The sequence below is a fragment of the Streptacidiphilus sp. EB103A genome, from assembly GCF_041261405.1.
In the GTDB taxonomy this organism is placed as follows: domain Bacteria; phylum Actinomycetota; class Actinomycetes; order Streptomycetales; family Streptomycetaceae; genus Streptacidiphilus.
This window is the reverse complement of record NZ_JBGCAQ010000001.1, coordinates 343,542-399,333: the sequence shown is the minus strand read 5'-3', so window position 1 is coordinate 399,333 and position 55,792 is coordinate 343,542. Positions and strand designations below refer to the sequence as shown.

The 55,792-nt window shown below is 71.7% G+C and carries 54 protein-coding genes (2 of these 54 only partly in view); 18 read left to right on the top strand and 36 right to left on the bottom strand.

The genetic code is table 11. The features are described from left to right. Window positions 1-832 carry the 3' portion of a carbohydrate kinase gene (locus ABH941_RS01775; protein ID WP_370126715.1) on the top strand. 83 nt of this gene lie to the left of the window's left edge, so only the last 832 of its 915 coding nucleotides appear in the window; the start codon falls outside the window, past its left edge; its stop codon occupies window positions 830-832. A gap of 15 nt (window positions 833-847) precedes the next feature. Here ABH941_RS01775 and ABH941_RS01770 read toward each other — a convergent pair whose 3' ends face one another. The 3 genes from ABH941_RS01770 to ABH941_RS01760 all read right to left on the bottom strand — a co-directional run bounded on the left by ABH941_RS01770 (window position 848) and on the right by ABH941_RS01760 (window position 2,886). Continuing rightward, window positions 848-1,111 carry a hypothetical protein gene (locus tag ABH941_RS01770; RefSeq protein ID WP_370126714.1) on the bottom strand — a complete coding sequence of 88 codons (264 nt, stop codon included), beginning with the start codon at window positions 1,109-1,111 and terminating at the stop codon, window positions 848-850. Between the two features lie 39 nt (window positions 1,112-1,150). Beyond that, window positions 1,151-2,122 (bottom strand): acyl-CoA desaturase, encoded by a 972-nt coding sequence (locus ABH941_RS01765; protein WP_370126713.1) that lies wholly within the window; start codon window positions 2,120-2,122, stop codon window positions 1,151-1,153. 122 nt (window positions 2,123-2,244) lie between these two features. Next, complete coding sequence (locus ABH941_RS01760) at window positions 2,245-2,886, bottom strand: TetR/AcrR family transcriptional regulator (protein WP_370126712.1); 642 nt, start codon at window positions 2,884-2,886, stop codon at window positions 2,245-2,247. A 99-nt stretch (window positions 2,887-2,985) separates the two neighbouring features. Between ABH941_RS01760 and ABH941_RS01755 the strand changes: the two genes are divergently transcribed. After that, entirely contained in the window at window positions 2,986-3,753 is a 768-nt protein-coding gene (locus tag ABH941_RS01755) for an SDR family NAD(P)-dependent oxidoreductase (RefSeq protein WP_370126711.1), read from the top strand. Window positions 3,754-3,786: 33 nt separating this feature from the next. On the opposite strand, the gene ABH941_RS01750 is transcribed toward ABH941_RS01755, so the two are convergent. Next, window positions 3,787-4,017 (bottom strand): DUF2277 domain-containing protein, encoded by a 231-nt coding sequence (locus ABH941_RS01750; RefSeq protein ID WP_370126710.1) that lies wholly within the window; start codon window positions 4,015-4,017, stop codon window positions 3,787-3,789. A 70-nt stretch (window positions 4,018-4,087) separates the two neighbouring features. Here ABH941_RS01750 and ABH941_RS01745 point away from each other — a divergent pair, with 70 nt between their 5' ends. From ABH941_RS01745 to ABH941_RS01735, 3 genes are all read left to right on the top strand, one after another. Continuing rightward, complete coding sequence (locus tag ABH941_RS01745) at window positions 4,088-4,852, top strand: dienelactone hydrolase family protein (protein ID WP_370126709.1); 765 nt, start codon at window positions 4,088-4,090, stop codon at window positions 4,850-4,852. Window positions 4,853-4,906: 54 nt separating this feature from the next. Then, the gene (locus ABH941_RS01740) at window positions 4,907-5,674 is read left to right on the top strand and encodes an SDR family oxidoreductase (RefSeq protein ID WP_370126708.1); all 768 of its coding nucleotides are present in this window, start codon (window positions 4,907-4,909) and stop codon (window positions 5,672-5,674) included. Between the two features lie 99 nt (window positions 5,675-5,773). Beyond that, window positions 5,774-6,463 (top strand): lysophospholipid acyltransferase family protein, encoded by a 690-nt coding sequence (locus ABH941_RS01735; protein ID WP_370126707.1) that lies wholly within the window; start codon window positions 5,774-5,776, stop codon window positions 6,461-6,463. On the opposite strand, the gene ABH941_RS01730 is transcribed toward ABH941_RS01735, so the two are convergent. The 5 genes from ABH941_RS01730 to ABH941_RS01710 all read right to left on the bottom strand — a co-directional run bounded on the left by ABH941_RS01730 (window position 6,423) and on the right by ABH941_RS01710 (window position 11,180). Beyond that, the gene (locus ABH941_RS01730; protein WP_370126706.1) at window positions 6,423-7,226 is read right to left on the bottom strand and encodes a class I SAM-dependent methyltransferase; all 804 of its coding nucleotides are present in this window, start codon (window positions 7,224-7,226) and stop codon (window positions 6,423-6,425) included. The two genes, ABH941_RS01735 and ABH941_RS01730, sit on opposite strands and share 41 nt — an antisense overlap. A gap of 97 nt (window positions 7,227-7,323) precedes the next feature. Further along, window positions 7,324-7,983, bottom strand: a complete 660-nt coding sequence (locus ABH941_RS01725) for a response regulator transcription factor (protein WP_133998277.1) — start codon at window positions 7,981-7,983, stop codon at window positions 7,324-7,326. Then, window positions 7,980-9,323: a sensor histidine kinase gene (locus ABH941_RS01720; protein ID WP_370126705.1), complete on the bottom strand. Its 1,344-nt coding sequence runs from the start codon at window positions 9,321-9,323 to the stop codon at window positions 7,980-7,982. The genes ABH941_RS01725 and ABH941_RS01720 overlap by 4 nt, the downstream gene beginning before the upstream one ends. Before the next feature lie 49 nt (window positions 9,324-9,372). Further along, window positions 9,373-10,209 carry an ABC transporter permease gene (locus ABH941_RS01715; RefSeq protein WP_370126704.1) on the bottom strand — a complete coding sequence of 279 codons (837 nt, stop codon included), beginning with the start codon at window positions 10,207-10,209 and terminating at the stop codon, window positions 9,373-9,375. Further along, window positions 10,206-11,180, bottom strand: a complete 975-nt coding sequence (locus tag ABH941_RS01710) for an ABC transporter ATP-binding protein (protein ID WP_133998283.1) — start codon at window positions 11,178-11,180, stop codon at window positions 10,206-10,208. Before ABH941_RS01710 ends, ABH941_RS01715 begins: the two co-directional genes overlap by 4 nt. Window positions 11,181-11,645: 465 nt before the next feature. On the opposite strand from ABH941_RS01710, the gene ABH941_RS01705 reads away from it, so the two are divergent. Further along, window positions 11,646-13,412, top strand: a complete 1,767-nt coding sequence (locus ABH941_RS01705; RefSeq protein WP_370126703.1) for an enoyl-CoA hydratase-related protein — start codon at window positions 11,646-11,648, stop codon at window positions 13,410-13,412. A 526-nt stretch (window positions 13,413-13,938) separates the two neighbouring features. Here ABH941_RS01705 and ABH941_RS01700 read toward each other — a convergent pair. The 7 genes from ABH941_RS01700 to ABH941_RS01670 are packed head-to-tail and all read right to left on the bottom strand — an operon-like array spanning window position 13,939 to window position 20,504. Then, entirely contained in the window at window positions 13,939-15,153 is a 1,215-nt protein-coding gene (locus ABH941_RS01700; RefSeq protein ID WP_370126702.1) for a 4-hydroxybenzoate 3-monooxygenase, read from the bottom strand. Further along, entirely contained in the window at window positions 15,150-16,286 is a 1,137-nt protein-coding gene (pcaD, locus tag ABH941_RS01695) for a 3-oxoadipate enol-lactonase (RefSeq protein WP_370126701.1), read from the bottom strand. The genes ABH941_RS01700 and pcaD overlap by 4 nt, the downstream gene beginning before the upstream one ends. After that, window positions 16,283-17,737 (bottom strand): 3-carboxy-cis,cis-muconate cycloisomerase, encoded by a 1,455-nt coding sequence (pcaB, locus tag ABH941_RS01690; protein WP_370127064.1) that lies wholly within the window; start codon window positions 17,735-17,737, stop codon window positions 16,283-16,285. Before pcaB ends, pcaD begins: the two co-directional genes overlap by 4 nt. Before the next feature lie 4 nt (window positions 17,738-17,741). Continuing rightward, the gene (gene pcaG / locus ABH941_RS01685) at window positions 17,742-18,311 is read right to left on the bottom strand and encodes a protocatechuate 3,4-dioxygenase subunit alpha (RefSeq protein ID WP_370126700.1); all 570 of its coding nucleotides are present in this window, start codon (window positions 18,309-18,311) and stop codon (window positions 17,742-17,744) included. Beyond that, on the bottom strand, window positions 18,311-19,075 hold the full coding sequence (gene pcaH / locus ABH941_RS01680) for a protocatechuate 3,4-dioxygenase subunit beta (protein ID WP_370126699.1): 765 nt from the start codon (window positions 19,073-19,075) through the stop codon (window positions 18,311-18,313). The genes pcaG and pcaH overlap by 1 nt, the downstream gene beginning before the upstream one ends. Beyond that, entirely contained in the window at window positions 19,072-19,716 is a 645-nt protein-coding gene (locus ABH941_RS01675; RefSeq protein WP_370126698.1) for a CoA transferase subunit B, read from the bottom strand. Before ABH941_RS01675 ends, pcaH begins: the two co-directional genes overlap by 4 nt. Further along, window positions 19,713-20,504, bottom strand: a complete 792-nt coding sequence (locus tag ABH941_RS01670) for a CoA transferase subunit A (protein WP_370126697.1) — start codon at window positions 20,502-20,504, stop codon at window positions 19,713-19,715. Before ABH941_RS01670 ends, ABH941_RS01675 begins: the two co-directional genes overlap by 4 nt. Window positions 20,505-20,626: 122 nt before the next feature. On the opposite strand from ABH941_RS01670, the gene ABH941_RS01665 reads away from it, so the two are divergent. Beyond that, on the top strand, window positions 20,627-22,237 hold the full coding sequence (locus ABH941_RS01665) for an IclR family transcriptional regulator C-terminal domain-containing protein (protein WP_370126696.1): 1,611 nt from the start codon (window positions 20,627-20,629) through the stop codon (window positions 22,235-22,237). A 15-nt stretch (window positions 22,238-22,252) separates the two neighbouring features. Here the strand turns inward: ABH941_RS01665 and ABH941_RS01660 are convergent, their stop codons facing one another. From ABH941_RS01660 to ABH941_RS01645, 4 genes are read right to left on the bottom strand one after another with little or no spacing between them, the layout of a single operon-like run. Further along, complete coding sequence (locus ABH941_RS01660) at window positions 22,253-22,732, bottom strand: MaoC family dehydratase (RefSeq protein ID WP_370126695.1); 480 nt, start codon at window positions 22,730-22,732, stop codon at window positions 22,253-22,255. A 39-nt stretch (window positions 22,733-22,771) separates the two neighbouring features. Further along, on the bottom strand, window positions 22,772-24,250 hold the full coding sequence (locus tag ABH941_RS01655) for a long-chain fatty acid--CoA ligase (RefSeq protein ID WP_370126694.1): 1,479 nt from the start codon (window positions 24,248-24,250) through the stop codon (window positions 22,772-22,774). A 58-nt stretch (window positions 24,251-24,308) separates the two neighbouring features. Further along, a complete protein-coding gene (locus tag ABH941_RS01650) occupies window positions 24,309-25,178 on the bottom strand; it encodes an amidohydrolase family protein (protein ID WP_370127063.1) in 870 nt (289 codons plus the stop codon). A 25-nt stretch (window positions 25,179-25,203) separates the two neighbouring features. Next, entirely contained in the window at window positions 25,204-26,127 is a 924-nt protein-coding gene (locus tag ABH941_RS01645) for an SDR family NAD(P)-dependent oxidoreductase (RefSeq protein WP_370126693.1), read from the bottom strand. Window positions 26,128-26,293: 166 nt separating this feature from the next. On the opposite strand from ABH941_RS01645, the gene ABH941_RS01640 reads away from it, so the two are divergent. Then, complete coding sequence (locus ABH941_RS01640; RefSeq protein WP_370127062.1) at window positions 26,294-26,713, top strand: MarR family winged helix-turn-helix transcriptional regulator; 420 nt, start codon at window positions 26,294-26,296, stop codon at window positions 26,711-26,713. Between the two features lie 138 nt (window positions 26,714-26,851). Here the strand turns inward: ABH941_RS01640 and ABH941_RS01635 are convergent, their stop codons facing one another. Continuing rightward, window positions 26,852-27,715 (bottom strand): PaaX family transcriptional regulator C-terminal domain-containing protein, encoded by an 864-nt coding sequence (locus ABH941_RS01635; RefSeq protein WP_370126692.1) that lies wholly within the window; start codon window positions 27,713-27,715, stop codon window positions 26,852-26,854. A 159-nt stretch (window positions 27,716-27,874) separates the two neighbouring features. Between ABH941_RS01635 and ABH941_RS01630 the strand changes: the two genes are divergently transcribed. The 4 genes from ABH941_RS01630 to ABH941_RS01615 all read left to right on the top strand — a co-directional run bounded on the left by ABH941_RS01630 (window position 27,875) and on the right by ABH941_RS01615 (window position 32,327). Next, entirely contained in the window at window positions 27,875-29,254 is a 1,380-nt protein-coding gene (locus tag ABH941_RS01630; protein WP_370126691.1) for an alpha/beta hydrolase, read from the top strand. 37 nt (window positions 29,255-29,291) lie between these two features. Further along, a complete protein-coding gene (locus ABH941_RS01625) occupies window positions 29,292-30,872 on the top strand; it encodes an MFS transporter (RefSeq protein ID WP_370126690.1) in 1,581 nt (526 codons plus the stop codon). A gap of 261 nt (window positions 30,873-31,133) precedes the next feature. Beyond that, entirely contained in the window at window positions 31,134-31,904 is a 771-nt protein-coding gene (locus tag ABH941_RS01620) for an SDR family NAD(P)-dependent oxidoreductase (protein ID WP_370126689.1), read from the top strand. 3 nt (window positions 31,905-31,907) lie between these two features. Then, on the top strand, window positions 31,908-32,327 hold the full coding sequence (locus ABH941_RS01615) for a VOC family protein (protein WP_370126688.1): 420 nt from the start codon (window positions 31,908-31,910) through the stop codon (window positions 32,325-32,327). Window positions 32,328-32,391: 64 nt separating this feature from the next. On the opposite strand, the gene ABH941_RS01610 is transcribed toward ABH941_RS01615, so the two are convergent. The 8 genes from ABH941_RS01610 to ABH941_RS01575 all read right to left on the bottom strand — a co-directional run bounded on the left by ABH941_RS01610 (window position 32,392) and on the right by ABH941_RS01575 (window position 40,255). Beyond that, entirely contained in the window at window positions 32,392-33,174 is a 783-nt protein-coding gene (locus ABH941_RS01610) for an SDR family NAD(P)-dependent oxidoreductase (RefSeq protein WP_370126686.1), read from the bottom strand. A gap of 59 nt (window positions 33,175-33,233) precedes the next feature. Further along, window positions 33,234-34,283: a LysR family transcriptional regulator gene (locus tag ABH941_RS01605; RefSeq protein ID WP_370126685.1), complete on the bottom strand. Its 1,050-nt coding sequence runs from the start codon at window positions 34,281-34,283 to the stop codon at window positions 33,234-33,236. Between the two features lie 124 nt (window positions 34,284-34,407). Continuing rightward, window positions 34,408-35,376 carry a fumarylacetoacetate hydrolase family protein gene (locus ABH941_RS01600; protein WP_370126684.1) on the bottom strand — a complete coding sequence of 323 codons (969 nt, stop codon included), beginning with the start codon at window positions 35,374-35,376 and terminating at the stop codon, window positions 34,408-34,410. Between the two features lies 1 nt (window position 35,377). Continuing rightward, window positions 35,378-36,775 carry an FAD-binding oxidoreductase gene (locus tag ABH941_RS01595; RefSeq protein WP_370126683.1) on the bottom strand — a complete coding sequence of 466 codons (1,398 nt, stop codon included), beginning with the start codon at window positions 36,773-36,775 and terminating at the stop codon, window positions 35,378-35,380. Between the two features lie 8 nt (window positions 36,776-36,783). Then, window positions 36,784-37,752, bottom strand: a complete 969-nt coding sequence (locus ABH941_RS01590) for a cyclase family protein (RefSeq protein ID WP_370126682.1) — start codon at window positions 37,750-37,752, stop codon at window positions 36,784-36,786. 5 nt (window positions 37,753-37,757) lie between these two features. Further along, window positions 37,758-38,771, bottom strand: a complete 1,014-nt coding sequence (locus ABH941_RS01585) for an amidohydrolase family protein (protein ID WP_370126681.1) — start codon at window positions 38,769-38,771, stop codon at window positions 37,758-37,760. Further along, on the bottom strand, window positions 38,768-39,892 hold the full coding sequence (locus ABH941_RS01580; protein WP_370126680.1) for an FAD-dependent monooxygenase: 1,125 nt from the start codon (window positions 39,890-39,892) through the stop codon (window positions 38,768-38,770). The genes ABH941_RS01585 and ABH941_RS01580 overlap by 4 nt, the downstream gene beginning before the upstream one ends. 66 nt (window positions 39,893-39,958) lie before the next feature. Next, window positions 39,959-40,255, bottom strand: a complete 297-nt coding sequence (locus tag ABH941_RS01575; protein WP_133998383.1) for an antibiotic biosynthesis monooxygenase — start codon at window positions 40,253-40,255, stop codon at window positions 39,959-39,961. 364 nt (window positions 40,256-40,619) lie between these two features. On the opposite strand from ABH941_RS01575, the gene ABH941_RS01570 reads away from it, so the two are divergent. The 6 genes from ABH941_RS01570 (at window position 40,620) to ABH941_RS01545 (ending at window position 46,296) form a co-directional block, all read left to right on the top strand. Further along, window positions 40,620-41,552, top strand: coding sequence for a fumarylacetoacetate hydrolase family protein (locus ABH941_RS01570; RefSeq protein ID WP_370127061.1), 933 nt, complete (start codon window positions 40,620-40,622; stop codon window positions 41,550-41,552). Between the two features lie 13 nt (window positions 41,553-41,565). Further along, window positions 41,566-42,501, top strand: a complete 936-nt coding sequence (locus ABH941_RS01565) for a VOC family protein (RefSeq protein WP_370126679.1) — start codon at window positions 41,566-41,568, stop codon at window positions 42,499-42,501. A 47-nt stretch (window positions 42,502-42,548) separates the two neighbouring features. Then, complete coding sequence (hisD, locus tag ABH941_RS01560) at window positions 42,549-43,853, top strand: histidinol dehydrogenase (protein WP_370126678.1); 1,305 nt, start codon at window positions 42,549-42,551, stop codon at window positions 43,851-43,853. Further along, complete coding sequence (locus ABH941_RS01555; RefSeq protein WP_370126677.1) at window positions 43,850-44,638, top strand: SDR family NAD(P)-dependent oxidoreductase; 789 nt, start codon at window positions 43,850-43,852, stop codon at window positions 44,636-44,638. The genes hisD and ABH941_RS01555 overlap by 4 nt, the downstream gene beginning before the upstream one ends. Window positions 44,639-45,620: 982 nt before the next feature. After that, on the top strand, window positions 45,621-45,899 hold the full coding sequence (locus ABH941_RS01550; RefSeq protein WP_370126676.1) for a type II toxin-antitoxin system Phd/YefM family antitoxin: 279 nt from the start codon (window positions 45,621-45,623) through the stop codon (window positions 45,897-45,899). Continuing rightward, window positions 45,892-46,296 carry a type II toxin-antitoxin system VapC family toxin gene (locus tag ABH941_RS01545; protein WP_370126675.1) on the top strand — a complete coding sequence of 135 codons (405 nt, stop codon included), beginning with the start codon at window positions 45,892-45,894 and terminating at the stop codon, window positions 46,294-46,296. The genes ABH941_RS01550 and ABH941_RS01545 overlap by 8 nt, the downstream gene beginning before the upstream one ends. A 74-nt stretch (window positions 46,297-46,370) precedes the next feature. Here ABH941_RS01545 and ABH941_RS01540 read toward each other — a convergent pair whose 3' ends face one another. The 7 genes from ABH941_RS01540 to ABH941_RS01510 all read right to left on the bottom strand — a co-directional run. Further along, complete coding sequence (locus ABH941_RS01540; protein ID WP_370126674.1) at window positions 46,371-48,299, bottom strand: hypothetical protein; 1,929 nt, start codon at window positions 48,297-48,299, stop codon at window positions 46,371-46,373. A gap of 117 nt (window positions 48,300-48,416) precedes the next feature. Continuing rightward, a complete protein-coding gene (locus ABH941_RS01535) occupies window positions 48,417-49,442 on the bottom strand; it encodes an ABC transporter permease (RefSeq protein WP_370126673.1) in 1,026 nt (341 codons plus the stop codon). After that, window positions 49,439-50,410, bottom strand: coding sequence for an ABC transporter permease (locus ABH941_RS01530; protein ID WP_370126672.1), 972 nt, complete (start codon window positions 50,408-50,410; stop codon window positions 49,439-49,441). Before ABH941_RS01530 ends, ABH941_RS01535 begins: the two co-directional genes overlap by 4 nt. Continuing rightward, window positions 50,407-52,059 (bottom strand): sugar ABC transporter ATP-binding protein, encoded by a 1,653-nt coding sequence (locus tag ABH941_RS01525; protein ID WP_370126671.1) that lies wholly within the window; start codon window positions 52,057-52,059, stop codon window positions 50,407-50,409. Before ABH941_RS01525 ends, ABH941_RS01530 begins: the two co-directional genes overlap by 4 nt. A 59-nt stretch (window positions 52,060-52,118) precedes the next feature. Further along, window positions 52,119-53,312 (bottom strand): substrate-binding domain-containing protein, encoded by a 1,194-nt coding sequence (locus tag ABH941_RS01520; protein ID WP_370126670.1) that lies wholly within the window; start codon window positions 53,310-53,312, stop codon window positions 52,119-52,121. 252 nt (window positions 53,313-53,564) lie between these two features. Then, on the bottom strand, window positions 53,565-54,305 hold the full coding sequence (locus ABH941_RS01515) for a rhomboid-like protein (RefSeq protein ID WP_370126669.1): 741 nt from the start codon (window positions 54,303-54,305) through the stop codon (window positions 53,565-53,567). Between the two features lie 37 nt (window positions 54,306-54,342). Next, a protein-coding gene (locus ABH941_RS01510) for a beta-glucosidase (RefSeq protein ID WP_370126668.1) crosses the window boundary here: on the bottom strand, window positions 54,343-55,792 show its 3' portion. 1,193 nt of this gene lie beyond the right edge of the window; 1,450 of the gene's 2,643 nt are visible here — the last part of the coding sequence; the start codon falls outside the window, past its right edge — the gene reads right to left on this strand; the stop codon is at window positions 54,343-54,345.

Genomic DNA, 55,792 nt, shown 5'->3' with positions numbered 1-55,792 from the left:
CAGCCCCGCCAATGTCGCCTACGGCCTGGCCAGGCTCGGCCTCGACGCCGCGCTGCTGACGCAGCTCGGGGCGGACCCGATGGGCGAGCTGATCTCCGCCCATCTGCGCTCGGCCGGGGTGCGACTGCTCTCGGACGGCCAGGAGGGCGTGCGGACGCCGACCGCGCTGGTCACCCTGGACGTCGGCGGCCACGCCGACTACACCTTCGACATCGAGTGGACGCTGCGCCCCACGCAGGTGCCTTTCGTCCCCCGCCATGTCCACCTGGGCTCCATCGCCTCCGTCACGGCCCCGGGGGCGGAGCCCGCCGCCGCCCTGGTCGAGTCGCTGCGCGGGCAGGCCACGGTCAGCTACGACCCCAATGTGCGGCCGGCGTTGATGGGCGAGCACCCGGAAGCGGTGCGGCGGGTGGAGCGCTGCGTGGCGCTGAGCGATCTGGTGAAGGCCAGCGACGAGGACCTGGCCTGGCTGTATCCGGGCGTCGCGGCACCCGAGGTCGCCGCCCGCTGGCTTGCGCTCGGACCCGCGTTGGTGCTGGTCACCAGGGGTGGCGACGGCGCTTCGGCCTTCACCCGCAGCGAGCGGATCACCGCTCCCGCCGTCCCCACCGCCGTCGTGGACACCGTCGGCGCCGGGGACTCCTTCATGTCCGCGACTCTCGCCGCCCTCGCCGCCCTGGACCTCCTCGGCGCTCCGGCCCGTCCGGGTCTCGCCGCCCTGGACGCCGCCGCGGTGGACGGCATCCTGACCCACGCCGGCCGGGCGGCCGCCGTCACCGTCTCCCGCGCGGGCGCCAATCCCCCGAACAGGCAGGAGCTCCTGAGCACCTGAGGATCCGTCATCCGGTCAGTGGACCAGCAGGCCGCTCCCGTCCTCGACGAAGCGGACGGACCAGCCGAAGCCGCTGAGGGTGGCCGAGGCCACCTTCCTGACCTCGATCACCTTGCAGCCGTCATGGGCGTACTTGCCCGCGAACCGCTCCAGGCGGCGGGCGTCGTCGAGTTCCTCCATGGACAGTGGCGCGCCGAGCACCAGATCCTCGTGGACGGTCGTTCCCAGCGCGGTGTCATCGGCGCAGGTACTGCATTGGTGTGCTTCGGGGACAGCCATGATGACCAGTGTGCTCCTCTCCGTGGTCGTGTGGTCGGTTCAGGGGGACTGGGCGATGCGGCGTCGGTCGATCCGGTCGGGCAGCGGCCACCGCACCTCGGTGGCCCAACCGGCCATTTCCAGCAGCCGAATGACCCCGGCCGAGGGGTCGATCTGCCACCGGTCGACCCCGTGCCGGGCACAGGTTGGCTCGGCGTGGTGCAGGTTGTGCCAGCTCTCACCGAAGGACAGCAACGCGAGCGGCCACAGATTGGTGGCACGGTCGTGGCGGCGGGTGCGGAACGGCCGCACGCCGATCATGTGGCAGAGCGAGTTGACGCTCCAGGTCACATGCTGCAGCACCGCGACCCGGACCAGCCCGCCCCACACAAGCGCGGTCAGCGCGTCGTGCAGGGTCCCGCCGATCGCCCAGCCGAGACCGAACGGCAGCGCGAGCGACACCAGGCACAGGGCGGGGAAGGACGCGGACACCACCCGCATGTCGCGGTCGGCGAGGAGATCGGGGGCGTAGGCCTCGGCCGGGGTGAGGTCGGCGGTGAACAGCCAGCCCACATGGGCATGGGCCAGACCGTGCAACTGGCCGCCGAGACCGGTGCCGAAGCGGAACGGCGAGTGCGGGTCCCCCGGGCGGTCGGTGAAGGCGTGGTGGCGGCGGTGGGTCGCCACCCAGCCGATGACGTCCCCCTGGAAGCTCATCGACCCGGCCACCGCCAGCATGATCCGCAGCGGCCGGGTCGGGGTGAAGCTGCCATGGGTGAGGCAGCGATGGAATCCGACGGTGACCCCGAGACCCGTCACGGCGTAGAGGGCGACCGCGATCAGCACGTCCGCCGTCCCCAGCAGGTGGCCCCACACCACCACCGCCGCCAGCACCACCGCCACGAAGGGAAACGCCACGATCACCGCCGTGGCCACGATCTGCCACCCCTGTGGCCGCGCCTCGCCCTCGGACTCCTCACGGGGGAACGGCTCGATGCCGTCGTACACGTTCTGCTGCTCGGTGATGGTCACCGGGTACTCCTCGGCCGACTTCCAACTCTTCGTCGTGGCGCGGCCGGGGTCCGGGGACTCGCAGTACCCAGCGTAGCCCCCAGAACGCTCCGAGAGCGTCGGGCTTCGCCGGATCCTCGCCGTCAGCCGGGAAGGCCCGCTGCCGCCACCCGCATCGCCCGCTCAGTCACTTCGACGAGTGCCGCCGGACCGGCGTCGGTACCGTTCCAGGCCCAGTCCTCCACCGCGACCCGCAGCGCGGAGTTGATCATCGCGGCCTGCACCCGGGGCTCAAGATCCTGCGGGGTACGGCCGGTGCGCTCGGCAACCGCCTCGGCGAACACGGCCTCGGCCTGCTGGTGCACCTGCAGCCAGACGGCACGCAGCCCGTCCTCCTCGCGGGTGAGCCGCACCAGGCCGCGCAGGGCGGTCACCGCCTCCGGGGTGGCCGTGATCGTGACCGTGGCGGCGCTGTCGGCTTCGGCTTCGGCTTCGTCCCAGCCCACGTGCACCGGCGTCCCGGGGCGCCACTCCCGCAGCCGCTGGGCCATCAGCTCGATCCCGGACACCAGCAGGGGTTCGACGAACTGCTCCTTGCTGGGGAAGTAGCGCCACAGCGTGCGCTGGGAGATGCCGACCGCCTGGGCGATCTCCTCGGCCGAGGTGGCGGCGACGCCCTTCGCCTCGAACAGACGCACGGCCTCCTGGGCGATCTCCAGCCGGGTGGCGGCCTTGCGCCGCTCGGTCAGCGGCGGCCGGCCCATCCGTGACTGCTGCGGTTCCATCCCGACAGGCTAGCGGTTTTCGTCACGCACTGACTTTATGGCACTTCTTGCCACAAAGTTGTAGCGTCGGGGACAGCACACCAGCAAGGGAGCCTTCTCATGAGCAGCACCACCGGCCTCACCGGCAAGAGCATCGTCGTCACCGGCGCGGGTTCGGGCATCGGCCGCGCCACCGCCCTGAAGTTCGCCGACGAGGGTGCCAAGGTCCTGGTCGCGGACATCAACGCCGAGGGCGCCAAGGCCGTCGTCACCGAGATCGAGGCCGCCGGCGGCACCGCCCGCGCGGTGGTCGGCGACCTGAGCGAGCAGAGCGTGGTGGACGAGGTCGTCGCCACCGCAGTGGCGGCCTTCGGCGGCCTGGACGTCCTGGTCAACAACGCGGGAATCATGGACCGCATGTCGGCCGCCGGGGACACCGGCGACGCCGAGTGGGAGCGGGTGATCCGGATCAACCTGACCGCGCCGTTCCTGCTCACCCGCGCCGCCCTCCCGCACATGCTCGCCGCGGGCAAGGGCGCCATCGTCAACACCGCCTCGGAGGCGTCGCTGCGCGGCAGCGCGGCCGGCGCCGCCTACACCGCCTCCAAGCACGCGATCGCCGGGCTCACCAAGTCCGTCGCCGTGATGTACCGGGACAAGGGCATCCGCGCCAACGCCATCGCCCCCGGCGGGACCATCACCAACATCCGGGTCGACATCGAGGCGGGCGCCCAGGGCCCCGCCGTCCTCGGCTCCTACATGGGGAACATCGGCCGCCCCGCGGACGCCTCCGAACAGGCCGCCGCAATCCTCTTCCTCGCCTCCGACGCGGCCAGCAACATCAGCGGCGTCATCCTCCCCGTCGACAACGGCTGGTCGGCGGTCTGACCCCAAGGGTCCCGGGCCTCCTGCGCCAACCCCTCAGCCCGGGACCCCCGCCTTGGGCGCGCCCTTGACCACCAGCTCGTCCAGCAGCGTCCGGGTCGCCTCGGCCACCGCCTCGACGGCCGCGTCGAACGCCTCCTTGTTGTGCGCGGCCGGCGCCCGGAACCCCGACACCTTCCGCACGTACTGCAGGGCCGCGGCCCTGATGTCCTCGTCCTCCACCTCGGGCATGACCGGCGGGCGGAGCGTCTTGATGCTTCTGCACATACCTCCAGTGTGCGCGCCTCCCGCCGGTGACAGTGGCTGCCAGCGCAGGTAGGCGGCTACGTTTTACGGCATGACCTCTGGCTCCGCGCGACCGCTTCCGATCCGCACCGAACGCGTCACCGTCCCGGTGGGTGCCGACGACGCCGCACCGATGGGGGGCTACCTTGCCCGGCCGGACTCTCCCGGGGTGTTCCCCGCCGTACTGGTCGCCATGGAACTGTTCGGCGTGGACTCCCATGTGCGCGACGTCTGCGACCATCTGGCCGGGCTCGGCTTCGTCGCTCTCGCACCGGACTTCCACCACCGCACCGATCCCGGCGTCGAGTTGCCCCGTGAACCGGCGGGCCGGGAGCGGGGGTTCGAGCTGCTGCATCTGCTGACCCGGGACCAGGTGCTGGCCGACGTCGGCGCGTCCATCGCGTACGTGCGCGCCCTGGGCAGCCCACGGGTAGGCATGGTCGGCCTCAGCATGGGCGGACACATCGCCTACCTGGCCGCCACCGAGTTCGACCTCGACGCCGTCGCGGTCTTCTACGGCGGCTGGCTCACCGGCACCGAGATCCCGCTCAGCCGTCCCGAGCCGACCCTCGCCCGCACCGACCGGATCACCGCACGGCTGCTCTACCTGATCGGCGCGGACGACCATGTGATCTCCCCGGCCGAGCAGCAGCAGATCGCCTCCGCGCTCAAGGAGGCAGGTGTCCGCCACGAGTTCGTGGTCTACCCCGACCGGGGCCACGGCTTCCTGGGGACGGCCCCGGACACCGCCGCCGACGCCTGGTCCCGGGTCGACGCCCTACTCAAGGGCGACGAGGAAGGTGCTGCCGTCAACTGATGGAGAGAGCCTTGGGGCTTCCCTTCTCGTGGGAGGCGACCCACGCTGTTCCCCATGCGAGTGGACGGGCGGGCGGCGATCGTCACCGGCGGTTCCCGGGGCATCGGATTCGCCGTCGCCCAGGGGCTGTTGGCGTCCGGGGCAGATGTGCTGCTGACCGCGCGGGACGGCACCGGGGTCGAGGACGCCGTAAAGCGGCTGCGGGATGCTGGAGTTGGTGGGCAGTACGGTCGGGTCGAGGGCCGGGTCGGCTCGGCGGGCGACCCCGCCGCCACCGTCGACTGGGTCCGCAGCTGTATGGAGCTGTTCGGCTCCGTCGACTTCGTCGTGAACAACGCCGGAGCCAACCAGCCGCTGGTCCCGGCCGTTGACGGGGATCCGGTGGTCTGGCTGGACACCTTCGCCGTCAATGTGCACGGCCCGCTCGCCCTGGTGCGGGCGGCCTGGCAGGCGTGGATGCGGGAGCACGGCGGCGCGGTGGTCAACGTGGTCACCGAGGGCGTCCACGGCGCCGGCCCCGGGCTGGCCGCGTACGAGACCAGCAAGGCGGCGCTGCTGCAGCTGACCCGCCACCTCGCTGCCGAACTCGCGCCCGGCGTACGGGTCAACTCGGTCTCCCCCGGCCTGGTCCGCACCGAACTGGCCCGGCACTACTGGGAGTCGGCCGAGCGGCAGCTGGCCGCCGCCACCCCGATGCGGCGCCTGGGCGAGCCGGAGGACATCGCCGAAGCCGTGGTCTGGCTGCTCTCCCCCGCCGCCTCCTGGGTCACCGGCACCGACCTTCTCGTCGACGGCGGCCGCCGGGTCGCGCCCCGGCGCTGAGCTTCGGCGCCAGCCTAGCCGGGCGCTCTCTCCGAGTGGGCGACTACCCAGGTAGGCGTACTCAGGACCGGTGCCGCACCGACCGCCACAATGAGGCCCATGCTCAGCGACTTCGCCCGCCGCGTCCTGCCTCTGCTCGGACATCTGGAGGTCACCGGCGACGACCCGTCAGGTCCCATGCCCGGCAGTATCGTCGCGGCCAATCACAGCTCGCTGATCGATCCCGGCGTGGTGCTGGCCGCGCTGGCCCGGCGCGGGGTGCGGAACCCGGTGGTGCTGGCGGCCGCCGGGCTGTGGCGGATCCCGGGGCTGGGCTCGCGGTTGCGCGCCGAGGGTCACATCCCGGTGCACCGCGGCGACCGGCGGGCCGCAGAAGCCCTGGACCTGGCGGCCGAGGCGCTGGCGGACGGGCGGGTGGTGGTCATCTACCCCGAGGGACGGCTGCCGCGCCGGCGTGACTCGGGTGACCGGGACCCGGAGGCCTTTCGCACCGGCCTGGCCCGGCTGGCGCTGGCGACCGGGGCACCCGTGGTCCCGCTCGGGCAGACCGGCGCCCGCAGGATCACCTCGGGCAGCCGCGGCAAGCAGCTCGCCGGGCTGGTCACCTCGCCGCTGCGGCGCCCGGATCTGCACGTCCACTTCGGCGCGCCGGTCCGGCTCACCGGGACTCCGGCGGAGGCGACCGCCCAGGCGTACGCCGCCGTGACGCGGGTTCGCCGGGCCGCGGCGTGGTCCGACGAGCCTGTGCTCAGCGGGGACCTGACGGAGCGTGCGCCAGCACCGCGGTGACCTCGACATCCTCGATCAGCGGCTTTCCGGACGGCAGCGACCAGCGGATCCGCTGAGCCAACTCGGTGCGCTGCGGCTCTGGAGGCAGCGACTCGGCCGAGAAGGTGGAGAACAGTGCGCCGACGAGTTGATCCACCGTCAACTCGTCGGTACGGCGCACGGTGATCTCCCGTACGTCGCGATATCCGGCCGTCTCCAGGGCCCGGGCGTAGCGGGCCCGGTCCTGCGGCGAGCCGCCGCCGGTCGGGCCGGGCCGACTGCCGAAGTACGCCTCCAGGCAGTCTCGCAGGGCATGCGACCAGTCGGAGTCGTGCATCCACAGCGGCGTCCCGTTGGCGACCACCGCGACCCCTCCCCCGGGACGGAGCAGCGGCAACAGCCGGGGGAACAGCAGCTCGTGGCGCATCCAGTGCAGCGCCTGCCCCACCAGCACCGACGCCAGCGAGCCGACGCCGATCTGAGCCCCGATCTCCGACACGTCCGCGTCGGACCCCAGCACCCACACCGTGTTCCCGGCCCCGGCCTGCGCGGCCGTCTCCCCGGCATGGCGCAGCATGTCCGGCTCGGGGTCCATCCCGATCACGGCACGCACTCTGGCCGCCGCCGGAACGGCCAACTGGCCGGTACCGCAGCCCAGATCCAGAACCACATCGTCCTTGGTCCACCCGAACTCCGCCTGCAGCGCGTCGAAGAGTTCGGAGGGATATCCGCGCCGGTACTTGGCGTAGTACTCGGCCACCTCACCGCTGAATCCCGTACCCATGGCCCAACTCTGCCCGATCACCGGCGATCACACGCCGGAACGGTCGGCTTTCGGCCGTTGGACCCGGATCCCGGACCCGCCGCCTACAGAACAGCCGTCAGGCCGAGGAGACCAGGTTGTTCTCGTAGGCGAAGACCACGGCCTGGACCCGGTCGCGCAGGCCCAGCTTCATCAGCAGCCGGCTGACATGGGTCTTCACCGTGTTCTCGGCCAGGTTCAGGGCCGCGGCGATCTCGGCGTTGGAGAGCCCGCGCGCCACCTGGACCAGGACGCTCTGCTCGCGCGGGGTGAGCGACTGCAGCGCGGTCGCCGCCTCGCCGCCCTCGACCGGCAGCCGGGAGGCGAAGGTGTCCAGCAGCCGACGGGTGATCCTGGGCGCGACCACGGCCTCGCCGGCGGCGACCACCCGGATCGCCTCCAGCAGTTCCTCCGGGCGGGCGTTCTTCAGCAGGAAGCCGGACGCGCCCGCGCGCAGTCCGGCGAAGGCGTACTCGTCCAGGTCGAAGGTGGTGAGGATGAGCACCCTGGTGCCGGGGCACTCGTTGACGATCCGCCGGGTGGCCTCGATCCCGTCCATCCCGGGCATCCGCACGTCCATCAGCACGACCTCGGGCTTGTCCCGCAGGGCGAGCCGGACGGCCTCGGCGCCGTCGGCGGCCTCCCCGGCGACGGCCAGGTCCGGCTGGGACTCCAGGACGAGGGAGAAGGCGACGCGCAGCAGCGGCTGGTCGTCGACGAGCAGCACCCGGATGGTCACGCGGGCTCCAGTTCGGCGGTGTCGTGGTGGCGAGCGGGTTCCGGGGCCGGGGCGGGTTCGAGGTCGGCGGTGGACTCGGCAAGGGGCTCCGGCTGCGGAACGAAATCCGGCGCGGGCTCGGCCAGGTCGAAGGTGGCGCTGACGCGCCAGCCCCGGCCGCCGGGCCTGGGCCCCGCCGTCAGCCCACCGCCGAACGCGGCCACACGTTCGCGCATACCGATCAGGCCGTGGCCCTCGCCGTCGGACGCGGTGGCGGCCTTGTGCCCGTCGTCGCTGACCTCCACCGTCATCGCGGTGCCCTCGACCTGGACCGTCACCCGGGCCTCCGAGACTCCGGCGGCATGCTTGAGGGTGTTGGTCAGGGACTCCTGCACCAATCGGTACACCGTCAGCTGGGCGCCTGGCGAGACCACCTCGGTCGTCCCGGACACCGAGAGCTCGGTCGGCAGCCCCGCCGCGCGGACCTGGCGTACCAGCGCCTCCAGCTGTCCGATCCCGGGCTGCGGGTGCCGCAGGGCCTCCGGCTCGTCCGCGCGCAGCACGCCCAGGAAGCGGCGCATGTCGGTCAGCGCCTGGCGGCCGGTCTCTGCGGACTGGCGCATCGCCGCGGTGGCCCGCTCGGGGGCGTGCGGGTTGGCGTAGACGGCGCCGTCAGCGAGGGCGACCATGACCGAGAGGTTGTGGGTGACGATGTCGTGCATCTCACGTGCGATCCGCGAGCGCTCCTCGGCCACCGCGAGCGCCGCCTGCTGGTCCCGCTGCCGCTCCAGGTCGAGGGCGCGCTGCTCCAGGCTGGCCAGCCGGCCGCGACGGGCCCTGACGTTGAAACCCAGCACCAGGGCGGCGGTGACCGTGCCGGAGAACAGCAGGAACACCTTGATGGTGTCGACAATCACACCGGTGGGGCTGAGCGCCACCCCCTCCGCGTGGGCGTGGCTCAGGTCCGGCCAGCTCAGCGCGGCGAGCAGGGCGCCGAGCTCGCAGACCGCGAAGGCGAGCCAGGTCTGGGCCCGGCGGCAGTGCACCGCCACGGTGTGCAGTGCCAGCAGTACGGCAAAGTCGCTGGGCATGCCGCCGCGGACGGTGAGCCACTGGACGAAGGCCACCCCCGCGATCACGCAGAACACCGGGAACGGCGCGGTACGGCGCAGGGCGAGCGGCAGGACCAGGCCCACGTTCAGCAGCAGCAGACCCGGTCCGTTGGTCGCCAGGGCGTGGCCCAGCGAGGTGAGCATCAGCAGCAGGGCGACGACGGTGTCGACCGCCGTCGCATAGCGGCCCCGGCCCGCACTCGTGGCGAGCCCCCGCAGCGAGGTGAGGTCGAAACGCTTCCCGGTCATGCGCACCAGTCTCACACTCTTCTCTGCGGGGGCCGTCACACAGCAGCGGTCAGGCGTCCTTGCGGCGCAGTACCGCGGCGCCGCCGACCAGGGCCGCGACCACGTAGATGCACAGCACACCGAAGCCCACCCAGGGGCTCAGCGCGTTCGGATCGCCGTGCAGGGTGAACAGTGCCCCGCCGGCCGCTCCCGGCAGGTACGGCGAGATGTTCGACTGCCAGCTGCTCGGCAGCGCCTCGACCAGCAGCGGCAGCACCAGCAGCATGCCGAACAGGGAGGCGATCCCGGCGGCGGTGTTGCGCAGCAGCGCGCCCAGGCCCACCGCGATCAGACCGATCGCGGTGAGGTAGAGGCCCAGCCCGAAGACCGCGCGGGGCACACCGGGGTCGCTGAAGGAGGCGCCGATGTGCTTGCTGCTGAAGATGGCCTGTCCGATGAAGAACGCGGCCAGCGCGGACAGCGTGCCGACGACCCAGGTGGCGACGCCGAACACGATCGCCTTGGCCCACAGCACCGGCAGCCGCTTCGGCACTGCGGAGACGGTGGCGCGGATCATGCCGGTCGAGTACTCGCCGGTGAACATGAGCACGCCGAGCACGCCGATGGCCATCTGCGCCAGGTAGTAGCCGCGCAGGCTGTGGTCGGTCGGGTTGAAGGACGCGCGTTCGTCCGCGTGCAGCTGGCTGAAGTGGTCCAGCATGGCCCAGCAGAGCAGGGCTCCGAAGCCCACGGTCAGCACGATGCCCGCAGCCAGGGTCCAGTAGGTGGACCGCAGCGAGCGGAACTTGATCCACTCGGACTTCAGCACCCGGCCCAGCGTGACCTTGGTCTCGGCCTCGGGGGGCAGCGTGGTGGCGATGGGGGATGCTTCCAGGACGGCGCTCATGCTGCGGTCTCCTTGACACGCTCGTCGGCGGTCCGCGATGCGGCGCCGGTTCGGGCAGTGCCCGTCTGATACTCGACGGCGTCCTTGGTGAGTTCCATGAACGCCTCCTCCAGCGAGGCCTGATGCGGCGTCAATTCGAAGAGCACCAGCTGGTTCTGGGCCGCGAGACGGCCGATCTGCTCGCTGTCGGCGCCGCTGACGTCCAGGACGTCCGCACTGTCCGCGTCGGAGGTCACCGCCACGCCGGGCAGGTCGCGCAGCAGTTCGCCCAGACGCACCGAGTCGGGCGTGCGGACCCGGACGGCCTGGCCGACCGAGGCGCGTGAGGTGAACTCGGCGACCGAGGTGTCGGCGATGAGCCTGCCCCGGCCGACCACGATCAGATGCTCGGCGGTCAGCGCCATCTCGCTCATCAGGTGCGAGGAGACCAGCACCGTGCGGCCTTCGGCGGCCAGCGACTTCATCAGGTTGCGGATCCAGAGGATGCCCTCCGGGTCCAGGCCGTTCACCGGCTCGTCCAGGATCACCGTGGCCGGGTCGCCGAGCAGCGCCGAGGCGATGCCGAGGCGCTGGCCCATGCCGAGCGAGAAGGCGCCGGCCCGCTTGCGGGCGACCTCGTGCAGACCCACCAGGTCCACGACCTCGTCGACCCGGCGCATCGGCAGGCCGTGAGTGGCGGCCAGCGCGGCCAGGTGGTTCCAGGCGCTGCGCCCGGTGTGGACGGCGCGGGCCTCCAGCATCGCGCCGACCTCGCGCAGCGGCGCGGGGTGGTCGGCGTAGCGGCGGCCGTTCACGGTGGCGTGACCCGCGCTGGGCGCGTCCAGGCCGAGCAGCATCCGCATGGTGGTCGACTTGCCGGCGCCGTTGGGGCCGAGGAAGCCGGTGACGATGCCGGGGCGGACGGTGAAGCTCAGGTCCTCCACCGCGGTCTTGGGGCCGTAGCGTTTGGTCAGGCCGACAGCTTCGATCATGACGTGGGTTCCTCGACGGACTTCAGCGGGGCGTACGTGCGGACGTGCTCACGCTAGTTTCCGGAGCCACCCCGCCACGAGCCGCCAGGGATGTACCGAACGGGCGGCAGGGGTGGTTCGAGCGATGCACCCGCTCTCCTCCTCAAGGAGGAGGCCATGCAAGAGCTGTGCGGGGGCGTGCGGAGGCACGGACGGCGGTCGGCGCTCCGGGTGTGCTTCGGTCGGCGGCGGTCGCGGGGAGCCACCGGGGGTGTCCGGCGGCGCGGCGAGTGGGGGCAGGGGTGCCAATGGTCGGGCCTGTGGCGGCGCGAGGGACACGCTCCGTCATCACCCGCCACTGTCAAGGTGGATGACGCTGTGTGATGCATCAGATCCGAAGCGTAGCGATCCTTCGGCAGGGTAGGGACGGCGGCATATGCATGCCCCCCTTCCGCAACGCATCCCTCGGATCCGCCGGAGGCTCGTATGTCCCAACGACTGCACGACCGACGACTGCGCATCCTCGTCTTCGCCAGCGCGTTCAACAGTCTCACCCAGCGCATCACCCTGGAGCTCGCCGCGCTGGGCCACGACACCGCCGTCGCCCTCGCGGTGGACACCGGGGCAGAGCTGCGGGCAGCCGTCCGCAGACACGACCCGGAGCTGATCGTCTGCCCCATGCTGACCAGCGCCGTCCCGGAAGACGTCTGGTCCACCCGCACCTGCCTCATCGTCCACCCCGGACCGCCCGGTGACCGCGGCCCCTCCTCGCTGGACTGGGCCCTGGGCGCGGGGCTGCGGCAGTGGGGCGTCACCGTGCTGCAGGCCGTCGCCGAGATGGACGCCGGCGACATCTGGGCGGCCGAACCGTTCGACATCCCCGACCTGCCCGACGGCATCAGCAAGAGCGACGTGTACCGCAACGAGCTCTCCGACGCCGCCTCCCGCGCCGTGGAACGCGCCGTGCGGCGCTTCGCCTCCGGCGAGTTCCGCCCCAGGCCGGCGCCGCCCGGGGTCGCCCGTCCGTACTACCGGCAGGAGAACCGCCGCATCGACTGGGCCGGCGACACCACCGCGACCGTGTCGCGGGCGCTGCGCAACGCCGACTCCAGCCCCGGCGTCCTCGACGTGATCGGCGGACGCGGCTACTACCTGTTCGGCGGGCAGCCCGAGGAGGGACCGTTGCTACCCGGCCGCCGACGGCCCGGGGCCTTCCTGGCCACCCGGGGCGGGGCGGTCTGCCGGGCTACCGCCGACGGCGCGGTCTGGCTCACCTCGGCCCGGCCCCGCCGACTGCCCGGCGGGCCGCCGACCGCGAAGGCCCCCGCCGCCGACGCTCTCGCCGGTCACCTGCGGGGCGTGCCGGAGTTACCCGCCTCGCACGTCCAACTCCCGTCCGGACTCCCGTCCGGCTCCCGGCAGACCTGGAGCACCGTGCGCTACGAGGAGCAGGGCCCGGTCGGCCTGCTGCGCTTCTCCTTCCCCGGCGGCGCGATGAGCACCGGCGACTGCCGCCGACTGCTGGCCGGCTACCGGCATGCCCTGGACCGGCCCACCCGGGTGCTGCTGCTCGGCGCCTCCCGCGACGTCTTCTCGCACGGCATCCACCTGGGCGCGATCGAGGCCGCCGCAGACCCGGCCCGCGAGTCCTGGGCCAACATCAACGCCATGGACGACCTGGTCGAGGCGATCCTCAACACCCACGACCGGATCACCGTCGCCGCGCTCGGCGGCAACGCCGCAGCCGGCGGGCTGATGCTGGCACTCGCCGCCGACGAGGTCTGGGTGCGCGACGGCGCGGTGCTCAACCCGCACTACCGGCTGATGGGCCTGTACGGATCGGAGTACTGGACCAGCACCCTGCCGCGCCGAGTCGGACCCGACGCCGCCGAACGGCTCACCGGCGAGGCCCTCCCCCTGGTCGCGGCGCAGGCGCTGCGACTGGGGCTGATCGACCGGGTGGTGAGCTGCACCCCGCAGCGCTTCACCGACGAGGCGACCGCCCTCGGCCAGGAACTGGCCGCCGCCCAGGACTGGCCCCGCCGCCTCGCCGCCAAGCGCCGCGCCCGCGAACACGCCGACGCCCAGCGCCCGCTGGCCTGGTACCGCTCCGAGGAGTTGGCCCACATGTACCGCAACTTCTACGCCCCGGACGAGCCCTACCACGAACTACGCCGCGCCTTCCTCCACAAGACCCCGCCACCCACGACCCCGGAACGCCTGCACCGGGTACGCCCGGCCGTCGCCGCCTGATCGCGGTGCCGGGGGGGGCGGCAGCTCTGCGTGGCTTACATGGCGCCACCGTTGCCGCCCTCCGCCGCCCGTGGCTTGTTGCTGTTGCTCGCTTCGCTCGCGGCGACAAGGCCGGGGAGGGGTGCGGGCGGAGCGCCGTTGCCGGGCGGCGGGGCGGTTGGTGGTGCCTGCGGAAACGATTCGTCAGGTAGGTGTCCTATGCATTTGGGGTCACTCGACCTACTTTGGGGTCACTCGTCCGACAAATCCTGCCGTGTATGTCCGTTATGTCGTCGAGTCGGTGACCCCAAAGTAGGTCGAGTGACCCCAAAACGGACCACACTGACCGCCGCGCGCCCCCTCGCCAGCCCGCACGCCCCCGCACGGGCCTACGGCGCCCAGCAGGGTCGCCCCTCCCGTAGTTAGCCCGCGAGCGCAGCGAGCAACAGCAACAAGCCACGGACGGGGGCGGGCGGCAACGGTGGCGCCATGTAAGCCACCTACGGCTGCCGCCAACCAGCGACGACGGCCTCGGGTCCACAGTCCGTCAGTTCAAGGGCAGGCCGGCGTAGTTGGCGGCGAGTTCGGCTGCTGCGTGGGGGGAGGTGGCTATGCGGTCGAGTTGGGAGAGTTGGAGGCGGGTGTCGAAGGGGGACTGGGAGGGGTCGGTGTGGAGGGTGGTGGTCATGAAGTAGGAGAAGTGCTCGGCGCGCCAGACGCGGTTGAGGCAGGTGGCGGAGTAGGCGTCCAGGAGCTGGGTGGAGCCGGTGCGGTGGAGGGCGGTGAAGGCCTGGGCCAGGACGGTGACGTCGGCGGCGGCGAGGTTGAGGCCCTTGGCGCCGGTCGGGGGGACGATGTGGGCGGCGTCGCCGGCCAGGAAGAGGCGGCCGTGGCGCATCGGTTCGGTGACCGAACTGCGCATGGGGAGGACGGACTTGGCGGTGATCGGGCCCCGGGCGAGCTTCCAGTCGCTGTCGGCGAGGGCGAAGCGGGCGTCGAGTTCGTCCCAGATGCGGTCGTCGGACCAGTCGGCCGGGTCGGTGCCGTTGGGCACCTGGAGGTAGAGCCGACTGACGGTGGGCGACCGCATGCTCAGCAGGGCGAAGCCGCGCGGGGAGTGGGCGTAGACCAACTCGTCGCTGGACGGCGGCACATCGGCCAGGATGCCCAGCCAGGAGTAGGGGTAGGTGCGCTCGAACGTCTGCCTGGCCTCAACGGGTATCGCCTCGCGGACCACTCCGTGGAAGCCGTCGCAGCCGACCACGTAGTCGCAGGCCAGGGTGTGATCGACGCCCTGGTGGGTGTAGTGGATGGTGGGCGCCGATGAGTCCGCACCGGTGACGCCGGTGACCTGGGCCTCGAACAGCAGTGGTGCGCCGTCGACGAGTTGGAGCGCGACCAGGTCCTTGACGACCTCGGTCTGGGCGTAGACCCAGACCCGGCGGCCGCCGGTGAGGGCCGGGAAGTCGATCCGGTGCGCGCGGCCGTCGAAGCGCAGCTCGATGCCGTCGTGCGGCAGACCCTCGCGGTCCAGCCGCTCGGCGGCGCCGGATTCGCGCAGCACGTCCACCGTGCCCTGTTCGAGGATTCCGGCGCGCTGCCGCTGCTCGACATAGGCACGGTCGCGGCTCTCCAGGACGACGCAGTCGATGCCGGCGGCGTGCAGCAGGCGGGCGAGCAGCAGTCCGGCGGGGCCGGCTCCGACGATGCCGACGGTGGTGCGGGCAGGGGCCGCAGCAGGGGCGGAAGTGGGAGCGGTCATGCGTCGGCCTCTTCCTGGAGCACGGCATCGGCCACGGCGAAGGCGGAGTTCGCCGCAGGGACGCCGCAGTAGACGGCGGACTGGAGCAGGACTTCCTTGATCTCGTCCGGGGTCAGTCCGTTCCGCAGCGCCGCTCTGACGTGCATGGCGAGTTCGTTGTGGTGGCCGCCGGCGACCAGGGCGGTGAGGGTGATGCAGCTGCGGGTGCGGCGGTCGAGACCGGGCCTGGTCCAGATCTCGCCCCAGGCGTAGCGGGTGATGAAGTCCTGGAAGTCGGCGGTGAAGGCGGTGGTGCGGGCCACCGCCCGGTCCACGTGCTCGTCCCCGAGGACGGCACGGCGGACGGTCATGCCGGCGGTGTGACGGTCCCTCAGCAGGTGGGTGCGCAGCGCGTCGAGGACGGCGCGGGGCTGCTCGACCGGGGCCAGATGGGCGGCGCCGGGGAGCTCCAGCAGGGTCGATCCGGCGATGCCGTCGGCGAGTTCGCGGGCGTGGGGCGGGGGTGTGGCCCGGTCCTCGCGTCCGGCCAGGACCAGGGTGGGGGCGGTGATCCGGGCGAGCGAACCGCGCAGGTCGAAGGTGGCGAGGGCGTCGCAGCAGGCGGCGTAGGCGGCCGGGTCGGCGGTGCGCTGGTCCTGGATCAGCCGATCGGGCGCTTCGAATCCGTCGGTGAACCACCGGGCCGGGGCGGAGTCGGCCAGCTCCGCCATCGCCCGGTCGCGCTTGGCCCGGACGAAGGCCGCGCGTTCACGCCAGGGTTCGGTGCCGCCGAAGTCTGAGGAGGTGCAGATCAGGGCGAGGTCGGTGATCCGCTCGGGGTGCTCGACGGCGAGCCAGCTGCCGACCGCGCCGCCGAGGGAGACCCCGGCGTAGGCGAAGCGGTCCATGCCGAGGGCGTCGGCGAGGTCGAGGACCAGGCGGCCCAGGTCGGCCACGGTGGCACCGGCGGCGATCAGGTCGGCAGAGGAGCCGCCGTGGCCCGGTAGGTCCCAGCGGACCACGCGGAAGTCACGGGCCAGGGCGTCCGCCTGGGCGTCCCAGAGGGAGAGGCTGGTGCCGAGGGATGGGCCGAGCAGCAGTGCGGGCGCACCGGACGTGCCGTCCGAGCGGTGGTGCGGGAGCGGGGTGGTCATCTCGGGTCCTGAGTTGATGGTTCGTCAGAAGACTGGGTATGGATGGGAGTCCGGCGCAGGGCGCGGTCGGTGAGGGCGAGCGCCGAGCCCAGGTAGGCGGTGGGGTCGGTGAGGGCCCGGAGCCGGGCCGGCGGGAGGAGCTCCTTCGGCAGCTGCCCGCCGGGGAGCGGCACGTCGGACTCGTCCAGCAGTTCCCGCAGCGCCTCTTCCAGCGGGATGCCCAGCTCCGCCGCTCGGCCGGATGCCTCCACCAGGAGGGTGCGGGCCCGGGCCCGGCCGAGCAGGGGGGCGAGCACGGCGTTCAGCCGCTCGGAGACCAACAGGCCGTCGGTCAGGGCCAGATGGCTCCACATCCGATGGCTTTCGACCCTGAGTCCCGCCACCAGCTCGGCCGCGTCGCGGGCCGCGCCGCCGGTGAGCCGGAGCGCGTCCCGCAGCGGTTGCCACTCGGCGTGCCAGGCACCGGCGGGGCGCTCGTCCTCGGCCGCCATGGCGCCGAAGAGGACCGAGGCCAGGGCCGGAACCTGGCGGGCGGTGGCCGCGATCAGGGTGGCCCGGACCGGATTGCTCTTGTGCGGCATGGCCGAGGAGCCGCCGCCCGCGCCTTCGGCCAGCTCGCCGATCTCGGTCCGGGAGAGCACCAGCACGTCGGCGGCGAGCTTGCCCAGCGCGCCGGCGGTGAAGGCCAGGGCGGCGCCCAGGTCGGCGACCGGGGTGCGCAGCACATGCCAGGGCAACTGCGGTTCTGCCAGGCCCAGTTCGTCCGCGTAGGCGGCGACCAGCCGCAGACCGAGATCCCCGGCCTGCGGCCCCCGGTGCAGTTCCGACGCCTCCGACGCCTCCGACGCCTCGGCGTAGGCGTGGAAGGCCGCCAAGGTCCCTGCTGCTCCGCCGAGTTGGACCGGGAGCGAGGAACGTACCGCGGAGATTCTGGCGTGCGCGTCGAGCACCAGTGCCCGCCAGCCGGCGGCTTTCAGGCCGAAGGTCGTGGGTACGGCGTGCTGGGTGAGGGTGCGTCCCGGCATGGGGGTGGAGCGGTGCTCGGCGGCGAGAGCGGCCAGGGTGTCGGCGGTGCCGGCCAGGTCGTCGAGCAGCGGAGCGAGGGTACGCGCGGCGACCAGCATCATCGCGGTGTCCAGGATGTCCTGGCTGGTCGCGCCGCGGTGCACATAGGGTGCTGCGTCCTCCGGCACGGCTGCGGCGAGATCGGCCGCCAGCGGGATCACCGGGTTGCCACCCGCGCGGGCCCGCAGCGCGAGCGAGCGCGGGTCGAACCGCTCGGCGCGGGCGGCCTCCGTCACGGCGCGTGTGGCGGGGGCCGGGGCGAGGCCGATCGTGGCCTGGGCCCGGGTCAGTGCCGCTTCCGCGTCCAGCATGGCCTGGAGGAAGGCCCGGTCGCCGGTCGCGGACTCGGCGTCGCTGCCCGCGCTGACCGGAGACAGCAGGCCCATGTCCTCATTGTTCGGGGAACTCAAGGAAGACCGTCTCCTTCTCCCCCTGCAGGCGGATGTCGAACCGGTGCGTACCGTCCGGCTGCGGACGGGTGATCAGCGTCTCACGGCGTGCGGCGTCCAGCCCGTCCAGCAGGACGTCCCCCGGCCCAGGATCGGTCAGGTAGGCGCGGGTGAACAGATGGTGCGTCAGACCGCGGGCGAAGACACAGACCGCGAGGTAGGGGCGGTCCGCCGGCGGGGGCAGGGTGCGCACCGACCAGTGCCCGGCGGCGTCGGTGGCGGCCCGGCCGAAGCCGGTGAAGTCCACGCCGTTGCGGGGTCGGGTCCCGCCGTCGACGGGGTTGCGGGGCAGCGATCCCGGCGCGCCGTGGAGGCCGCCGTCCGGGGCGGCCTGCCAGGTCTCGACGATGGCATCGGGTATCGGCTGCCCGGCTCCGTCCAGCACCGTGCCGTGCACGGTGACGGCGTCGGGGTGGCCGAGCGGGGCGATGTCGCCACCCGCCGGGTGCGGCAGCGCGTAGCCGAAGAACGGGCCGATCGTCTGTGCCGGGGTGAGGAGGTATTCGATCATCAGTGCTCGTCCTCCGTCAGGGTGGCGGCCGGGCCGTCCAGGACGATGTCCCAGCGGTAGCCGAGCGACCACTCGGACCGCGACAGGTCGTGCTCGTAGGCGGCTACCAACCGCTCGCGGGCCGCGCTGTCGGTGACCGACTGCAGGATGGGGTCGTACGGGAAGAGCGGGTCGCCGGGGAAGTACATCTGGGTGACCAGCCGCTGGGTGAAGGCGGTGCCGAAGAGCGAGAAGTGGATGTGCGCGGGCCGCCAGGCGTTGTCGTGGTTGCGCCAGGGGTAGGGGCCCGGCTTGACGGTGGTGAAGGAGTAGCTGCCGTCGGCGGCGGTGAGGCAGCGTCCGGAGCCGGTGAAGTTGGGGTCCAGCGGGGCCGGGTGCTGGTCGCGCTGGTGCGCGTACCTGCCCGAGGCGTTGGCCTGCCAGATCTCCACGAGCTGGCCGGCGACGGGGCGTCCGGCCCGGTCCAGGACCCGGCCGGTGACGGTGATCCGCTCCCCCAGCGGCTCGCCCTGGTGCTGCCGGGTCAGGTCGGCGTCGAGTTCGGTGACGTCGGTGGCGCCGAACACCGGCCCACGCAGCTCCGCGGCCTCCGGGTCGAGCAGGCTGACCAGGGCCTGGTTGGGGTGCCGCAGGGTGCTGCTGCGGTAAGGCGGGTAGTCGCGCGCGGGGTGGTGCCGCAGCACGCCCTCGGCCTCGTAGGCCTTCCGGGCGGCGGCGATCTCGCGGTCGATGTCGTGCTGGGTCAGGATCTGGGTGGGGCTCATCGGACTCCCTCCGGGACGGTCACGGGGGCGGCGGTGCGGGCGCAGATCTCGGCGGCGGTGATCCCGGGGGCGGTCTCGACCAGGACGAAGCCCTCGGGGCCGGTGTCCAGCACGCCCAGGTCGGTGATCACCCGGTGCACGCAGGCGCGGCCGGTCAGCGGCAGGGTGCAGTCGGCGACGAGCTTGGGCGAGCCGTCCCTGGCGGTGTGCTCGGTCAGCACGACCACCCGGCGGGTGCCGTGGACCAGGTCCATCGCCCCGCCCATGCCCTTGACCATGCGTCCGGGCACGGCCCAGTTGGCGAGGTCGCCACGGGCGGAGACCTGCATGGCGCCCAGGACGGCGATGTCAATGTGACCGCCGCGGATCATGCCGAAGGAGAGCGCGGAGTCGAAGAAGGAGGCGCCGGGCCGGACAGTCACTGTCTCCTTGCCGGCGTTTATGAGGTCGGGGTCGACCTCATCCTCGTAGGGGTAGGGCCCGGTGCCGAGGATGCCGTTCTCGGACTGGAGCACCACGTCCACCCCGGGCGGCAGGAAGCCGGGGATGAGGGTGGGCAGCCCGATGCCGAGGTTGACATAGCTGCCGTCGGTCAGCTCGGCGGCGGCCCGGGCCGCCATCTCGTTCCTGGTCCAGCTCATCGCGCCGACACCTCCGCTTCCCCGGCCGCTGCCGTGGTCGTCCGGTTCTCCACGCCCTTGTCGGCGGCCTGCTCGGGGCTGAGCACCACCACCCGCTGGACGAACACCCCGGGCAGGTGGATCGCGTCCGGGTCCAGCTCGCCCGGTTCGACCAGCTCCTCGACCTCGGCGATGGCGATCCGGCCGGCCATCGCGGCCAGCGGGTTGAAGTTGCGCGCGGCCTTGTTGAAGACCAGGTTGCCGTGCCGGTCCCCCTTCGCGGCGCGGACCAGGGCGAAGTCGGTGGTGATGCCGTGCTCCAGCACGTACTCGCGGTCGTCCTCGCCCAGGCGGCGCACCTCCTTGGGCGGTGAGGCCAGGGCGATGCCGCCGTCCGGCCGGTAGCGCAGCGGCATACCGCCCTCGGCGACCTGGGTGCCGACGCCGGCCGGGGTGTAGAAGGCGGGGATGCCGCAGCCGCCGGCCCGCAGCCGCTCGGCCAGGGTGCCCTGCGGCACCAGCTCGACCTCGATCTCGCCGCCCAGGTACTGGCGCGCGAACTCCTTGTTGGCGCCGATGTAGGAGCAGGTGGCGCGGGCGATCCGGGCGTCGTCGAGCAGGGTGCCGAGGCCGCTGCCCTCCACTCCGCAGTTGTTGGACACCACCCGGAGGCCGCCCACCCCTCGCCGGCGCAGGGCCTGGATCAGGATCTGCGGGACTCCGCCGAGCCCGAAGCCCCCGACGGCGAGGGACGCGCCCTCGGGGATGTCACGCACCGCGTCATCGGCGCTCTGCTGGACCTTGTCCATCCTCGTCCTTCGACAGATCTGTCATCATTGACACCCGGAGTTCGCCTGGTGAACTATTGTTCGTAAATGCCGTACCCGCAGTCTGCGCAGACCCGGCGACCCTGTCAACACCCGAGGAATCCATGCCTCCGCTGCCCCCGCCCCCCGAAGCCGTCGGCCCGCTGATCCGCGGCATCGCGGTGCTGCGGGAGCTCACCGCCGCCCCGGGCGGCCGTCGCAGCCTGGGCGAGCTGTCCCGGACCACCGGGCTGGCCCGCTCCACCGTGGACCGGATCGTGGCGACCCTCGCCCGGATCGGCTACGTCCGCACCGAGGGCCGCACGGTCACCCTCGCCCCGCCGCTGATGGAGCTCGGCAACGCCTACCTGCTCGCAGTACGGCTGCCGGACCTGCTCGGCCCGCACGCGGACCGGCTGGCCGACGCACTGGACGAGTCGGTGTCCATCGCTGTGCCGGACCGCGACGGCATCCGCTTCGTGCACCAGGCGACCCGGCGCCGCTCGCTGTCGCTCAGCTTCCGGATCGGGGACCTGCTGCCGGCCGACCGCACCGCCCCGGGCCCACTCTTCGCCGCCGACGGGGGACGGCCCGCGTACGAGCCGCACGACTGGCCCGTCCTACCACCGCGTCCGGCCGCCGCCGACCCGCGCTCGTTCCAGCAGCGGACGGAGCAGGCCGGGCGCGACGGCTGGTCCGTGGACGACCAGCTGATCGAGCCGGGGCTGGTCGCCCTGGCGGCCCCGGTACGGGATGTGAGCGGACGTCAGGTATGTGCGGTGAGCGTGGTGAGCCACACCAGCAGGCACAGCGCCGAGGACCTGCGGGCGGCCCTGCTGCCCGATCTACTGGCGGCGACCCGGGAGATGGAGCAGGAGCTGAGCCGCAGCGAACCCGCGGCACCCAAGTCCGAATGGGCCACGGCCGCCTGGACCACGGACGCCAAGCAGGAGGCGGGCGCGGATTTCGTCGAGTCGCTCGCCCGCGGCCTGTCCGTACTCACCGCTTTCGGCACCGGACGGCCTTCGCTCACCCTCAGCGCCGTCGCCCAGGCCACCGGCCTGCCCCGGGCCACCGCGCGCCGGGCTCTGATCACCCTGGCACACCTCGGCTACATCGCCCAGGAGGGACGGGAGTTCGGCATCACACCGCAGGTTCTCGATCTGGGCTTCGCCCCGCTCTCCCGACTGACCCTGCCTCAACTCGCCCAGCCCCACCTGCGCGACCTCTGCGCCCAGCTGCACGACTCCGCCTCGATGGCGGTGCTCGACGGCGCCGACATCCGCTACACCGCCCGCGCCGCCAGCGAACGCATCATGGCCGTGCGGATCACCGTGGGCACCCGGTTGCCCGCATACGCGACCGCGATGGGCCGGGTACTACTGGCCGGCCTGCCGGTAGAGCAGCGCGCCGACCTGCTGGCCGCCGAGGACCTCCGTCCGCTCACCCCGCACACCGTGACCGACCGCGCCGAACTGGCCGCCCAGCTGGACCGGGTGGCCGCAGAGGGCTACGCCCTGGTCAGCGATGAACTGGAAGAGGGCCTGCGCTCCATCGCCGTTCCGGTCCGCGACCGTGAGGGCCGTACCGTCGCGGCCGTCAACGCCGCGATGCACTCGCACCGGCACAGCCCGGAGCAGACCCGGGCCGACATCCTGCCGGCACTTCGCGAGACGGCCGCGCGGATCGAGGCGGACCTCCGGATCGCGGGCCGTTTCGCCTCCGTGCAGGGGTAGTTGCCGAACAATCTGTCAGGCGTAGAAACGGGACACGCTCTGCAGCACGGCGGCGGGCTTGGCGCCGCCCTCGATCTCGATCGTGCCGTCCACGGTGACCTGCACTCCCCCGGCGACGTCCTCGACCGAGGCCAGCCGGGCGGTGAGCCTGATCCTGGAGCCGACCGGGACCGGCGAGGGGAAGCGGACCTTGTTGAGGCCGTAGTTGACCTTGGTGGTCACCCCCTGCACGTCCAGCAGCTCGGTGAACAGCGGGACGAAGAGGGAGAGGGTCAGGTAACCGTGGGCGATGGGCGCGCCGAACGGGCCGGCGGCGGCCTTCTCGACGTCCACATGGATCCACTGGTGGTCGCCGGTGGCGTCGGCGAAGGTGTTGACGCGGTCCTGGGTGATCTCGATCCAGGAGCTGGTGCCGAGGTCGCTGCCGGACAGCTTCCTGAGCTCGTCCAGGCCGTCGACGGAGACGGTGCCGGTGCCGGCGTTGGTGTCGGTCATGGTGTGGCTCGCTTTCGGTGGATCCGCTGTGAGGGAGAGTCAGAGGCTTTTGCGGAGAACGGACTTGAGCAGCTTTCCGGAGGCGGTGCGGGGCAGACTGTCCACCACCGTCAGGGACTTCGGGATCTTGTACCGGGCCAGCCGTCCGGCCAGCGAGGACAGCACCTCGTCGGGGTCGAGCACCACGCCGGGTCGGGGCACCACGACCGCTCGGCCGACCTCGCCCCAGGTGGCGTCGGGGACGCCGACGACGGCGCACTCGGCGATCCCGGGGTGGCCCATCAGGGCGTCCTCGACCTCGGCGGGGTAGATGTTCTCCCCGCCCGAGATGATCATGTCCTTGATCCGGTCGACGATGGTGACATAGCCGTCCCCGTCCACCCGGGCGGCGTCCCCGCTGCGGAACCAGCCGTCGGCGAAGGCCTCCCGGGTCTCCTCGGGCAGTCCCCAGTAGCCGGCCATCACATGCGGGCCGCGCACCAGCACCTCGCCGGTCTCGCCCGGGGCCACCGGTTGCAGGCCGGGTCCGACGACCCGTACGTCGCTGAAGAAGTGCTGCACTCCGGCCGATCCCGCCTTGGCCAGGGCGTGTTCGGCGTCCAGGAAGAGGACCCCGGGCGACGCCTCGGTCATGCCGTAGCCCTGACAGAACGTCAGTCCGCGTTCCTGGTAGGCGGCTATCAGCGAGGTGGGGACCGGGGAGCCGCCGCAGGTGAGCAGGCGCAGCGAGGACAGGTCGGCGGCGGCCCAGTCCGGATGCCGGGCGACCTGCTCGAACATGGTCGGCACCCCGAACATGAAGCTGACCCGGTGCCGCTGCACCAGCTCCAGCGTGCCGGCCGGGTCGAAGGACTCGACCAGGACGCAGCTGCCGCCCTTGAGCAGCACCGGCAGGGTGAGCATGTTGAGCCCGGCGGTGTGGAACAGCGGCGCGGAGACCAGCGCAACCTCGTCCGCGAGCAGGTCGTGGTCTACCAGGACGTTGACGGCGTTCCAGGTGAGGTTGCCATGGGTGAGCATGGCGCCCTTGGGGCGCCCGGTGGTCCCCGAGGTGTACATGATGATGCAGAGGTCGTCCAGGCCGACGGGCTCGTCGATCAGCTGCTCCACGGCTGGCGCTTCAGCCATCAACTTCTCGTATTCGGGGCCCAGTTCGATGCGGACGGGGGTCGGCGCCGGCTCGGGCAGTCCGGGGGCGCGGACCAGCGCCTTCGCCCCGGAGTCCTGGAGCTGGTAGGCGAGTTCGGGCCCGGAGAGCCGGGTGTTGAGCGGGACGAAGACCGCGCCCAGCAGCCCGGCGGCGAAGAGGGTCTCCAGGTAGGAGGGGTGGTTGGGGCCCAGGTAGGCGACCCGGTCGCCGCGCTCGATCCCCGCCGCGCGCAGGACGTGGGCGAGGCGGTTGGTGCGGACGTGGAGTTCGGCGTAGCTGGTGCGGTCGTCCCCGTGGATCAGGGCGGTGTGCTGCGGGGTCTTCCGGGCCCGGCGGGCGGGCCAGGATCCCAGCCCTTCGTTGCGCATGGCATCCCTTTCCTGACGGCTCTCTGGCGGCTCTCTGACAGTGTGCGGCGGTGTCGGCTCAGCCGCTGAGCCCGAGCAGTCGTGCGGCGTTGTCCTTGAGGATCTTGGGCCGCACCGAGTCCTTGATCGGCAGCTTGTCGAAGTCGGCGAGCCAGCGGTCCGGGGTGAGCACGGGGAAGTCCGAGCCGAACAGGACCTTGTCCTGGAGCAGGGTGTTGGCGTACTGCACCAGCTGCGGCGGGAAGTACTTGGGCGACCAGCCGGACAGGTCGATGTGGACGCCGGGCTTGTGGGTGGCCACGGCCAGGGCCTCGTCCTGCCAGGGGAAGGAGGGGTGCGCCAGGATGATCTTCAGCTGCGGGAAGTCGGCGGCCACGTCGTCCACATGCAGCGGGTTGGAGTACTTCAGCCGGATGCCGGCGCCACCGGGCACGCCCGCCCCGATGCCGGTCTGCCCGGTGTGGAACAGGGCGACCGTCCCGGTCTCCTCGATCACCTCGTACAGCCCGTACGCCATCCGGTCGTTGGGGTAGAAGCCCTGGATGTTGGGGTGGAACTTGAAGCCGCGCACCCCGTACTCCTCGACCAGCCGACGGGCCTGCCGCACCCCGGCCCGGCCCCGGAACGGGTCGATGCTCGCGAACGGGATCAGCACGTCGGGGTTGGCCGCGGCGGCCTCGGCGACCTCCTCGTTGGGCACCGGCTCGGTGCCGGTGGCGTGTTCGGCGTCGACGGTGAAGACGACGGCGGCCATCCGGCGCTCGCGGTAGTAGGCCGCCAGCTGTTCGAGGGTGGGTTTGCGGTCGCCCGCGACGCCGAAGTAGGCGCTGGAGGCATCGTGCAGGTCCTCACTGAGCGAGGAGTGGCCCTTGGACGAGACCTCGGCATGGGTGTGGACGTCGATGGCGTCCAGTGCGGCGACGTCCATGACGCGGTCGGTGCCGGAGGTCATCTCAGACCTCCGGCAGCTTGGGGGCGGGGATGCCGACGGTCTGCGGCGCGCTGCCGACCGTGCTGTGCCAGGCGGCAGCGATGGTGTCGGGGGTCCAGCCGCCGTCGGCGAAGGCCACGGCCGCCTCCTGCGGGTGCGACCACAGCGCGAGCCGGTCGCCGCCGATGCCGATGCACTGCCCGGTGACGTCGGCCGCCGCGGCCGAGGCGAGGAACGGGATCAGCGCCGCGCAGTCCTCGGGGGTGCCGAAGCCCTCGCCCTTGCGCAGGAAGTCCGGCAGCGGCTCGCCGCCGCGCATCGCCTCGACGTAGGGGGCGAAGGCGGGGATGGTCTCGGTCATGGCGGTGGCGGCGACCGGGACGATCGCGTTGACGGTGATGGCGGAGCGGCTCAGCTCCATCGACCAGGTGCGCACCATGGCGGCGATGCCGGCCTTGGCCGCGGCGTAGTTGGTCTGCCCGAAGTTGCCGCGCTGTCCGGCCGGGGAGCCGACCAGGATCAGCCTTCCCCCCTCGCCCTGCTCCCGCATCCGCACGGCGGCGGCGCGGGCGCAGGTGAAGGTGCCGCGCAGATGGACGCCGACGACGGCGTCGAAGTCCTCGTCGGTCATCTTCCACAGCACCCGGTCCCGCAGGATCCCGGCGTTGGTGACCATCACGTCCAGCCGTCCGAAGCTGTCCACAGCGCGGGCCACCAGCCGGTCCGCGGCCTCGGCGGTGCCGACCGCGACGGTCTCGGCGACGGCCTGTCCGCCCTGCTCGGTGATGGTCTTGACGGCCTGCTCGGCGGTCTCCAGGTCCACATCGTTGATGACCACGGCCGCTCCGGCCCGGGCCAGCGCGGCGGCGTAGGCGAGGCCGAGGCCCCGTCCGCTGCCGGTGACCACGGCGACCTTGCCGGTCAGATCGGTGGGGTTGTGCGACACGTCGGTGTGTCCCTTCGTGGGGAGGCTGGGCGAGATCGAAGCTAGGACCAATCATTGTTCTCGTCAATAGTTGCTGAGAACCTAGACCTAAGCCATGCTGGGACTGACAACAACAGGACCCACCGGGGAGCCCGAGATCGCCAGCACCGAACCCGACACACCCTGGATGCGCACCCTGCACGCCGACACCGGCTATCTGCTCTACCGGCTCGGACTGCGCTCGGGCCGGCTGTTCAACGCGACCCTGGAGGAGTCCGGGCTGCGGCTGCGCCACTACGCGCTGCTGCGCTACCTGGCCACGGTCGACGGCGCGCTCCAGCGCGAGCTGAGCGAGCGCTTGGGCTACGACCCCAGCGCCATCGTCAGCCTGGTCGACGACCTGCAGCGGCTCGGCCTCGCCGAACGGCAACCCGCCCCGGGCGACCGCCGCAGCCGGATCGTCGTCCTCACCGAGGCCGGGCGGGACGTGCTGCGCGACACCGACAAGGGCAGCCGCCGGGTGACGGACGAACTCCTGGCGCCACTGGAACCCGCCGAGCGTGAGGCGTTGCGCGAGTTGCTGCGGCGGGTGGCTGAACCCGAGTAGGGGTTGCTGTCGGGTTTTCGGCTGTGGCATGTGCCTGGCTGGTCGCGCAGTTCCTCGCGCCCCTAGGGTGACAGCAACTGACCCACTGCGAGCCAGTTGCAGCCACCTAGGGGCGCGGGGAACTGCGCGCCCAGCCCCCTACGGTCCGCACTCGACAGCATCGAGGATCTCTGCAGCCCGGAGCCGCGCCGGCTCCTCGTAGCGCAAAGCCAACCGACGGAAGACGCGTTCCGCGCGGACGGCCGGCCAGTCCTCCGGCAGATACTCCACAGGCAGGTGCGGATCGCGCCGCACCAGGTCCAGCCAGTCGGTGTGCAGCAGCAGTTGGGCGGCCAGCGGGTCGCCGCCCGCGACCGGGGCGGCGCTGCCCCAGCGGACCAGGAAGGCCTCGTGCCGCCGGGCTATCGCCGGGATGTCGAAGGCGGTGGCGACCATGGTCCCGGCGTCCGTCGGCGCGACCGCGCAGCCCTGGAAGACCTTCAGGTGCGCCTCCAGTTCGAGCCCGGCCACCAGCGCCGCCACGTCCACCCGTCCGGGGGCCGCCCACATTCCGCTCTGCAGCGGGCCAAGCCCGCCCCACAGCAGCCGCGAGCGCAGGTCGTGCCGCTCGCTGCGCCAGGCGTCGGGGAGCGAGAAGCCGACCACGGTCCAGGTGCCGTCCCAGTCCTGGTTCACCACCCCGGCCCGCCAGACCCGCTGCTGACCGTCCCTCAGCACCGCGTCCGAGCGCTCGGTGAGCCCGAAGTATGCCTTGCGGCCCACCCGCTGACGGTCCAGCAGATCGCGGCCGACCATCCTGGTGAGCGTGGACCGCACGGCGTCCTCGCCGACGCCGACCCGCCCCAGGATGTCGATGATGCTCGCTGAGGACACCGCGATCCCGCGCCCGAGCACATGGATGCCGAAGAAGCTCAGCAGCAGCGACTGGGGGCGCGGGGCGGCGCCCGGCTCGGTCGCGTCGTCCGGTTCGCTGTCGGCCCTGCCCTTGGCTGCGCTGGTCACGGGCACAGCGTAGGCCAAGCGACTGTGTCCCGGCGCAGGAATATTGGGCATCCCATTGACTGTCGTCAAAAAACAGCCCTACATTCACGGCACGCAACGGCATATCGCGGACTCCCGCGATCCCGCACGATCTCCCCCACCCGATCGGAGCGCCCCGCCATGCCCAACCGCCTCCTGACCCGCGCCTGCACCCTCGGCGCGACCATCGCCCTCCTCGGCGCCGCGCTCACCGGCACCGCCACCGCCGGTTCCGTGACCAGCACCGCTCCCACCGCAGGCCACCGCACCGGCACCCTCGCCGACGGCGCCACCTGGATCGCCGACGTCCCCGCACACTGGAACGGCACCCTGCTGCTGTTCAGCCACGGGTACGGCCCGACCATCGCCGCCGACGCACCTACGACCGCCTCCCAGCAGGAACTGCTCGCCGAGGGCTACGCCCTGGCCGGCTCCTCCTACGACCCGTCCGGCTCCTGGTGGGCCCTGGACAGCGCGGAACGCGACCAGTTCGCCACCCTCGACGCCTTCAACCGCACCGTGGCCCGTCCCGCCCGGACACTGTCCGTCGGCGAGTCCATGGGCGGCCTGGTCAACGCCAGGATCGCCCGCGACGGCGCCGGACGGGTCGACGGCGCCGTGGGGATCTGCGGACTGGTCGCGGGCGGCGTGGACCTGGACGACTACCAGCTGCAGGCCGAGTACACCATCGCCGCCCTGCTGCTGCCCGGACAGCAGGTCAAGCTGACCGGCTTCAGCAGCGCCGCCGACGCCGCCACCACCGCCGGCCGGCTCACCGCAGCCGTCACCGCCGCCCAGGCCACCGCGCAGGGCCGGGCCAGGATCGCCCTCGCCGCCGCCTACCTCAACCTCTCCGACTGGGCGCCCGGGCTCAACCCGCCGGCCGCCGACGACCCGGCCGCACAGGAGGCCCAGCAGTACGTCTGGCTCGCCCAGGGCCTGCTGGCCTTCATCGAGAACGGCCGCTGGTCCATCGAGCAGTCCGCCGGCGGCAACACCTCGGGCACCGCCGGAACCGACTACGCCAGGCTGCTCAGCGGCTCCGAGCACGCCGCCGAGGTGCGCGCGCTGTACCGGCAGGCCGGACTCGACCTGCACGCCGACACCGCCGCGCTCACCCGAGGCGCCGGCATCCACGCCGACCCACAGGCCGTCCGGCACCTGGAGCAGACCTCGACCGCAGGGCAGGGCCTGGCCGTCCCGCTGCTCGATGTGCACACCATCTCCGACCAGCTCGTACCGGTGCAGCAGGAGCAGGCCTTCGCCCAGCGGGTGCGGGCGGCCGGCGACGGCGCGCTGCTGCGGCAGGCCTATGTCGACCGACAGAGCCACTGCAACTTCACCACCGCCGAGATCGTCGCCTCGGTCCACGCACTGGACCACCGCGTCAGCACCGGCCACTGGGACGGGCAGACCTCCGCCGCCGCGCTCCAGTCCGCGGCCGACCGGCTGGGCCTGGACGGCGCCGCCTTCATCACATACCGGCCCGGACGCCTGGTCGGCGCCCAGCCGATCAACTGACCTTCCGTCATCGACGGGACGACTTCAGGGAGAACGCATGCCCACCTCCGCCACACCACCCAGATCCGCGAAGCCCGACACCGCGAGCGACGGAACCTCAGCGCCCTCGCTCGCCCTCGGCACCCTGCTCGCGGGCTGCCTCGCCGTCTGCCTGGCCCAGATCGCCCTGGCCATCCCGGCCACCCTCAACGGGCTGTTCCAGCAGGACCTCCACCCCATCGGCTCCCAACTCACCTGGATCTCCGACGCCTTCCTGCTCCCGGTCACCGTGCTGGAGCTCACCTTCGGTGTCCTCGGCGACCTCTTCGGCCGCAAGCGGCTGCTGGTCGGCGGATCCGCGCTGATCGTCGCCGGTGAGGCCGCCGCCGCCGCCGCGCACGGCGTCCACCTGCTCTGGGTCGGCCAGGCCCTGGCCGGGCTGGGCGCCGCCGCACTGTTCCCCACCTCCCTGGCGATGATCGCCGCAGGCACCCGCACCCACCGGGACCGGGCCCGCAGCATCAGCGTCTGGGCGGCCTCGCTGTCCACCGGCGGATTCATAGCCCCGGTCCTCGGCGGGATCACCGGCAACTACGGCTCCTGGCGCTGGGCCTTCATCGTGGTGGCGTTCATCGCCGCGGCCAGCACCGCCGTCAGCCTCCGCTTCGCCCACGACTCCAGCGCCCCGGAGGGCCGTTCGCTGGACGTGGGAGGTCAACTGACCATCGGGGTGGGCCTGTTCGCGCTGCTCTACGCGGTGATCCAGGGACCGACCGACGGCTGGGGCAGCACCTCCGTGGTCACCGCCTTCGTCGTCGCCGCCGTGTTCATCGTGCTCTTCCTGATCGCCGAGGCCCGGGCCGCCTCGCCGCTGCTGCGGCTGGACCTGTTCCGCAACCGGTCCTTCGCGGTCGCCTCGGTGGTGGCCGTGGTCGGCATGTTCAGCTTCCTGGGCACCGCCTATGCGACCAGCATCCGGCTCGGCCCGATCCAGCACCAGAGCCCGCTGCGCTCCTCCGTCGCCTTCATCCTGCTCAACGGCATCACCCTGGCGATGACCCCGCTGACCTCCCGGCTGCTGGAACGCGTCAACGGCCGCTGGCTGCTCAGCGTCGGCCTGGCCCTGATCGCCTGCGGCGACTTCCTCGCCGCCAACCTGTCGGTCGACGACCGGGGGCTGGGCTCGCTGGTGCTGCCGCTGGGCCTGGTCGGCATCGGCTTCGCACTGACGGTGTCCTCGATCACCGCGACCGCGGTCAACACCGTCCCGGTCCACCTCGCCGGGATGGCCAGCGCCTCCACCAGCCTGCTGCGCGACTTCGGGTTCACCCTCGGCCCGGCGGTCATCGGAGCCGTCGCGCTGAGCCGCGCGGCGAGCGACTTCACCGCGAAGCTGGCCGCCTCACCGCTGTCGGCTGCCGCCAAGGCCGCGGCGGGCCAGGTCGCCGGGGCGGGCGGTCCGCTCGCGGTGAACTCCGTCCCCGCGGCCTCCCCGCCCGGCGCGGCCGGACCGCTCGCCATGCAGGCCCTCGGCCACGGGTACGCCTTGGGCTTCACCGTCTGTGGGATCGCTGCGCTGGCGTCCTGCCTGCTGGCTCTGCTGGCCCTTCGGGCGGGGTCGGACGCCGTCGAAGCATAGGGGACGTCCTGTCCGAACTCTGGCTGCGGACCGTAGTTGGTTTGTCGCGCAGTTCCCCGCGCCCCTGGGGGTATGCAACTGGCCCAGTTGCACAACCTAGGGGCGCGGGGAACTGCGCGACAAGCCCACTACGGTCCGCAGCCGAGAAGCTCGCATGCCAGGCATACCCAGGTGCGATGCCGACTGCCTTGTTCTGGCTGCGGCGCCGTCCCTACTCTGCAAGCGCCGCGACCCTGCGGTGAACGACGAGAGGTGCGTGCGATGGGGCGGCTTGACGGGAAGACGGCGTTCATCAGCGGGACGGGGGCCGGCATCGGCCGCGCGGCCGCGATGGTGTTCGCCGCCGAGGGGGCCAGGGTCTTCGGCTGCGACATCGACGCGGAGGCCGACGCCGAGACCGTGGAGCTGGTCGAGAAGGCCGGCGGCGAGATGCGCTCACTCGCCCCGGTGGACCTGTCCACCCAGGAGGGCGCCCGCAGCTGGGTCGAGGCCGGGATCGAAGCCTTCGGTGGCATCGACATCCTCTACAACAACGCCTCCGCCCTGAGGAACGGCCCGTTCGCGTCAATGCCCGCCGAGGACTGGTACTTCACCATCAAGAACGAGCTCGACATCCCCTACTTCTGCACCCAGGCCGCCTGGCCCCATCTGATCGCCCGGGGCGGCGGCGCGGTGCTCAATGTGTCCTCGGTCGCGGCCGAGCGCGGCGCGCTGTTCATGCCGATGGTGCCGCACGGGGCCGCCAAGGGCGGCGTGCTGGCGATGACCAAGCACCTGTGCGCGGCCGGCGCACCGCACAGGATCCGGGTCAACTCCATCGCCCCCGGCATCACCCGCACCGCCGCCACCGCGCCGTTCCTGGACGACCCCGAGGGCCCGAAGGCAGCCCTGGAGGCACGCATCCCGGCGGGAAGGATCGGACAGCCCGAGGACATCGCCCGCGCGGCGGCGTTCCTGTGCTCGAACGAGGCGTCGTTCGTCAACGGCGCCAATCTCATGGTCGACGGCGGCGACAGCGCGATGGCGGGCTGAGTGATGTCGACACAGCGCGCACGCCTCGACCATGTAGGCGTCAATGTAAGGGAGTTGGACGCGGCGACGGACTGGTACAGCAAGGCCTTCGGGCTGCGCAGCGTCTTCGAGTTCACCCTGGCCGGCCCCGGCCTCTCCGCCGTGGTGCTGGAGCACCCGCGCGGCTGGCGGATCGAGCTGCTGCACCGCACCGGCTCGCAGCCGGGCCCCCGCGGCGCGAACCCGCTGGAGGCGGCCCTGCACGAGGGGTACGGTCACTTCGCCCTGACCGTCCCGGAGTTGCGGCCGCTCTACGACACTCTGGTCGCCCACGGCGCGACCGAGGTGATGGCCCCGGGACCGTCACCCGAACCGGGGGTGGACATGGCCTGGGTCGCCGACCCGGAGGGCAACCTCATCGAGCTGATCGAAAAGGATGTCTGACCCACCATCACAACGCCTACGGCCCGCTCCCCGTAGCGGGGCGCGGGCCGTCAGCGTTGTGCGGTCAGCCGCCGTCCAGCGCATTGGTGATCGCCTTGACCCCGCCGTGCGCGGCATACCCGCCGTCCACGGTGATCTCGGCGCCGTTGGTGTAGCCGGCCTCGTCCGAGAGCAGGTGCACGACCAGCGGGGCGACCTCCTCCGGGAGCCCCGGTCGGCCCTGCGGGGTCATCGACAGGTGGGCCGCCGCGAACACCGGATTGGCCGTGGCCATCAGCGGGGTGTCGATGAAGCCGGGGTGGACGATATTGGTTCGGATGCGCTGCGGCGCCAACTCCAGCGCCGCGACCCGGGTGAGGCCGCGCAGCGCCCATTTGCTGGCGGTGTAGGCGACCGCATGGTGGGCCGTGAGCCCGGCCACCGAACCGATGTTGACGATCGATCCGCCCCTGGTCATCAGCGGCGCCACGGCCTGGATGCCGAGCATCGGCCCGGTGGTGTTCACCGCGTAGGCGCGATTCCAGTCGGCCAGCTCCACCGCGCCCAGCCGGGCCCGCATGGGGATGCCGGCGTTGTTGACCAGGCCCCACACCGGGGTGCGGTGCTCCGCCAGCCAGTCGGCCAGGGCGGCCCAGTCCTCCGGGGAGGTGACGTCCAGGTGCCGGTACTCGGCGTCCAGGCCCTGGGCCCGGAGCGAGGCAGCGAGCTTCTCGCCGGCCTCGTCGAGCACATCGGTGGCGACCAGCCTGGCCCCCTCGCGCGCACAGGCCTCGGCCTCCGCGGCGCCCTGCCCCTGCGACGCGCCGGTGATCACGACGGTACGGCCTTCCAGACGCCTGCGGCTCACGCTGTCCTCCTACTGCTACTGCTGGTTCGAGGGGTGGGATCGGCTCCCGCCCCTCGAACCTAGGAGGCCCGCACCAGCGTCGGAAATTCATTCTCCTGATGGGTGTCATCCTGCGAAGGCCCAGGCCCAGGCCCAGACACCGACTCCTGGGCCGCTTCGTGCGCAGCGACGTCCTGAGCGGCGGCGTCCTGAGCAGCCCGGCTCGCGTCCAGTTCCGCGCCCACCCGGCGGATGGTCTCGCGGAGCCAGGTGTGGCCCGGGTCGGCGTGCCGGTTGTGGTGCCAGTAGAGCGCCTCGACCAGCGGCACATCAGGGAACGGGGTCGGCACGACCACGACCCTGGTGAAGCCCTCGAAGCGGCGTGCCAGCCGCTCCGGGACCAGCGCGACCATGTCCGTCCCGGCCACCAGGAACGGCAGCACGCCAAAACCGGGTGCGCTGACCTGCACCTTCGGGTTGATGCCCAGGGTCTCCAGCTGACGTCCCGCCGGGGTCTGGCTCTTGCCGAAGGACGCCGCCGCGTGCGGCATCTCGGCCAGGTCGCGCAGCGTCAGCCGTCCGTCCGTCAGTCGCGGGTTGTCCCGGTCCAGGATGCAGACGAAGCGGTCGTGCATCACCGCCTCGCTGACGCCGGGCAGCTGGTAGCCGAGCGGCACCAGCATCATGTCGTGGCAGCGCAGCAGGGTGTCCGACTCGGGCTGCCCGTAGACCAGCGGATGGAAGTCGATCCGCACCTCCGGCGCCTCGGCGCCGATGGCCTCCAGCAGCGGCTGGACCAGCACCGACATCATGTAGTCCGACATCACCACGGAGAAGCGCTGGAGGCTGCGCGCAGGGTCGAACTGCTTGGTGAGCGACAGCGCCTCCTCCGCCTTGTGCAGGGTGTCCTGCACCAGCGGCAGCAGCCGCTCGGCCAGCGGCGTCAGCTCGTACTCGCGGCCCACCCGGACCAGCAGCTCGTCGTTGAAGTGGCGGCGCAGCCGGGCGAGTGAACCGCTCATCGCCGACTGGCTGGTGCAGAGCCTGAGCCCCGCGTGCGTGACATTGCGGTCCTCCAGCAGCGCCTCCAGCGCCACCAGCAGGTTCAGGTCAATCGCTCCCAGGCCCATCGGCCACGTCCTTCCAGAACCTGGTGCGACACCGTCGTCCACACCAGTCCAACGAAATGTGACTGTAACCAGACGAATCCCTGCTGGGAAGGTCGTGTCCGGCTTTGACAGCCTGCGCACACACTCAGGGCCGGGGGCTGCGACCGCGCTTGCGGGCCCGGGGCAGGTAGGCGTCCTCGGGGCCCGGCCCGGGCAGGATCCGGTTGCTCACGCTGCCCAGGCCCTGGACGGTCAGGGTCACCTCGTCGCCCGGCTGCAGCGGCGGCGGGGTGCGCTCGCCGTTGCGGCCCCAGTGCTCGGCCAGCGCCCCCCAGCCGCAGGTGCCCGAGCCGAGGATGTCGCCGGGCCGGACCCAGGCGTCCCGGGAGGCGTAGGCGATCATCTCCTCGAAGGTCCAGGAGGCATTGGCCAGGGTGTCCCGGCCGATCAGCTCGTCGTTGAGGGTGACGCTCATCTCCAGGTCGAGGTAGCCGTCGGCGTCCCGGTGCTGCTCCACCTCGTCCGCCGTGACCAGCCAGGGGCCGAGGGTGTTGGCGAAGTCCTTGCCCTTGCTGAAGCCGAGACCCAACTCCCGCTCGGGCTTCTGCAGATCGCGGGCGGACCAGTCGTTGAAGACCAGGTAGCCGAGGATGTGCGAGCCTGCCTGATCAGGCGTCAGATCCCGTCCGGAGCGGCCGATGACGGCGCCGACCTCCAGCTCGAAGTCCAGGATCCGGCAGCCGGCGGGGGCCGGTACGCCGTCATGGGCGCCGTAGGAGGCATGCGGGTTGGTGAAGTAGAAGGCGGGCGCCCGGTACCAGACCTCGGGGACGTGCTCCAGCCCGTCCAGGCTCTTGGACACGCCTTCGATATGGGCCTCGAAGCCGACGAAGTCGCGGATGCTGGGGGCCTGGAACGGCGGCAGCAGTCGCACCTCTCCGACCGGCGGACCATCGGGGCGGCCCAAAGCGCGTTCCCCCGCCTCGCGCAGAGCGTCCGGGTCGCCACGGGTCACCAGGACGGTCAGGCTCTCCTCCAGTGGATGGAGCCGGCCGTCGTCGTCGAGAACGGCCGACGCCTCGGCCCCGTTGTACTCGTAACTGGCGAAACGCATCTCAGGACTCCCAGTGGTTGCGGTTGGCGGGGGCGTCCCCGTCGGCGGTGAGATAGCCGGCGAACAGCGCGTCGGGGTCGCGGTCGGCGCGGATCCGCTGCAGCCGGTCCCATTGCTCGTCGCCGAGGAAGCGGAGCTGGCGGTTGGTGAAGTCGGAGTCGCCGAGGTACTGACCCGCCGTCACCGGTTGCAGCTCGGCCATGGCCCGGTCCAGCCAGCCGCGCAGCCGGGCGTCCTGGGCGGGGTCGTCATGGACGACATAGGCCGCGCAGTAGATCTCCGACTGCAGGCTGAAGGCCATCTCGGGGAGTGCCCGCAGCGGGGCCATCGAGAACCAGATGGTGAAGGCCCCCGGCACCGGGTGCTCGGTGAACACCGTGCGCATCGCCGGGACGACCTCGGCCGCGCTGCCGCTCAGCCAGGCGTTGTCGACCAGGTAGCGGCGGCCCTCGGGGTTGGCGGTGCGCTGACCAGCCAACTGTTCGGCGAAGGTGGTCGGCTCGGCCTCGATCCGGAACAGGGCGTGCTCGCGGTACGGGTTGGCGTGCAACGGGGCCAGCGCCTCGGCTGCCTCCGCCGGGGTGTCGGCCAGAGCCAGGCCGGTGACCAGCAGCAGCGGACGGTCGTGTCCGGGCGGGGTCTGCGTCAGCGCGACGATCTCGACGCAGTCGCCGACCGTGTGGTGGATGTCGTGCAGCCAGGTCATGACCTGGTCGAACAGCTCCAGCGGATAGCCGTGCACGGTGTGGGTGAGGGCCTGGGGCAGCGGGCGGGTGCGCAGATGGAAGCGGGTGACCACACCCGGGAAGCCGGGGCCGGCGCCGCGCGCCGCCCAGAACAGGTCGGCGTTCTGCCCGGCGTCGGCACGGACCGGCTTGCCCTCCGCGGTGACCACGTCGACAGCGACGATGTTCTCGGCAGCCCAGCCCCAGCCCCGGGCGTTCCAGCCCTGTCCGCCCTGGAGCAGGAAGCCGCCGATGCCCACGGAGGGGCAGTGGCCGCCGTTGAAGAAGCGGCCGTGCCCGGCCAGGTACGGGTTGAGCTCGTCACCGCCCTTGACCGCGGGGGTGGCGGTCACGATCCCGGTCGCCGGGTCGTAGTCCAGCTCGCGGAAGCGGCCGAGGTCGATCAGCAGCGCCTGTTCGCGGACGCTCCAGGCCGCCCAGCTGTGGCCGCCGGAGCGGACCGCGACCTGCCAGCCCCGCTCGCGGGCGAGCCGGACCCCCTCGACCACGTCCTGCTCGGTGGCCGCCTCCAGTACCGCGGCGGGGCGGCGCTCGGCAGCCGGGGGACGGCGGGCGTTGAAGACCCGGCCGACGCAGGCCTGCTCGAAGTCCTCGTCGCCCTCGTCCCCAGGCAGGAACAGGGTTCCGGTGAAGCGGGCACTCCAGTCGTTCATCTGCGGGCTCACTTCACGGCGATCGGGTTGACCGGCGCACCGACCGCTCCCGTCACCGGGAGCGGGGCTGCGACCAGCAGGAACTCGTACACCCCGTCGGCCTCGCAGTCCCCGCCCAGGGCCTCCAGATCGAACATCTCCCCCAGCGGCAGGCCCATGTTGGGGATGGCGATCTGGTGCAGCGGCGACATGCAGGGGTCCGGGAACTCGTAGGGCCGCACCTCAAAACCCCAGGTGTCGGTGGCGGCGGCGGCGATCTCGGTACGGTGCAGCCAGCCGAGCGTGGTGAACGACAGTCCGGGTGCAGCCCCCGCCGCGTACTCGCCCCAACTGCCGTTGCGGCGGACCCGGTTGATCTGACCGGTGCGGATCAGCACGATGTCGCCACGGCGGACGCTGGAGGTAGGACCCTGCGCCTCGATGGTGGCGCGCAGATGCTCCTCGGTGATGGCGAAGCCGTCCGGGAGCTCCATCCCGTCCTCGCCGACGACCCGGCCGACGTCCAGCAGCACACCGCGGCCCACGAAGTCGTCGGCCATGTGCTCGATGCCGGTGACGCTGTCGCCGTTCCCGTTCACGATGGTGCAGGAACGTCCGTTCCAGGCGAGCTTGTTGTCGTAGATGTGGCCGAGTCCGTCCCACTGGGTGCCGGCCTGCAGCGGCATGACGATGTGGTCGTCGGCGCCGCCGAAGCCGTGCGGGAAGCCCTGCCGTTCGGCGGCGGCGTCGGTGCCGGTGTCCTTCATGTAGTGGACCGGGTTGATCCGGCCGCGGAATCCGCGCTGCGGACCGTCCTCGTTGAACTCCAGCGCCAGCGAGATCGCCCGGCCGCGCCGCACCAGACCGGCGGCGTGGGCGCGCTTGGCGTCGTCGAGGTGGTTGAGCGTGCCGAGGACGTCGTCCGCACCCCAGCGGCCCCAGTTGCGGTAGGCGGCACGGGCCTTGGCCAGCTCCTCCTCGATCGGACCGAGTGTCATGGTGGTCAGTCGCCTCTCTGCTGCAGGAGCCGGAGCGCGGTGCCCCCGGCGATGGCGGCGCGGACGTCGGCGGCGAGCCCGGCGGCGTCCAGCCGCTGGACCGGATCGCTGACGCCCATGTCGAAGGGATAGTCGGTGCCGAGCACGACCCGGTCCGGTCCGACGGCCTGCACCAACTGCCGCAGCGCGACCGGGGTGTAGACCAGGGCGTCGAACCACAGCCGGCGCAGGTAGGCGGACGGCGGTTCGGCGCAGCCGCGCGCGTCCGGACGGTGCTGCCAGGCGTGGTCCGAGCGGCCCAGGTAGGTGGGGAGGTAACCGCCGCCGTGAGCCACCACCAGGCGCAGGCCCGGGAAGCGATCCAGCACGCCGGTGAAGATCAGGTGCGACAGCGCCACGGTCGTCTCCACCGGCTGGCCCACCGTGTTGCCGAGGTAGCGGGTGGCCAGCCGCTCGCCCAGCGAGCAGCCCCAGGGATGGACGAAGACGATCGCCCCGGCTTCCTGCGCCGCCGCCCAGAACGGGTCGTGGGACGGGTCGGCGAGCTCCCGCCTCTCGACGGTGGTGGAGACGCTCACCCCGTGCAGCCCGTGCACGGCCAGAGCCCGGTGCAGGGTGGCCACGGCGAGGTCGACATGCTGGAGCGGGACGGTACCCAGGCCGCATAGCCGGTCCGGGGCCTCGGCGCAGTGGGCCGCGACGGCTCCGTTGACGGTCTCGGCGAGCCGGGACGCGAGGGCGGGTTCGGCCCAGTAGTGGTGCATCGGCATCGGCCCGACGACCTGGACGTCGACGCCCATCGCGTCGAGGTCGGTCAGTCGGCGTCGAACATCTGTCAGTTGCCCTTTGCGACTGGCCAGTTGATGCCGGTTCAGGGTCAGCGACTCGGCCGAGTGGGACCGCTGCTCCGCCATCAGCTCACGCGCAAGCCCATCCGTCCCGGCTACCAGCGCGTCGGCCTCGGGAACGGCGAGATGGCCGTGGAAGTCGACCACGCCGACGCCCGGCACGGCGGTCACGCTTCCGCCCTGAGGAACTCAAGCGTCTCGGACATGATCCGGGCCGGGTCGGCCCCCGGGGTCTCCGGGCGGATCTCCCATGCGGCCAGTTGCAGCGAGTTGTCCAGCACGGCGCGCACCCGCGGCATCCGGCGCTCCATGAACGCCTTCAGGATCTCCCCCAACTCGCCCTCTCCGGTGACCATTTCGGCCAGCACTACGGCATCCTCGGCGCACATCGCCGCGCCCTGCGCGATCAGCGGCGGGCAGGCGTGCGCCGCATCGCCGGCGATCATCACCCGGCCCCGGTACCAGGGCTCGTCCACCAGCACCGCCTCGATCCAGCGGTAGTCCACCGCGGTGTCCTCCGGCAGGCCGGCCACCACCCGCCCCCAGACGCCCCCGTAGCCGGCGCCACGCTCGCGCAGCAGAGTCAGCGGGGCGCGCGGGCCGATCAGGGCCGGGTCGAGGTTCTCGTCCAGCAGATAGGCGTAGCACTGGGTGTCCGAGATCGGCGAGTAGCCGGCCTTGTAGCGCGGACCGCCGTAGTAGACCTCGGCGCAGTCCATCTCCGGGGGCCGTTCGCCGACCACCCGGAAGATGCTCATGCCGACCGGATGCGGCCGGGTCTCGATCCCCAGCATGCCGCGGACCTGCGAATTCAGTCCGTCCGCACCCACGGCGAGGTCATAGCGCCCGCTGCTGCCGTCGGTGAACCGGACGTCCACATGGTCCTCGGCCTGCTCGAACCCGGTCACGCTCAGCCCCAGCCGCACGCTCACACCCGCCGCGTAGACGGCGTCGCAGAGTGCGTTCTGCAGATCCGCGCGCAGGGCGCCGACGGTGGAGGGAAGCTCGTCACCGCCGGTGTGCGGGGTCTCCAGCTCGACGATCAGGCCGCCGTCTGCCCGGCGCAGCCGCATCAGGTCAAAGGGCACCGCCTTGGCCAGCACCCGGTCCAGTACCCCGACGCTGCGGAGCGCCTTCAGCGCATTCCCTTGGACGGTGATGCCGTGGCCGACGCCGAACCACTGCGGCGAGATCTCCACCAGCTCCACCGCAACCCCGCGCTGGGCCAGAGCGAGCGCGAGCACACTACCGGTGATGCCGCCGCCGACGACGAGCACCTTCGAGACGGCCATAGGTATTCCTCAGGGTCAGTTCAGGAGTGGGACGGTCCAGCACGAACGGGTGGGGCGGTGCGCCGCTCAGCGCCGGACGCGGGTGGCGAAGTGCTGCACGGCGGGCGCCGCGGCGAAGTACGGTCCGACAGCCGCCCGCCACCGGGTGAAGCCCTCGGACTGCCGGAAGCCGACGGTGTGGGCCTCGACCGAGTCCCAGCCCACCAGCAGCAGCCAGGTGCCGGGGCGCTCCACTCCGCGCAGCAGCTCGGTCCAACGGCAGCCCTCGGCCTCGGCCAGCGCCTCGCGGCCCCGGGCGAAGGCCGCCTCGAACTCCTCGGCCTGTTCCGGCGCGACGGTCAACTCGGCATGTTCGACGAACACATCAGCTCCTCGGTGGTCTTCTCCCTCCGCCACCGACGGTGGCCGTGGGGGTTCGGGGGTCGCTCCCGGAGGGTTGGAGTCCTGGTGGGAACCCTGGCGTCGGCGTCGATCCAACGTCAACGGATGGAGCTATCGCCTCGCACAAGGTCTTCCATCCCGCAGAGCAATGCCCGCCCGATGCCAGGCATCACGGATGGGCATTTCCGCCGCCCGCCACAACTACCTAGCTTCCTTAGCAGAACCCCAGCACCGCCGAGGAGCCGCCGTGCCCGAGCCCACCCCGTCCGCCGTCCCGGCCACCGCCTCGCCCGCCGTCCCGGCCGCCGTTCCGGCCGCCGATGACGCCGTCGCCGGTCCCTTCGCGCTGGGGACCTTCTCCGGCTCCGGCGGGGGCCCGGCCTTCCCCGGCCTGCTGGTCGGCCCCCGGGTCCGCGACCTGACCCCACTGGGGCCCAGCACCTTCTCCCTGTTCGCCGACTGGGACGCGACGGTCACGCGGCTGGCCGAACTCGCCGACGATGCCTCCACCGGCACCTGGCACGACCTGGCCGACCTCCGCGTCCACGCCCCGATCGCCCCCGGCCAGATCCTGCAGAGCGGCGCCAACTACCGCCGCCACGTGGTGGACCTGGTCGCCGCCGAGAAGGAGAGCGTGCACGGCGCCACCCCGGAGGAGGCCCGCGCCGACGCCGAGCTGATGATGGACGAGCGGGCCCGCAACGGAGTCCCGTACCTCTTCCTCGGCAGCCCGCGCGCCGTCTGCGGTCCCCACGACGCCGTGGTGCTGCCGCCGCAGGGCGTCCAGCACGACTGGGAGCTGGAGCTGGCGCTGGTCATCGGCCGCGCGGGCCGCCATATCGACCGCCGGGACGCGATGGCCCATGTCGCCGCGTACACCATCTGCAATGACCTCACCACCCGCGACCGGCTCTACCGTCCGGACTTGAAGGCGATCGGCACCGACTGGTTCACCGCCAAGAACACCGACACCTTCCTGCCGACCGGCCCCTACCTGGTCCCCGCCGCATTCGTCGGCGACCCCGGCGACCTGCGGATCACCCTGCGCCACAACGGCGTCGTCCGGCAGGACGAGTCCACCAAGGACATGATCTTCGACATCCCCCGCCTCATCGAGTACGCCTCGGCGACCACCACCCTGCTCCCCGGCGACCTGCTGCTGACCGGCTCCCCGGCCGGCAACGGAGCGCACTGGGGCGTCTTCCTGCAGCCCGGGGACGTACTGGAGGGCTCCATCAGCGGCTTGGGGCAGCAGCACAACACCGTCACCGCCAGTTGAGGAGCGCTCCGAGATGACCTTCCAACCCATCACCCATCTGCGCCATGTCGACCTCGCCGTCCCGGACTTCGACCGGCAGCGGACCTTCTTCCGCGACACCTGGGGCCTCACCGAGGTGGCCGACGACAAGGGACTGGCCTTCTTCGCGGCCGAGGGCAGCCCCGAGCAGTACGTGGTCCGAGTCCGCCGCGACCAGCAGAAGCGCATGGATCTGGTCGCCTTCGGCGCGGGCAGCACCGCCGACGTGGACCGGCTGGCCACCGAGCTGATCGCGGCGGGCGTACAACTGGTGCGCGAGCCCGGCCTGATGGACACCCCCGGCGGCGGCTACGGCCTGCGTTTCTTCGACCCGGACGGACGGGTGGTCGAGGTCTCGGCGGACGTCGCCACCCGTGCCCACCGCAGGATCGAGGAGCGCGAGGCCGTCCCGGTCCGGCTCTCCCACTGCGTCGTCAACTCCCAGCAGCCGGAACTGCTCCGCGACTTCTACGCCCGCCACCTGGGGTTCCGGCTCACCGACACGCTGTACTCGACCCATATGGGCGACCTGATGTACTTCATGCGCTGCAGCAGGCTGCACCACAGCTTCGCCATCGCCCGCGGCCCGCATGTGTCGCTGCACCATGTCTCGTTCGAGATGCGCGGCGTCGAGGAGTACATGCGCGGCACCGGCCGCGCGCTGCGCGCCGGAACCCGGCTGACCTGGGGCCCCGGCCGCCACCTGGCCGGGGACAACACCTTCTCCTACTTCCACGACCCGCACGGCAACACCGTCGAGTACACCACCGAGCTGACCGTCCTGGACGAGGACCTGTGGCATCCGGGCCGGCACGACGTGGACGACCCGATCGTGCAGGACCAGTGGGGCACTGCCGACCCGATGAGCGAGTCGGTGGCCAAGGAGCAGTTCAACGACCCCGACGTGCTCTTCACCGCCCCGCCTGTCTGACTCACCGTCAATCTCATTGCCCCTGCCTCTCCTGAAAGGCCACCACCATGGCACAGACCGTTATCAAGCACGCCGTCTCCAAGGAGAGCGTCGCCGCCGACCTGGACGCGGTGCGCGCGACCGTCACCGGCGTGATAGCCGACATCCGCGAGCGCGGTGACGCGGCGGTCCGTGCGTACTCCGAGAAGTTCGACAACTGGTCCCCGGAGTCCTTCCGGCTCTCGGCCGAACAGGTTGCCGAGATCATCGCCACCGTCCCGGACCAGGTCATCGAGGACATCCGCTTCGTCCAGGACCAGGTGCGCGGCTTCGCGCAGCACCAGCTCGCCTCCATGGGCGAGTTCGAGGTGGAGACGCTGCCGGGCGTGCGGCTCGGCCAGAAGCACATCCCGGTGCAGGCCGCAGGCGCGTACATCCCCGGCGGCCGCTACCCGCTGACCGCCTCGGCGCACATGACCATCGTCACCGCCAAGGTCGCCGGGGTCCCGCGGGTGGTGGCCTGCACCCCTCCGATCCGCGGCGAGATCCCCGCCGCGACCGTGGCCGCGGCGCACCTGGCCGGCGCGGACGAGATCTGGCTGCTGGGCGGGGTGCAGGCGGTGGCCGCGATGGCCGTCGGCACCGACACCATGCAGCCGGTCAACCTGATCGCCGGCCCCGGCAACGCCTATGTCGCGGAGGCGAAGCGGCAGTTGTTCGGACAGATCGGCATCGACCTGTTCGCCGGGCCGACGGAGATCCTGGTCCTGGCGGACGACGAAGCCGACCCGTTCACCTGCGCGGTGGACCTGCTCTCCCAGGCCGAGCACGGCCCGGACTCCCCCGCCGTCCTGATCACCACCTCCCGGGAGATCGCGGAGGCGACCGTCGCCGAGGTGGAGCGGCTGCTCCCGAACCTGCCGACCAAGGACTTCGCCGCCCCAGCGTGGCGCGACCACGGCCAGGTCATCGTGGTGGACTCGATGGACGAGCTCTACGAGCTGGCGGACGCCTTCGCCTTTGAGCATGTGGAGGTACTGACCGCGAACCCGCGCGAGGCGCTGGAACGGATGACCCAGTACGGCGCGCTGTTCCTGGGCGAGGGCACCTGCGTGTCCTTCGGCGATAAGGTGATCGGCACCAACCACGTGCTGCCGACCAGGGGCGCGGCGCGGTACACGGGCGGGTTGTGGGTGGGCAAGTACCTGAAGACAGTCACCTACCAGGAGGTCACCAACCCCTCCTCGCAGGCCCTGCTGGGACGGCTGTGCGGGCGCGCGGCGAGGGTGGAGCTCTTCGAGGGCCACGCCCGCTCCGGCGACCTCCGCGCAGCCCAGGCCGCCGGCGACGCTCTCCCCTGGGCCGAGCTGTGAGCGCCGCTTCCACCCTGGCGGGCCGCACCGCGCTGGTCACCGGCGCGGGCGGCCCGCTCGGCCGCGCCTTCTCGCTGGCGCTGGCCGCCGCGGGGGTACGGGTCCTCCTGGTGGGCCGCAATCCGGTGACGCTGGCGGAGACCCTGGCCGAGGTCGACAAGGCGGACCGAGGCACAGGACGTATCGCGCTCGCCGACGTCTCCGACCCGGCCTCCGTAGCTGCCCTCGCCGACACCCTCCGCAACGACGAAAACGTCTCCATCCTGGTCAACAACGCGGGCATCGCCGGACCGGTCAAACCCCTCGTCGACGTCGAACCCGACGAGTGGGACGAGGTTTTCGCGGCCAACGTCCGAGGTGTCTATCTGCTCTGCCGGACGTTCCTGCCACCGATGCTGGCGGCGGGACGCGGCGACATCGTCAACGTCGCCTCCGTCAGCGGCAAGCGCCCGCTACTCAACCGCACCCCGTACACCGCCTCGAAGATGGCGCTACTCGGCCTCACCCGCACCCTCGCCGGCGAAGTCGGCCCCAGCGGAGTGGCCGTCAACTCCCTTTCCCCCGGCCCGATCCACGGCCCCCGCATGGCCCGCAACTTCCGCCTGGAAGCCGAACTCACCGGCACCACCCCGGAAGCCGCCGAACACGCCTTCGCCTCCCGCGCCGCCCTCGGCCGCCTCGTCGAGAACCACGAGGTCGCCACCGCACTCATCGCCATGCTCACCATGCCCGGCCTCTGCGGCGCCGACATCGACCTGTCGGCGGGCATGATCGCCCCGGCGTGAGGGGGCGGGTTGGGGGCGGGGAGCACCGTAGTCGCCGCAGCGGAATCCGTCCGCGACCGAGCCCCCTTCCAGCGCCCGACTCACCCATGCGCGCTCGCTCCCGCTGACCGTCCGTCGCCTCCGTGGGGCGCGATGGTCGGTCCCGGGCTGCGGTGGCTCGGCTCCGCCTCGCGGCAACCACGACGAGCGGGGCGGTCGGCGGGGCGTGCGTCGCTGGGTGCGCGCCGGCGCCGGGGCTGCAGAAACGTTTCTCCGAGCCGGATTGCCCGTGCTGGGGGGAGTTACAACCACGCTGGGGTGAATTACACCCATATATGGTTGCTACGGCACCCAGCGTGGTTGCAACTCCCCCCAGCAGCCCGCCAAACCGCTCGAATGGCCCACGGATGGGGTTGTTGGGGAAGTCCAGGCTCACCCTGGGGTAGATCCGACACGCTAAGCGAGCCCAGCACTCCCCAAGGCGAGGCTGGACTTCCCCAACCACCCGAACGGCGGGCGCGAAAGCCCCGCCCCGCGCCCCCGCCGCACGCTCCGCGCCGGACCGAGCCGCCCCCGGCCCCTGTCGCGCATGGGGTATCCCCTGCACGAAGTGCTTGGGGAGGAAGCCGCATCTTTCCGGGCGGAGCCCGGGAAACGGCGGCCGACTCGCCCCACCACACGCTGCCGTTGCAAGCGTGGGGCGCTCCCCACCACCACCGCGAAACGCTCCGCACCGGAGCAGCCCACCCCCGCCCCAGTTGCCGGCGCGAAGCGCCCTCTTTCCGGGCGGAGCCCGGGAGACGGTGGGCAAGGTCGCGGCACGGGCGTTGCCATTGCACGCGTGGGGCGCCACCCCGCCACGCAAAGGGCCCGGCTGCTGGCCGCAGGCCAGGCCCCGGACAACGTTCGCGCCCCGTGCGGCTTCCGTGGTGACGCCGTCCACCGTCACGCCCCTACCCCTGCTAATGTAGCCCAATGAGACACGGCGCGCTACACTGCGAGCATGAAGACCATCACTCAGCGTGATTTCCGCAACAACTCCGCCGCCGTCATGGACGCTGTCGAAGCGGGTGAGATCTACCACATCACCCGGAACGGCACGGAGGTCGCCGAGCTGCGCCCGATACACCGCAGGCGACGTCTGAGTGCGGAGGAGTTGGTGGCGCGGCACCGCAAGTTGCCGCGGGTGGACTACGCACGCATGCGTCAGGAAGCGGACGAGTTCTTCGGCACCGAGGAACGTGTCGGCGACGACGACCCGTGGGAGCGCAGCCGTGGCTGACCGTCACCCTTCCGGTGTCCTCGACACCTGCGCCTATATCGACCTCGACCTGCTCGATCCGGCAGTTCTGCCGGCCGTCCCTGAGCTCACGGCCGTCACGCTGGCCGAGCTGCAGCAGGGGGTGGCCATGGCCAAGGATCCAGTGAGTCGGGCGACGCGCATGGAAAAGCTCGGCGCAGCCGTCGCCGACTTCGATCCACTGCCGTTCGACGGCGACGCTGCGGCCCGCTACGGCACGCTGGTATCGCTCACCATCGCCGCGTGTCGTGACCCCCGCCCCCGCAAGATGGATCTCATGATCGCTGCCGTCGCCTCGGTGCGGGGACTTCCCCTGTTCACTCGCAATGCCGAGGACTTCAAAGGCTTGGAAAGCATGGTGACCGTCGTCGCAATCTGACCGGCCGCTCTGGACGGGGCCCGACTGCTGAGCACAGGTCGGGCCCCGTGGAACGTGTGCGCCTTGCGACTTCGCTACTGCGCCTCGACGACGATCGCGCCGCTGTAGCTGCTGCCGGCGGTGATGGCCGTGGCGACGCCGTCCACCGTCATGGTGACCTTGCGGCCGCCCGCGCCCGCCACGGCGGCGTCTGCCGCGAGGGTGAGCTTGGTGAGGTAGGACGTGCCGGTGACGGTCCAGCGGGAGCCGGTGGCGAGGGTGACGATGACGCCGTTGTTGACGGCGGCGGCGGTCGTGTTGGTGACCTCGCCGAGCTGCAGGTACTGGTCCGCGCCGATGGTGTCGACGTGGTGCTTGGTGGTGGTCGCCGATATGGTGCCCTCGACCTGGCTGCGGGTGAAGGTGAGCACCAGGTTGAGGCCGCCCCGCATGCCGTTGTAGAAGTCGCCCTTGAGTCGGATGTCGGTGAAGGACGCGACCGCGTCCGTGCTGTGGGCGGCAGTGGGGTCGAAGGTGGAGTCCTTGGTGGCGGCCGTCGTGGGCTCGTAGTAGATGCCGGTGTTGAGCAGCACGCCGTTGACCATCTGCGGGCCCGGGTCGTCGTTCTCCATGACCTGGACGATGATCCCGTTGCCCGGGTTGAGCTGTGCGCCGCCCGAGCCGTCCACGGTGATGGAGACCTGCTGGCCCTTGTCCAGGAAGGTCGAGGTACGCGAGTTGAGCACCGTGCCGCCGCTGATGTCGACGTTGCCGGCGCCGTGCCACATCACGCCGAAGCGCTTGGAGTTGATGACGGTGTTGCGCACCGGGATCGCCGCGAGCTCGCGGGCGCTGAGGCCCAGCTCCAGGCTGGTGTTGAGGGCGGCGACGGCCGCGCGGGTGCTGTCGGCGTAGTAGACCGTGCCACCGCGGTTGATGGTGGCGTACGTTGCCACGTCGAACCGGCAGCCGAGGAAGTTCTCGGTGGCGTTGCCGATGGCGTAGGAGCCGTAGCCGCCGGCGTCGCCGGTGTTGGCGACACGGCAGTTGATGGCGGTCAGGGTGCCGTTCTGGCCGTTGTCGGTGGAGAGGGCACCCCAGTTCTCCGACTCCACGGTGGAGTTGATGTACGAGGCACGGGTGGACGTGCCCAGCAGGTTGGTGGCCCGGACGTTGCCGCCGATGCTGAGCATCCAGGGCGCCGACTCCATCACCGAGGTGTCGACGGTGGACTGGTAGTCGGACGGCAGGACGCCGTCCTTGACCTGGATCGTCGAGTTCTTGACGATGACGTTGCTGCCGCCGTCGGCGATGACCGCGGTGCGCACCGCGCCGTGGTTGGAGATGGTGGCGTCCTCGACGACCAGCGTGGTCGAGGTGCCGGTGGCGACCAGCGCCGCGCCGTAGCCGACGAAGTCGCAGCGGCCGTTGCCGTCGAAGGCGATGCTGGGGCTGCGCAGGGTGTAGGAGCCGCCCGCGACGTAGACGCCGTTGTATGCCTCGCCGGTGGAGGCCAACCGGATGTTCCGGGCGTAGGCGTCGGTGACCTGGCCGCCGACCACGCCGGCCAGCACGGACTTGGTCCGGGAGACGCCGTCGGCGTCCACGTACAGGGCCTGGCGGAACGGGAAGGTGAGGCTGCCGAAGGCGACCGGGTTGGCCAGGGCCACGGTGAGGACGACGTCGCCGCGGTAGACGCCGGGCTGGATCTTGGTGATGGTTCCGCCGGTCGCGGTCAGCAGCTGCCCGGTCTCCACGCCGTCCACGGTCAGCGACAGGTTGTAGCCGTCCGGGGCGGCCAGCGAGCCGCCGGAGGCGATGGTGAGGCGGCTGAGCCTGGTCGTGGTGGAGACGGTCAGGGACTCGCCGGCCCCGACGGTCAGCTCGCGACCGCTCGTGCCGGTCACCGCGCTCGGGGCGGCGACGGCGGTGACCGGGTTGAGCAGCAGCGCGCCTGCTGCCGCCGATCCGGCGACGATGATCGATCGTCGCGATACCCGGCTGGTGCGGGTGGAGAAGGTCATGAACAACTCCTTTGTCGTCCGTACCGGCGCAGCACGAAATGACTGGCCGGCGCCGTCGGTTATGACGGCAGGTCAGTTGTCCAGGTGCGGGTACCTGGAAGTTCGGGTGATGAGGTGTCAGATGCGGTCGCGCAGGCGGCGCTCGCGCCCGTACAGGCCGACCACGGCGAGGATCAGTCCGCCGGTGACCATCTGCTGTTCGGCGGAGGGCAGTTGGGCGGCGCTGAGCAGCAGCGCGACCACGGACAGCACCAGCGCGCCGAGGACGGTGCGCCAGTAGTCGCCGCGTCCGCCGAACATGGTGCCGCCGACGATCACCGCGGCCAGGGACTGGAACAGGTAGGGGTCGCCGACGGTGACGTTGCCCGATCCCGAGTACCCGGCCAGCAGGATGCCGACGCAGGTCGCCAGCACCGCGCTGGCGACATAGGCGCAGATCCAGGTCCTGCTGACGCGGACCAGGGCCAGCTTGGCGGCCCGCTGGTTCACCCCGGTGAGGTAGAGGTTGCGTCCGGCCCTGGTCCGGGTCAGCACCAGGCCGATGACCAGCGCGACCAGCGCCCAGATCAGCACCACCGGGGGGATGGCGAGCCCGAAGGTGCTGCCGTTGGCGGCGGTGAGGTCGCCGAGCCAGGCGGGGGTGACCCCGGTGGCGGCGCCGTTGATCCACTTGAGCAGCAGCCCGGAGACCAGTGCGCTCACGCCCAGTGTGACGATCAGCGGTTCGACCTTGAACCGGTGCGAGAGCAGCCCGTTGACCAGTCCGCCGGCCGCTCCCACGGCCAGGGCGACCGCAGCCGCGGCCGGCACCGACCAGTGATAGGTGCCGCACAGTTCGGCGATGATCACGTCCCCGGCGGAGATGAAGGCGGCGATGGAGAAGTCGATGCCGCCGACCAGCACCACGATGGTCTGTCCGGCGCCGGCCAGTCCGAGCAGCGAGGCGTTGATCAGGATCGCGTACAGCACCCGGTGCGAGCCGAAGCCGTCGACGGTGCCGAGCCCGTACGCGTACAGCGCGACCAGGGCGGCGATCTGCAGCAGCGGAAAGCGGCGCTGCCAGTCCGAGAGCTGTGCGAGCAGCGGGGCCCGACTCTCGGCGGCTTCCGGGACGGCGGTGTCGGTCAGCGCGGTGTCGCTCATGCGGCCCTCCGGCGGGTGTTGGTCAGCACCGCTCCGACGACCACGGCGAAGAGCAGCAGCGCCCCGTAGATCGCGGTGGACCACAGGGTGGACACATTGACTTCATTGAGCAGGTTGTTGATCAGGTAGATGCTCCCCGCGCCCAGCAGCGACCCCACCAGGGAGCCGCGTCCGCCGCTCAGCGCCGTGCCGCCGAGCGCCACCGAGGCGATGGCGAGCAAGGTGTACTGGGTGGCCATGCTGGCGGCGCCCTCGCTGATCAGGGACATCAGGGCCAGCCCGGCGACCGCCGCGTAGAGCCCGCCGAGGGCGTAGGCCGCTATCCGCACCACCGGGACGTTCATCCCGGCGGAGTAGGCCGTCGCGTCGTCGCCGCCCACCGCGTAGAGAGCCTTGATGAAGGGCGTGCGGGCGAGCAGCGCCCAGATCAGCAGGGGCGCGCCGATGGTCAGCAGCGCGCCGGGGACCGGGCCGAAGGAACCCGCCAGGTCCTTGGTCCACCAGGTGCTGCCGGTGGGGACCGAGCCGCCCTGGACCTGGGTGGCCAGGCCGCCGATGACGATGTTGGCGCACAAGGTGGCCACCACCGGCTGGAAGCGCAGGACCGCGACCATGAAGCCGTTGAGCGCGCCGATGGCGGCGCCGATGGCCAGGCAGATCGGCACCACGACGAACGGTGAGGTCAGCCCGTTGGGCAGCAGGTCGGCGACGATGACGATGTTGACCAGGGTCAGCGCCGGGCCGATGGAGATGTCGATCCCGCCGCCCCCGGAGAGGATCGCCGGGGTGCTGGCCATCGCCGCGCAGGCCAGCGGGGCGAAGGAGGCCAGTACGGTGGGCCAGTTGGAGACGGCGGCGAAGGCCGGCTGCACCGCGATGTCGATCACCAGCAGGGTGACCGTGAGCAGTGCGGCGAAGGCGTACGGACGCCGGGCGAGCAGGGCCCGGAAGGAGGCGAGGGCGGTCATGCGGCACCGTCCGGTGTGAGTGCGGAGGAGGCGGAGCTGCCGTCAGGGCCATCGAGGGCGCTCTCGGCGGCGCTGCCGTCAGGGCCGTCGAGGGCGCCGTCGGCGACGGTCCGGCCGAAGAAGGCGGCGACCAGCGACTGCCTGGTCAGTTCGGACCGGGTCAGGGTCGCCGACAGCGCGCCCTCGCGGAAGACCAGGACCCGGTCCATCAGCTCGATGTGCTCGTCGACCTCGGTCGACAGCATGACCACCGCGACGCCACGGGCCGTCAGTTCGGCCAGCAGCGCGTAGATGTCGCGCTTGGCGCCGATGTCGACACCACGGGTGGGGTCGTTGAGCAGCAGCACCTGCGGATCGCGGGCCAGCCAGCGGGCGATCACCACCTTCTGCTGGTTTCCGCCGGACAGGGTGGTGATCGGGTCGGACCCCCGGCCCATCCGGATCTTCAGCGCGCTCCGGTAGGGGGCGAACCGGGCCTGCGCGGCCCTGCGCGAGAGCAGTCCGGAGCGGCGGTCCTGACGCAGCGTCGCCGCGCTGAAGTTCTCCCGCACGGACATGGTCCCGAACAGCGCCTCGGCCCTGCGGTCGCGCGGAACGTAGCCGATGCCGGCGGCCGCGGCCTGCCGCTCGGAGCGGATCGGCGTCTCCGCGTCGGCCACGGTGCGGAGCACCGAGCCCTCGCCCGGGGGTCCCTCCCAGAGGGCCCTGATGAAGGCGTCCTGTCCATGGCCCTCCAGACCGGCCAGGCCGACCACCTCCCCGGCCCGCAGCTCGAAGTCGACCGGCTCGGCACCGGGGTGCAGCCGCACCCCATGGGCCCGCAGCAGCACCGGCGCGCCCGGGTCGAGCTGCCGTTCGGCGACGTCGGCCGCGACCGATCCGCCGAGGTGCTCCGAGCCGGTCATCAGCCGCACCAGCTCGGCCGTGGTTGCCTGGGCCGCGTCCAGGCTGACCACGGACTCGCCGGAGCGCAGCACCGACACCCGGTCGGCGATGGCGTCCACCTCGTCCATCCGGTGCGAGACGAACAGCACGGACATGCCGTCCGCCTTGCGTCGGGCGATGGCCTGGAACAGCCGGTCCCGGGTGGCGACGTCCAGGGCGCTGGTGGCCTCGTCCAGGATCAGCACCCTGGGGTCGCGCACCAGGGCGCGGGCGATTCCGCAGGCCTGGCGGTCGCTGAGGGACAGCTGCTCGACCGGGGTGTCCAGGTCGGGCACCTGCTCCAGCAGCTCCCCCAGCAGCGCGGACGCCAGGCTGCGCTTGTCGGCCTCGGCGACCCTGCGCCGGAAGACCCCGTCCGCGCCGAGCCAGACGTTCTCCAGCACCGAGCGCGGTCCGACCACCAGGACCTCCTGGTAGACGGCCATCACTCCGGCCTTGATCGCCGCCGCCGGACCGCCGAAGCGGACCGCCCGACCGCCGACCGTGAGGGTGCCGGAGTCCGGGGTGTGCACGCCGGTGAGGATCTTCACCAGAGTGCTCTTCCCCGAGCCGTTCTCCCCCATCAGCGCATGCACCTCACCGGCCGGCAGCCGGAGCGAGCAGGACCGCAAGGCCCTGGTCGCCCCGAATGCCTTGGCGAGTCCGACGGCTTCCAGCACCGCCTCGCGCTCCGGCCGGCCCCCCGCCTGGCTCTGCTCGTTCAACGCACCACTCCTTGCCTGTCGACTCACTGCTGCCCTGCGGAGGCGTGCCGGATCGGCGGCTACTGGCCGAAGAAGCCGTCGATGTAGGCGCTGGTCGCAAAGGGCTGGTTGACGTCGGCGGCGGTGACCGTCGAGGCGTCGCCGACCTTGAAGGTCGACTTGCTGAAGCTCGACACATTGCTGCTGGTCACCAGCGGCGGGTCGATGACGATGTCGGAGACCTTGACGCCCTTGCCGTCCAGCATGTTCTTCGCGACCTGGGCCACCGCCTGCGCCAGTCCGTCACCCGGGTTGTACAGGCCGACGCCCTGGTACTTGCTCTGGTTGGCGGTCCAGTACGCGACGCCGCCCGTGGTCAGGCCGTTGTCGGCGATCGTCGGGACGGTGACGCCGGACTTCTGGAAGGCCGAGATGATGCCGGTGGTCATCGGGCCGCCCTCCAGCACGCCGCCGATGGTCTTGGTGGGGTTGGCGGCGAGGTACTGCTGGACGCTGGTCTGCGCTGTGGTGGGCGAGAAGTCGGTGTAGATCGAGTCGTCCAGGGTGATCCCCGAGCACAGCGCCAGCGCCGCCTTGGCGCCGTTGAAGGAGTCGGTGTCGATCGGCACGCCCTTGATGCCGTGCACCCCCAGGACGGTGCCCTTGCCGCCCATGATCTTGGCGACAGCGGCGGCCTGCGCCTCACCGGCGGCGAAGGAGTTGGGGACCACGTTGACGGTGTTGGCGTCCACCACGTTGTTGAGCATCGAGATGGACGGGATGCCCGCCGCCGCGGCCTTGTCGACCACCGACTCGAAGCCGGAGGCCAGCGGCTGATAGATGATCAGATCGACCTTGTCGGTGATCAGTTGGTTGAACTGGGCGATCTGGCTGGTCACCTCGTTGCTGGAGACCAGGTCGATGACCTTGTAACCGTCGGCCTTCAGGTACTGCTGCAGCGAGGTGTTGATCAGCGTCTGATACGGGTTGCTGAGCTGCGACTCGGATATGCCGATGGTGAACCCGCTGGTCTTGCTCGGCTTCCAGCTGGCCCACTTGCTCGCCTGGACGGTGCCCGAGTAACCGCTGTACGCGGCCTCGTACTGCGCCCCCAGCGCCTTGACCAGACCTGCGGTGTCCTTGAACGACTCGGTGGGAACGGTCCCGCAGGACGAACTGCCGGTCGACCCGGTCGAGCTGCTGCCCCCCGAGGACCCGCTGCTCGCTGTGGTCGTCGTCGAACTGCTGCACCCCGCAGCCGTGAACGCGAGCACAGTCGCAGCACAGAGAGCGCCGGCGATCCGCGAAGGGCGACGACGGCGGGGGGCGGGGACGGCCGACGGCGGGGAAGGGGCGGGAGTTGCGGTCATCGTGGGGACTCTCCCTTGAGTCTGGTTCAAGCTCAGTTCATGGGTGTTCGCTGTGGCATCAACTGCTGCGGCGGGTGGCGTGCTGAAGGGGAAGCAGCAGTGTCAGCGATGCAGCGCAGCGTATGAAGCGGCCATCACCAGGGACAAGGCACGGTGTCATCGCCGGACAGCATGGGTGGTATGCGGGCCGCCCGGCGGCTGCTGCTGATGGCTGCCATCGGCGACGGCGGTCGTCGGACGGGACCGGCCGACCCCGCTGATCCAGCCGCAGACCAGGCCGATCAGCGCCGCGGTGCAGTGCCCGATCGTGGTGAAGTCGGGCAGCGCGCCGTACCAGTCTGCCCGGGACAGCGGGTACAGCACCGCGAGCCCGGCCCACCAGGGCCGCAGCCGGCGCGGCAGCAGCGGGGTGACGGCAGCCACCGCCGCGATGGACGCATAGCTCACGCCGAAGTCCAGGCTGTGCCGAGTCCAGCCCGGATACGAGCCGTCGCCGACCGCGACGGCGATCACCGCGGTCGTGGTCAGGGTCGCGCCGACATGGGCCGCCAGGACGAGGGCGACCGCGCGCGGCGTCCCGATGCTGCGCTCCAGCAGCGCAAGGCAGACGGCCAGCCCGACCACCACGACCAACAGCAGGTTCAGCGCACCGCCGGGGTCGACCACCAGCAGACTGCCGAACAGGCTGCCCAGCGGATGGTGCCCCATGTTGTCCAGGTTGGTGCTGATCCCCTGCCGCAGCCGATCACCGTCCGACTGCGGCAGCACCCACCGCAGCAGGGCCGCGTCCACCGCCAGCAGCAGCAGATAGCAGAAGGCCGCCGGGTTCCGACGTGGATACCCGGCGGCCCATCGGAGCAGCCGTGGCCCCGGCGACCAGGGACGATCAGTGCGCATGGCGACCATCATCCCCGACGGCCCGGACTCCGAAGGCTCAGCCGCCGACTGTGACGGTCCGCGACAGAACGCCGGTGGTGGCGTCGGTGCCCAGAGTCAGCGAGCGGGCGCCGAGAGCCGTCCTCCAGCCGTTGGCCGCGGTGGACCAGTACTGGAGCTGCCGGACCGGAATGGTGATGGTGACCGTCCGGGACTGGCCCGGCGCCAGCCGGACCCGGTCGTACCCGGCCAGCGCGGTCGGGGCGAACTGCGCGCCCGCGGGCGGGTTCTGCGGTGCCCCGAGGTAGAGCTGCGGCACGGCGTCCCCGGTGCTGGACCCGGTGTTGCTGACCCGGAAGCTGACGGCGAGGCCGTCAGCGGTCCGGTGCGCCGACAGGTCCGCATACCGGAACCGGCTGTAGCTCAGCCCGTAGCCGAAGGGAAACAACGGGGTCTCGCCGGTGGCCGCGTAGAACCGGTAGCCGACGTCGACGCCCTCGGAGTACGTGGTGACCGGGCAGTTGAGCAGGGTCGCGCCGAAGGGGACGCAGGTCCCGGAGCCGCCGACGCCGGCGGAGCTGCGCTCCGGGTGGGCAGCCTGGTGCGCGACCTCCTGGCTGAGCGAAACCGGCCAGGTGAAGGGCAGCTTCCCGCCCGGGTCCACCTTGCCGAGCAGGACGTCAGCAGTCGCCTGACCGCCCCTGTCGCCCGGGTACCACATCTCCAGCACCGACTTCACCTTGCCGAGCCACGGCATGGCCACAGGCTGGCTGGTGTTCAGCACGACCACGGTGTTGGGGTTGACCGCCGCCACATCGGCGATCAGCTGGTCCTGCCCCTCCGGCAGTGGCTTGGACAGATCACCGGCGCTCCAGGCGAACACCACTGCCGTGCCCGCGTGGCGCGCGGCGTTCACCGCGGCGTCGTGGGCGGCCTGCTGCTGCGCCGGGGTGACCCAGTCCAGTCGAACCTGGACCGGCCTGCCCGACACATCGGGCGTGGCCGCGACCGCCAGGGTGTGCGCACCGGCGGTCAGATGGACGAGCGTACGTCCGTTGGCGAGGCCGTCGGTGGTCGGCAACGGACCGTTGCCGTCGGTCGCGTGAACCACGCCGTACCGAGGAGCGCTAGTGAAGCCGGCACCCACGGTGGTCAGCGTGGTCCCGTCCACGGTCAGGCCCACGGTGGCGCCGAGGGCCTGGATGTTCAGCCAGTAGTCGCCGGTCTGATGAACCGTCAACGTGCCGCTCCAGGACTCAGCCTGACCCGCAGACAGGGCATTGCCGCCGGTGAAGTCCAGCGTCCCGTCGACACCGCCGCCGGCCCGAAGCAGCCCGGGCTGCCCGCCGTGCGACAGCGCCGAGGCCGGCACCGTTGTTCCGGTCATGTCGTCCCCGACCGAGTAGCTGATGCCGGAGCTGTCGCGGCGGCCCAACTCCTGCTGCAGCACCTGGTACGTCCCGGTCTGCTGGGCGACCAGGCCGCCGGACTTCTCGCCGCCGCCGTCC

Coding starts and splice junctions, on each gene's coding strand:
- ABH941_RS01670 (WP_370126697.1), bottom strand. CDS start 20,504: ATGGACAAGGTCCAGCAGAGCGCCGATGACGCGGTGCGTGACATCCCC.
- ABH941_RS01535 (WP_370126673.1), bottom strand. CDS start 49,442: ATGAGCGACACCGCGCTGACCGACACCGCCGTCCCGGAAGCCGCCGAG.
- ABH941_RS01615 (WP_370126688.1), top strand. CDS start 31,908: ATGTCGACACAGCGCGCACGCCTCGACCATGTAGGCGTCAATGTAAGG.
- pcaD (WP_370126701.1), bottom strand. CDS start 16,286: ATGACCACCCCGCTCCCGCACCACCGCTCGGACGGCACGTCCGGTGCG.
- ABH941_RS01740 (WP_370126708.1), top strand. CDS start 4,907: ATGCGAGTGGACGGGCGGGCGGCGATCGTCACCGGCGGTTCCCGGGGC.
- ABH941_RS01710 (WP_133998283.1), bottom strand. CDS start 11,180: ATGATCGAAGCTGTCGGCCTGACCAAACGCTACGGCCCCAAGACCGCG.
- ABH941_RS01595 (WP_370126683.1), bottom strand. CDS start 36,775: ATGAACGACTGGAGTGCCCGCTTCACCGGAACCCTGTTCCTGCCTGGG.
- ABH941_RS01515 (WP_370126669.1), bottom strand. CDS start 54,305: ATGCGCACTGATCGTCCCTGGTCGCCGGGGCCACGGCTGCTCCGATGG.
- ABH941_RS01730 (WP_370126706.1), bottom strand. CDS start 7,226: ATGGGTACGGGATTCAGCGGTGAGGTGGCCGAGTACTACGCCAAGTAC.
- ABH941_RS01530 (WP_370126672.1), bottom strand. CDS start 50,410: ATGACCGCCCTCGCCTCCTTCCGGGCCCTGCTCGCCCGGCGTCCGTAC.
- ABH941_RS01655 (WP_370126694.1), bottom strand. CDS start 24,250: ATGCGCAACGAAGGGCTGGGATCCTGGCCCGCCCGCCGGGCCCGGAAG.
- ABH941_RS01540 (WP_370126674.1), bottom strand. CDS start 48,299: ATGACCTTCTCCACCCGCACCAGCCGGGTATCGCGACGATCGATCATC.
- ABH941_RS01720 (WP_370126705.1), bottom strand. CDS start 9,323: ATGACCGGGAAGCGTTTCGACCTCACCTCGCTGCGGGGGCTCGCCACG.
- ABH941_RS01590 (WP_370126682.1), bottom strand. CDS start 37,752: ATGACACTCGGTCCGATCGAGGAGGAGCTGGCCAAGGCCCGTGCCGCC.
- ABH941_RS01640 (WP_370127062.1), top strand. CDS start 26,294: ATGCGCACCCTGCACGCCGACACCGGCTATCTGCTCTACCGGCTCGGA.
- ABH941_RS01735 (WP_370126707.1), top strand. CDS start 5,774: ATGCTCAGCGACTTCGCCCGCCGCGTCCTGCCTCTGCTCGGACATCTG.
- ABH941_RS01665 (WP_370126696.1), top strand. CDS start 20,627: ATGCCTCCGCTGCCCCCGCCCCCCGAAGCCGTCGGCCCGCTGATCCGC.
- ABH941_RS01715 (WP_370126704.1), bottom strand. CDS start 10,209: ATGAGCGCCGTCCTGGAAGCATCCCCCATCGCCACCACGCTGCCCCCC.
- ABH941_RS01700 (WP_370126702.1), bottom strand. CDS start 15,153: ATGACCGCTCCCACTTCCGCCCCTGCTGCGGCCCCTGCCCGCACCACC.
- pcaH (WP_370126699.1), bottom strand. CDS start 19,075: ATGAGCCCCACCCAGATCCTGACCCAGCACGACATCGACCGCGAGATC.
- ABH941_RS01620 (WP_370126689.1), top strand. CDS start 31,134: ATGGGGCGGCTTGACGGGAAGACGGCGTTCATCAGCGGGACGGGGGCC.
- ABH941_RS01630 (WP_370126691.1), top strand. CDS start 27,875: ATGCCCAACCGCCTCCTGACCCGCGCCTGCACCCTCGGCGCGACCATC.
- ABH941_RS01745 (WP_370126709.1), top strand. CDS start 4,088: ATGACCTCTGGCTCCGCGCGACCGCTTCCGATCCGCACCGAACGCGTC.
- ABH941_RS01580 (WP_370126680.1), bottom strand. CDS start 39,892: ATGGCCGTCTCGAAGGTGCTCGTCGTCGGCGGCGGCATCACCGGTAGT.
- ABH941_RS01705 (WP_370126703.1), top strand. CDS start 11,646: ATGTCCCAACGACTGCACGACCGACGACTGCGCATCCTCGTCTTCGCC.
- pcaB (WP_370127064.1), bottom strand. CDS start 17,737: ATGGGCCTGCTGTCTCCGGTCAGCGCGGGCAGCGACGCCGAGTCCGCG.
- ABH941_RS01770 (WP_370126714.1), bottom strand. CDS start 1,111: ATGGCTGTCCCCGAAGCACACCAATGCAGTACCTGCGCCGATGACACC.
- ABH941_RS01650 (WP_370127063.1), bottom strand. CDS start 25,178: ATGGACGTCGCCGCACTGGACGCCATCGACGTCCACACCCATGCCGAG.
- ABH941_RS01750 (WP_370126710.1), bottom strand. CDS start 4,017: ATGTGCAGAAGCATCAAGACGCTCCGCCCGCCGGTCATGCCCGAGGTG.
- ABH941_RS01550 (WP_370126676.1), top strand. CDS start 45,621: ATGAAGACCATCACTCAGCGTGATTTCCGCAACAACTCCGCCGCCGTC.
- ABH941_RS01565 (WP_370126679.1), top strand. CDS start 41,566: ATGACCTTCCAACCCATCACCCATCTGCGCCATGTCGACCTCGCCGTC.
- ABH941_RS01755 (WP_370126711.1), top strand. CDS start 2,986: ATGAGCAGCACCACCGGCCTCACCGGCAAGAGCATCGTCGTCACCGGC.
- ABH941_RS01760 (WP_370126712.1), bottom strand. CDS start 2,886: ATGGAACCGCAGCAGTCACGGATGGGCCGGCCGCCGCTGACCGAGCGG.
- hisD (WP_370126678.1), top strand. CDS start 42,549: ATGGCACAGACCGTTATCAAGCACGCCGTCTCCAAGGAGAGCGTCGCC.
- ABH941_RS01625 (WP_370126690.1), top strand. CDS start 29,292: ATGCCCACCTCCGCCACACCACCCAGATCCGCGAAGCCCGACACCGCG.
- ABH941_RS01660 (WP_370126695.1), bottom strand. CDS start 22,732: ATGACCGACACCAACGCCGGCACCGGCACCGTCTCCGTCGACGGCCTG.
- pcaG (WP_370126700.1), bottom strand. CDS start 18,311: ATGATCGAATACCTCCTCACCCCGGCACAGACGATCGGCCCGTTCTTC.
- ABH941_RS01600 (WP_370126684.1), bottom strand. CDS start 35,376: ATGCGTTTCGCCAGTTACGAGTACAACGGGGCCGAGGCGTCGGCCGTT.
- ABH941_RS01675 (WP_370126698.1), bottom strand. CDS start 19,716: ATGAGCTGGACCAGGAACGAGATGGCGGCCCGGGCCGCCGCCGAGCTG.
- ABH941_RS01605 (WP_370126685.1), bottom strand. CDS start 34,283: ATGGGCCTGGGAGCGATTGACCTGAACCTGCTGGTGGCGCTGGAGGCG.